At 73.1% G+C, this 55,118-nt stretch carries 58 protein-coding genes (1 of these 58 running past the window's edge); 34 read left to right on the top strand and 24 right to left on the bottom strand.

What is annotated here, in order from left to right; all coding sequences use genetic code 11:
- Positions 1-258 carry the final stretch of an SDR family NAD(P)-dependent oxidoreductase gene (locus tag ABZ234_RS20490; protein WP_355013125.1) on the top strand. The gene continues 726 nt to the left of window position 1, outside the view, so the window shows 258 of its 984 coding nt (coding positions 727-984); the start codon falls outside the window, past its left edge; the stop codon is at positions 256-258.
- A gap of 216 nt (positions 259-474) precedes the next feature.
- Here the strand turns inward: ABZ234_RS20490 and ABZ234_RS20485 are convergent, their stop codons facing one another.
- Together ABZ234_RS20485 and ABZ234_RS20480 are read right to left on the bottom strand one after the other, a co-directional pair.
- Positions 475-849, bottom strand: a complete 375-nt coding sequence (locus tag ABZ234_RS20485; RefSeq protein WP_355013124.1) for a DUF202 domain-containing protein — start codon at positions 847-849, stop codon at positions 475-477.
- Entirely contained in the window at positions 846-1,211 is a 366-nt protein-coding gene (locus ABZ234_RS20480; RefSeq protein WP_355013123.1) for a DUF202 domain-containing protein, read from the bottom strand. Before ABZ234_RS20480 ends, ABZ234_RS20485 begins: the two co-directional genes overlap by 4 nt.
- A gap of 273 nt (positions 1,212-1,484) precedes the next feature.
- Here ABZ234_RS20480 and trxA point away from each other — a divergent pair, with 273 nt between their 5' ends.
- The 7 genes from trxA (at position 1,485) to ABZ234_RS20445 (ending at position 8,058) form a co-directional block, all read left to right on the top strand.
- On the top strand, positions 1,485-1,859 hold the full coding sequence (trxA, locus tag ABZ234_RS20475) for a thioredoxin (RefSeq protein WP_267947578.1): 375 nt from the start codon (positions 1,485-1,487) through the stop codon (positions 1,857-1,859).
- A gap of 285 nt (positions 1,860-2,144) precedes the next feature.
- Complete coding sequence (pstB, locus tag ABZ234_RS20470; protein WP_267947577.1) at positions 2,145-3,017, top strand: phosphate ABC transporter ATP-binding protein PstB; 873 nt, start codon at positions 2,145-2,147, stop codon at positions 3,015-3,017.
- A 319-nt stretch (positions 3,018-3,336) separates the two neighbouring features.
- Positions 3,337-4,134 carry a response regulator transcription factor gene (locus ABZ234_RS20465; protein ID WP_267947576.1) on the top strand — a complete coding sequence of 266 codons (798 nt, stop codon included), beginning with the start codon at positions 3,337-3,339 and terminating at the stop codon, positions 4,132-4,134.
- A gap of 391 nt (positions 4,135-4,525) precedes the next feature.
- Positions 4,526-5,674, top strand: coding sequence for a phosphate ABC transporter substrate-binding protein PstS (pstS, locus tag ABZ234_RS20460; RefSeq protein WP_355013122.1), 1,149 nt, complete (start codon positions 4,526-4,528; stop codon positions 5,672-5,674).
- 112 nt (positions 5,675-5,786) lie between these two features.
- A complete protein-coding gene (gene pstC, locus ABZ234_RS20455; protein ID WP_267947574.1) occupies positions 5,787-6,794 on the top strand; it encodes a phosphate ABC transporter permease subunit PstC in 1,008 nt (335 codons plus the stop codon).
- Positions 6,791-7,702 (top strand): phosphate ABC transporter permease PstA, encoded by a 912-nt coding sequence (gene pstA, locus ABZ234_RS20450; protein WP_344181177.1) that lies wholly within the window; start codon positions 6,791-6,793, stop codon positions 7,700-7,702. Before pstC ends, pstA begins: the two co-directional genes overlap by 4 nt.
- Before the next feature lie 140 nt (positions 7,703-7,842).
- Positions 7,843-8,058 carry an EF-hand domain-containing protein gene (locus ABZ234_RS20445; RefSeq protein WP_267947572.1) on the top strand — a complete coding sequence of 72 codons (216 nt, stop codon included), beginning with the start codon at positions 7,843-7,845 and terminating at the stop codon, positions 8,056-8,058.
- Between the two features lie 52 nt (positions 8,059-8,110).
- On the opposite strand, the gene ABZ234_RS20440 is transcribed toward ABZ234_RS20445, so the two are convergent.
- Positions 8,111-8,848 (bottom strand): spermidine synthase, encoded by a 738-nt coding sequence (locus tag ABZ234_RS20440; RefSeq protein WP_344181179.1) that lies wholly within the window; start codon positions 8,846-8,848, stop codon positions 8,111-8,113.
- A gap of 226 nt (positions 8,849-9,074) precedes the next feature.
- Between ABZ234_RS20440 and ABZ234_RS20435 the strand changes: the two genes are divergently transcribed.
- The 3 genes from ABZ234_RS20435 (at position 9,075) to ABZ234_RS20425 (ending at position 12,179) form a co-directional block, all read left to right on the top strand.
- Positions 9,075-11,321, top strand: a complete 2,247-nt coding sequence (locus ABZ234_RS20435; RefSeq protein WP_355013121.1) for a carbon starvation CstA family protein — start codon at positions 9,075-9,077, stop codon at positions 11,319-11,321.
- Between the two features lie 3 nt (positions 11,322-11,324).
- Positions 11,325-11,537 carry a YbdD/YjiX family protein gene (locus ABZ234_RS20430; protein WP_267947569.1) on the top strand — a complete coding sequence of 71 codons (213 nt, stop codon included), beginning with the start codon at positions 11,325-11,327 and terminating at the stop codon, positions 11,535-11,537.
- A gap of 213 nt (positions 11,538-11,750) precedes the next feature.
- The gene (locus ABZ234_RS20425) at positions 11,751-12,179 is read left to right on the top strand and encodes a MauE/DoxX family redox-associated membrane protein (protein ID WP_355013120.1); all 429 of its coding nucleotides are present in this window, start codon (positions 11,751-11,753) and stop codon (positions 12,177-12,179) included.
- Between the two features lie 19 nt (positions 12,180-12,198).
- On the opposite strand, the gene ABZ234_RS20420 is transcribed toward ABZ234_RS20425, so the two are convergent.
- From ABZ234_RS20420 to ABZ234_RS20405, 4 genes are all read right to left on the bottom strand, one after another.
- Entirely contained in the window at positions 12,199-13,890 is a 1,692-nt protein-coding gene (locus ABZ234_RS20420; protein ID WP_355013119.1) for a hypothetical protein, read from the bottom strand.
- Positions 13,891-14,033: 143 nt separating this feature from the next.
- The gene (gene hisG / locus ABZ234_RS20415) at positions 14,034-14,888 is read right to left on the bottom strand and encodes an ATP phosphoribosyltransferase (RefSeq protein WP_355013118.1); all 855 of its coding nucleotides are present in this window, start codon (positions 14,886-14,888) and stop codon (positions 14,034-14,036) included.
- Positions 14,889-14,969: 81 nt separating this feature from the next.
- Positions 14,970-15,233: a phosphoribosyl-ATP diphosphatase gene (locus ABZ234_RS20410; protein WP_014913038.1), complete on the bottom strand. Its 264-nt coding sequence runs from the start codon at positions 15,231-15,233 to the stop codon at positions 14,970-14,972.
- A gap of 135 nt (positions 15,234-15,368) precedes the next feature.
- A complete protein-coding gene (locus tag ABZ234_RS20405; protein WP_355013117.1) occupies positions 15,369-16,202 on the bottom strand; it encodes an SDR family oxidoreductase in 834 nt (277 codons plus the stop codon).
- Between the two features lie 193 nt (positions 16,203-16,395).
- On the opposite strand from ABZ234_RS20405, the gene ABZ234_RS20400 reads away from it, so the two are divergent.
- Positions 16,396-17,103, top strand: coding sequence for a methyltransferase domain-containing protein (locus ABZ234_RS20400; protein WP_267947564.1), 708 nt, complete (start codon positions 16,396-16,398; stop codon positions 17,101-17,103).
- A gap of 143 nt (positions 17,104-17,246) precedes the next feature.
- On the opposite strand, the gene ABZ234_RS20395 is transcribed toward ABZ234_RS20400, so the two are convergent.
- A complete protein-coding gene (locus ABZ234_RS20395; protein WP_355013116.1) occupies positions 17,247-19,373 on the bottom strand; it encodes a hypothetical protein in 2,127 nt (708 codons plus the stop codon).
- A gap of 365 nt (positions 19,374-19,738) precedes the next feature.
- Here ABZ234_RS20395 and ABZ234_RS20390 point away from each other — a divergent pair, with 365 nt between their 5' ends.
- Positions 19,739-22,129 (top strand): trehalase-like domain-containing protein, encoded by a 2,391-nt coding sequence (locus ABZ234_RS20390; protein WP_267947562.1) that lies wholly within the window; start codon positions 19,739-19,741, stop codon positions 22,127-22,129.
- A 548-nt stretch (positions 22,130-22,677) separates the two neighbouring features.
- Entirely contained in the window at positions 22,678-23,238 is a 561-nt protein-coding gene (locus tag ABZ234_RS20385; protein WP_355013115.1) for a GNAT family protein, read from the top strand.
- Positions 23,239-23,344: 106 nt separating this feature from the next.
- On the opposite strand, the gene ABZ234_RS20380 is transcribed toward ABZ234_RS20385, so the two are convergent.
- Positions 23,345-24,151, bottom strand: coding sequence for a sulfite exporter TauE/SafE family protein (locus ABZ234_RS20380; protein WP_355013114.1), 807 nt, complete (start codon positions 24,149-24,151; stop codon positions 23,345-23,347).
- A gap of 91 nt (positions 24,152-24,242) precedes the next feature.
- On the opposite strand from ABZ234_RS20380, the gene ABZ234_RS20375 reads away from it, so the two are divergent.
- From ABZ234_RS20375 to ABZ234_RS20355, 5 genes are all read left to right on the top strand, one after another.
- A complete protein-coding gene (locus ABZ234_RS20375) occupies positions 24,243-25,013 on the top strand; it encodes a helix-turn-helix transcriptional regulator (RefSeq protein WP_355013113.1) in 771 nt (256 codons plus the stop codon).
- 317 nt (positions 25,014-25,330) lie between these two features.
- The gene (locus ABZ234_RS20370; RefSeq protein ID WP_355013112.1) at positions 25,331-25,633 is read left to right on the top strand and encodes a hypothetical protein; all 303 of its coding nucleotides are present in this window, start codon (positions 25,331-25,333) and stop codon (positions 25,631-25,633) included.
- A gap of 319 nt (positions 25,634-25,952) precedes the next feature.
- Positions 25,953-26,660, top strand: a complete 708-nt coding sequence (locus tag ABZ234_RS20365) for a hypothetical protein (protein WP_355013111.1) — start codon at positions 25,953-25,955, stop codon at positions 26,658-26,660.
- Between the two features lie 339 nt (positions 26,661-26,999).
- Positions 27,000-27,668, top strand: coding sequence for a sulfotransferase family protein (locus tag ABZ234_RS20360; RefSeq protein WP_355013110.1), 669 nt, complete (start codon positions 27,000-27,002; stop codon positions 27,666-27,668).
- A gap of 154 nt (positions 27,669-27,822) precedes the next feature.
- The gene (locus tag ABZ234_RS20355) at positions 27,823-28,941 is read left to right on the top strand and encodes a hypothetical protein (RefSeq protein ID WP_355013109.1); all 1,119 of its coding nucleotides are present in this window, start codon (positions 27,823-27,825) and stop codon (positions 28,939-28,941) included.
- 157 nt (positions 28,942-29,098) lie between these two features.
- Here the strand turns inward: ABZ234_RS20355 and ABZ234_RS20350 are convergent, their stop codons facing one another.
- Positions 29,099-29,869, bottom strand: coding sequence for a glucose 1-dehydrogenase (locus ABZ234_RS20350; protein WP_355013108.1), 771 nt, complete (start codon positions 29,867-29,869; stop codon positions 29,099-29,101).
- Positions 29,870-30,219: 350 nt separating this feature from the next.
- Between ABZ234_RS20350 and ABZ234_RS20345 the strand changes: the two genes are divergently transcribed.
- A complete protein-coding gene (locus tag ABZ234_RS20345; protein WP_355013107.1) occupies positions 30,220-30,975 on the top strand; it encodes a MarR family transcriptional regulator in 756 nt (251 codons plus the stop codon).
- A gap of 33 nt (positions 30,976-31,008) precedes the next feature.
- On the opposite strand, the gene ABZ234_RS20340 is transcribed toward ABZ234_RS20345, so the two are convergent.
- From ABZ234_RS20340 to ABZ234_RS20325, 4 genes are all read right to left on the bottom strand, one after another.
- Positions 31,009-31,863 carry a helix-turn-helix transcriptional regulator gene (locus tag ABZ234_RS20340; protein WP_344184045.1) on the bottom strand — a complete coding sequence of 285 codons (855 nt, stop codon included), beginning with the start codon at positions 31,861-31,863 and terminating at the stop codon, positions 31,009-31,011.
- Between the two features lie 102 nt (positions 31,864-31,965).
- Positions 31,966-32,841, bottom strand: coding sequence for a hypothetical protein (locus tag ABZ234_RS20335; protein ID WP_355013106.1), 876 nt, complete (start codon positions 32,839-32,841; stop codon positions 31,966-31,968).
- A 73-nt stretch (positions 32,842-32,914) separates the two neighbouring features.
- Entirely contained in the window at positions 32,915-33,358 is a 444-nt protein-coding gene (locus ABZ234_RS20330; RefSeq protein WP_355013105.1) for an ATP-binding protein, read from the bottom strand.
- Positions 33,355-33,939 (bottom strand): hypothetical protein, encoded by a 585-nt coding sequence (locus ABZ234_RS20325; RefSeq protein WP_355013104.1) that lies wholly within the window; start codon positions 33,937-33,939, stop codon positions 33,355-33,357. The genes ABZ234_RS20330 and ABZ234_RS20325 overlap by 4 nt, the downstream gene beginning before the upstream one ends.
- A gap of 608 nt (positions 33,940-34,547) precedes the next feature.
- Here ABZ234_RS20325 and ABZ234_RS20320 point away from each other — a divergent pair.
- From ABZ234_RS20320 to ABZ234_RS20295, 6 genes are all read left to right on the top strand, one after another.
- Entirely contained in the window at positions 34,548-34,841 is a 294-nt protein-coding gene (locus ABZ234_RS20320; RefSeq protein WP_267947549.1) for a hypothetical protein, read from the top strand.
- A 180-nt stretch (positions 34,842-35,021) separates the two neighbouring features.
- Positions 35,022-35,441, top strand: a complete 420-nt coding sequence (locus ABZ234_RS20315) for a MarR family winged helix-turn-helix transcriptional regulator (protein ID WP_267947548.1) — start codon at positions 35,022-35,024, stop codon at positions 35,439-35,441.
- Positions 35,442-35,462: 21 nt separating this feature from the next.
- Positions 35,463-35,918 carry a hypothetical protein gene (locus tag ABZ234_RS20310; protein ID WP_267947547.1) on the top strand — a complete coding sequence of 152 codons (456 nt, stop codon included), beginning with the start codon at positions 35,463-35,465 and terminating at the stop codon, positions 35,916-35,918.
- Positions 35,915-36,181, top strand: coding sequence for a hypothetical protein (locus ABZ234_RS20305; protein ID WP_267947546.1), 267 nt, complete (start codon positions 35,915-35,917; stop codon positions 36,179-36,181). Before ABZ234_RS20310 ends, ABZ234_RS20305 begins: the two co-directional genes overlap by 4 nt.
- Complete coding sequence (locus ABZ234_RS20300; RefSeq protein WP_267947545.1) at positions 36,178-36,510, top strand: rhodanese-like domain-containing protein; 333 nt, start codon at positions 36,178-36,180, stop codon at positions 36,508-36,510. The genes ABZ234_RS20305 and ABZ234_RS20300 overlap by 4 nt, the downstream gene beginning before the upstream one ends.
- 133 nt (positions 36,511-36,643) lie before the next feature.
- Positions 36,644-37,267 carry a DUF4333 domain-containing protein gene (locus ABZ234_RS20295; protein WP_355013103.1) on the top strand — a complete coding sequence of 208 codons (624 nt, stop codon included), beginning with the start codon at positions 36,644-36,646 and terminating at the stop codon, positions 37,265-37,267.
- A 100-nt stretch (positions 37,268-37,367) separates the two neighbouring features.
- Here the strand turns inward: ABZ234_RS20295 and ABZ234_RS20290 are convergent, their stop codons facing one another.
- Together ABZ234_RS20290 and ABZ234_RS20285 are read right to left on the bottom strand one after the other, a co-directional pair.
- Positions 37,368-37,562 (bottom strand): DUF397 domain-containing protein, encoded by a 195-nt coding sequence (locus tag ABZ234_RS20290; RefSeq protein WP_355013102.1) that lies wholly within the window; start codon positions 37,560-37,562, stop codon positions 37,368-37,370.
- Positions 37,555-38,460 carry a helix-turn-helix transcriptional regulator gene (locus ABZ234_RS20285; RefSeq protein ID WP_355013101.1) on the bottom strand — a complete coding sequence of 302 codons (906 nt, stop codon included), beginning with the start codon at positions 38,458-38,460 and terminating at the stop codon, positions 37,555-37,557. The genes ABZ234_RS20290 and ABZ234_RS20285 overlap by 8 nt, the downstream gene beginning before the upstream one ends.
- A 182-nt stretch (positions 38,461-38,642) precedes the next feature.
- On the opposite strand from ABZ234_RS20285, the gene ABZ234_RS20280 reads away from it, so the two are divergent.
- From ABZ234_RS20280 to ABZ234_RS20265, 4 genes are all read left to right on the top strand, one after another.
- The gene (locus tag ABZ234_RS20280) at positions 38,643-39,308 is read left to right on the top strand and encodes an ATP-binding protein (RefSeq protein WP_355013100.1); all 666 of its coding nucleotides are present in this window, start codon (positions 38,643-38,645) and stop codon (positions 39,306-39,308) included.
- 369 nt (positions 39,309-39,677) lie between these two features.
- On the top strand, positions 39,678-40,670 hold the full coding sequence (locus ABZ234_RS20275; protein WP_355013099.1) for a tripartite tricarboxylate transporter substrate-binding protein: 993 nt from the start codon (positions 39,678-39,680) through the stop codon (positions 40,668-40,670).
- The gene (locus tag ABZ234_RS20270) at positions 40,667-41,242 is read left to right on the top strand and encodes a tripartite tricarboxylate transporter TctB family protein (RefSeq protein WP_344184056.1); all 576 of its coding nucleotides are present in this window, start codon (positions 40,667-40,669) and stop codon (positions 41,240-41,242) included. Before ABZ234_RS20275 ends, ABZ234_RS20270 begins: the two co-directional genes overlap by 4 nt.
- On the top strand, positions 41,243-42,796 hold the full coding sequence (locus ABZ234_RS20265; RefSeq protein ID WP_267947538.1) for a tripartite tricarboxylate transporter permease: 1,554 nt from the start codon (positions 41,243-41,245) through the stop codon (positions 42,794-42,796). It abuts the gene before it with no gap.
- Positions 42,797-42,889: 93 nt separating this feature from the next.
- Here ABZ234_RS20265 and ABZ234_RS20260 read toward each other — a convergent pair whose 3' ends face one another.
- On the bottom strand, positions 42,890-43,486 hold the full coding sequence (locus tag ABZ234_RS20260) for a GNAT family protein (protein WP_355013098.1): 597 nt from the start codon (positions 43,484-43,486) through the stop codon (positions 42,890-42,892).
- Positions 43,487-43,567: 81 nt separating this feature from the next.
- On the opposite strand from ABZ234_RS20260, the gene ABZ234_RS20255 reads away from it, so the two are divergent.
- Both ABZ234_RS20255 and ABZ234_RS20250 read left to right on the top strand, forming a co-directional pair.
- Entirely contained in the window at positions 43,568-44,683 is a 1,116-nt protein-coding gene (locus ABZ234_RS20255) for a winged helix DNA-binding domain-containing protein (protein ID WP_355013097.1), read from the top strand.
- 199 nt (positions 44,684-44,882) lie between these two features.
- A complete protein-coding gene (locus ABZ234_RS20250) occupies positions 44,883-46,856 on the top strand; it encodes a hypothetical protein (RefSeq protein WP_355013096.1) in 1,974 nt (657 codons plus the stop codon).
- A gap of 67 nt (positions 46,857-46,923) precedes the next feature.
- Here the strand turns inward: ABZ234_RS20250 and ABZ234_RS20245 are convergent, their stop codons facing one another.
- Entirely contained in the window at positions 46,924-47,571 is a 648-nt protein-coding gene (locus ABZ234_RS20245) for a dihydrofolate reductase family protein (RefSeq protein WP_355013095.1), read from the bottom strand.
- A 195-nt stretch (positions 47,572-47,766) separates the two neighbouring features.
- On the opposite strand from ABZ234_RS20245, the gene ABZ234_RS20240 reads away from it, so the two are divergent.
- Positions 47,767-48,723, top strand: coding sequence for a VTT domain-containing protein (locus ABZ234_RS20240; RefSeq protein ID WP_355013094.1), 957 nt, complete (start codon positions 47,767-47,769; stop codon positions 48,721-48,723).
- A 178-nt stretch (positions 48,724-48,901) separates the two neighbouring features.
- A complete protein-coding gene (lpdA, locus tag ABZ234_RS20235) occupies positions 48,902-50,308 on the top strand; it encodes a dihydrolipoyl dehydrogenase (protein WP_352983283.1) in 1,407 nt (468 codons plus the stop codon).
- Positions 50,309-50,369: 61 nt separating this feature from the next.
- Here lpdA and ABZ234_RS20230 read toward each other — a convergent pair whose 3' ends face one another.
- The 6 genes from ABZ234_RS20230 to ABZ234_RS20205 all read right to left on the bottom strand — a co-directional run bounded on the left by ABZ234_RS20230 (position 50,370) and on the right by ABZ234_RS20205 (position 54,951).
- Positions 50,370-50,885 (bottom strand): 2,4'-dihydroxyacetophenone dioxygenase family protein, encoded by a 516-nt coding sequence (locus tag ABZ234_RS20230; RefSeq protein WP_267947532.1) that lies wholly within the window; start codon positions 50,883-50,885, stop codon positions 50,370-50,372.
- 329 nt (positions 50,886-51,214) lie between these two features.
- The gene (locus ABZ234_RS20225; protein WP_267947531.1) at positions 51,215-51,964 is read right to left on the bottom strand and encodes an SDR family oxidoreductase; all 750 of its coding nucleotides are present in this window, start codon (positions 51,962-51,964) and stop codon (positions 51,215-51,217) included.
- Positions 51,965-52,219: 255 nt separating this feature from the next.
- Positions 52,220-52,576, bottom strand: a complete 357-nt coding sequence (locus ABZ234_RS20220; protein WP_352983287.1) for a hypothetical protein — start codon at positions 52,574-52,576, stop codon at positions 52,220-52,222.
- Positions 52,542-53,360, bottom strand: a complete 819-nt coding sequence (locus ABZ234_RS20215; protein WP_267947529.1) for an ABC transporter ATP-binding protein — start codon at positions 53,358-53,360, stop codon at positions 52,542-52,544. Before ABZ234_RS20215 ends, ABZ234_RS20220 begins: the two co-directional genes overlap by 35 nt.
- Positions 53,357-54,223, bottom strand: coding sequence for an ABC transporter permease (locus tag ABZ234_RS20210; protein WP_267947528.1), 867 nt, complete (start codon positions 54,221-54,223; stop codon positions 53,357-53,359). The genes ABZ234_RS20215 and ABZ234_RS20210 overlap by 4 nt, the downstream gene beginning before the upstream one ends.
- Positions 54,220-54,951 carry an ABC transporter permease gene (locus ABZ234_RS20205; protein WP_355013093.1) on the bottom strand — a complete coding sequence of 244 codons (732 nt, stop codon included), beginning with the start codon at positions 54,949-54,951 and terminating at the stop codon, positions 54,220-54,222. The genes ABZ234_RS20210 and ABZ234_RS20205 overlap by 4 nt, the downstream gene beginning before the upstream one ends.
- Positions 54,952-55,118 lie beyond the last annotated feature (167 nt).

The raw sequence follows: 55,118 nt of genomic DNA, 5'->3' as shown, positions 1-55,118 counted from the left end.
CTGGGGGGCCACGAGGAGATCTCGATCAAGGGCCTGGCCGACCGGGTCGTCGAGCTCACCGGCTCCGCGAGCCCGATCACCTACATCGACTACGAGGAGGCGTACGGGGAGGGCTACGAGGACATGCAGCGCCGCTACCCCGACACCTCCCTGGCCGGGCGCCTGGTCGGCTACCGGCCCGAGCGCGACCTCAACGACATCATCCGGTCGATCGTGGAGCACCGGAGCACGGCGCCGCCCGTGCCCGCCCCCGCGTAGGAACCCGGCCGGTCCGGCACGGGGCGCCTCCCCGCCCCAGCCGGCTCCGACGCAGGGACCCCGGACACCGCGCCCGGGAGGGGTGGCCGCCCGCTCCGGCGGACCCCCGGCGCGCACCGCGCCCGCGGAGGGACAGGAGTGACGGCGCCGGACCCCCGCCGACCAGCCCGGCCAGGGCATAGGGGCAGGACGCCAGGGGACGCCGGAACCGGCCCCTCAGGAGCCCGCCAGCACCGTCAGCACCAGGACCACGCTCAGCGCGAGCACCGACGAGCACAGGAACGCCATGGCCCACGGCCTGGCGACGGCCGGCGGGGGCCCGCCCGTCCCCGGGTCCCGGGTGCCGTAGCCGATCCGGCGCCAGCGCCACCACAGGTGGAAGGCGAGCACGGCGCACACGGCCAGCAGCGCGGCCGCCGTGGCCACGCGCACCGGCGGGGACGCCTGGAGGACGCTGTCGACGTCGTTCGTGAGCGAGCCGCGCATGAACAGCAGGCCCACCACGGCGAGGAGGATGAGCGTCCGCTGCCACGACATCAGGGTGCGTTCGGGCTGCAGCCCGGGGTCGTCGCGGTCGACGGGCGCGTTCACAGGAGGTTGCCCAGCAGGACGAGGGCGCACACCAGCCCCACCGCGAACGTGGTGACCAGGGGGAGCAGGCTCAGCCGCAGGGTCCCGCCCCGGCTCATGATCCTCTGCACGCGGTACCAGCGCAGCGGCGCGTAGACCGTGATGACCCCGGCGAGCGCCGCGAGCAGCAGGCCGACCGCGGTGCGGGGCCACTCCGCCCATCCCAGGGGGAGCAGGTGCAGCACCGCGACGGCTCCGGCGAGGAGGGCCAGGGACGTCCTGACCCAGGCGAGGAAGGTCCGCTCGTTCGCGAGGGTGAACCGGTAGTCGACGTCCCGCTCCCGGGCGCCGTCCCCGGGCGCCGCATCGTCCTTCACGGCCACCCCCGTCCACCTGGCGCTCCGCGCGCTCCGTCCCCGTCCGGCCACGGTTCCCCACGAGGAATCCGCGCCCCTCCGACCGACCCTAGCCGCCGAGCTCCTTTCCTCCCAAACAGGTATGCAACACGTGTTGTGTCGGAAACCTCTTGTCCTGGACACGGGTCCGTGGCCCCGGGAACGCATGCGGAACAAACGAGTGGGCACGACCGCTGTAGGACTGAGAGATGGCGGTTGGCCGACGGTCGACACCAACCAACGAAGAGATCAGGAGACCACGTGCCCACGGTCGAGCTCACCAAGGACAACTTCGCGGAGACGCTGAAGGACAACGACTTCGTCCTCATCGACTTCTGGGCGGACTGGTGCGGTCCCTGCCGGCAGTTCGCCCCGGTCTTCGAGAAGTCCGCGGACACCCACACCGACATCGTGCACGCCAAGGTGGACACCGAGGCGCAGCGCGAGCTGGCTTTCGAGTTCAAGATCCAGTCCATCCCGACGCTGATGATCGTGCGCGAGCGCACCGTCATCTACAACGAGCCCGGCGCTCTGCCCTCCGAGGCGTTGGAGAGCCTGATCACCCAGGCCAAGGAGCTGGACATGGACGAGGTGCGCCAGAAGATCACCGAGCAGGGCGGCGACGCCCCGGAGTAACCGGGCGGCGCCGGGAAGACCCTGCGCCCGGCCCTCCCGCGACGGCGGGAGGGCCGGGCGTTCGCATGTCCGGGCACGGGACCGCCACGTCCGCACCCTCCTTCGGTGACGGAAGCGCAACGTTCCGCGTTCGGAACGCCTCCGAGTTCACCGCCCACGTTCACCTTCGCCACGAGGATCGTTCACTCGGCCTTCATGTGGACGGATTTGCATGGTATTCGACCGCGCTCCGCCGGTTCTGCCCCCCATGACCGCGCAAGCACCGTCCGACCCGGAAGTGGACCCATGTCTGTCAGCAACACCGCGTCCCCTCGCGGCACCGAGTCCGGTCGCGGCGTCGCACCCGACACCGTCCGGTACAACCGCGAGGTCCCCGACCTCGGAGACCCCGTCTTCGACGTCTCCGGCCTCTCGATCTACTACGGGTCCAACAAGGCCGTGCGCGACGTGAACCTCAAGGTCGGGCCGCGCCAGATCACCGCGATGATCGGCCCGTCCGGCTGCGGCAAGAGCACCGTCCTGCGGACCCTCAACCGGATGAACGACCTCATCCCCGGCGCCCGCATCGAGGGGCGGGTGACCTACCACGGCGAGGACCTGTACGCCTCGGAGGTCGACCCGATCGAGGTGCGCCGCCGGATCGGCATGGTCTTCCAGAAGCCCAACCCGTTCCCGAAGTCGATCTACGACAACGTGGCCTACGGCCCGCGCATCAACGGCGCCCGCGGCAACATGGACGACCTGGTCGAGGAGACGCTGACCAAGGCCGCCCTGTGGGACGAGGTCAAGGACAAGCTCAAGGAGAGCGCGTTCGCCCTCTCCGGCGGCCAGCAGCAGCGCCTGTGCATCGCGCGCACGATCGCGGTGAACCCCGAGGTGATCCTGATGGACGAGCCGTGCTCCGCGCTCGACCCCATCGCGACCCTCAAGATCGAGGACCTGATGTACCAGCTGGCCAGCGAGTACACCATCGTCATCGTGACCCACAACATGCAGCAGGCCGCGCGCGTGTCCGACCGGACCGCGTTCTTCACCGCCGGGGTGGACGACGCGGGCGACCGCTACGGCAGCCTCGTCGAGTACGACGAGACCACCACGATCTTCAGCAAGCCGTCCGACCAGAGGACCGAGGACTATATCGCTGGCCGCTTCGGCTGATCGGCCCCAGCCGTCCCCACCCGGGCGGCCAGCGATGGCGGGTCGCTTCGGCTAATCGGCCCCAGCCGTCCCCACCCGGGCGACCAGCGATGGTGGGCCGCCTCGGCTGATCAGCCCTAGCTCTGCGGCCCCACCGGGGCGACCAGCGATGGTGGGCCGCCTCGGCCGATCGGCCCTGCGGTCCTGCGGTCCCACCCGGGCGACCGGCGATGGCGGGCCGCCTCGGCCGATCGGCCCGGGCGGCCGGCGACGGGACGGTCGGCCGGACCGGCCGCGACGGGGCCGCCCCTCTCCCGCACCTTCGACGAAGTGGACCCCCATGCCCGCGCTCACGCCCTCCGCGTCCGTCCCCTCTCCCACCCCGGGCGCCCTGGGCGACGCGGACCCGGTCGAGCGCCCGGAGCGGTGGGAGGGCCCGCTGCGGGTCCTGCTGGTCGAACCGGAGTCGGAGCAGTCCCACCAGCTGGTGCTGTCGCTGAGCGGCCACGACGTGGACATCACGGTGTGCGTGGACGGCGCGGAGGCGCTGCTGCGGGTGGGAATGATGCGTCCGGACACGCTGGTGACCAGTGCGAACCCGCCCGAGGTGGACCTGGAGACGCTGGTGCGGGTCACCCGCCGGGCGACCGAGATCCCGATACTCATCGGGGTGGGGCCGGGCGACTCCCAGCGGGCGATGAGGGCGCTGGCGGCCGGCGCGACGGCGTGCGTGAGCCGCCCCTACCGGATCCCGGAACTGGCGGCCCTGCTGCGCGGTTCGCTCCCCGGCGCGGACGGGGGCGGACCGGACAGCGGGGCGTCGCCGTCCGCGCTCCGTTCGGGGGCGCTGGAGCTCGACGCCCTGGGACACCGGCTGTTCGTGGACGGCAACCCGGTCAACCTGGCCCTGCGTGAGTTCGGGATCATGGACTTCCTGCTGCGCAACAACGGGCGGGTGGTCAGCCGCGAGGAGCTGTGGACCGAGGTGTGGCACAAGCCCCTGCCTCCGGTGAACAACACGATCGCCGTACACATCCGCCGCCTGAGACACAAGCTGGGCGACTCCGAGGCCCAGCCCCGGTTCATCCACACGGTGCGCGGAATCGGCTACCGTCTCGATACCGCGAATGGTGGCTGACCACATACAAAAAGCTACCGACGAACATCCAGGGTCCTCCAGCAGGCGCCGGAGCGACCCATTGTTCATGTAGGCGTCACTTCGCCGATCGACACACGCGAAGGTGAACCGAAGGGCAACCGGACACGTCACCTTCCTTGCCGGTCGGTCACGGCGAAACCCGCACAGGAGTCGGCATACCCGCAGGTCATCACCGTGAGTCCCGGGCGCATGACAGAAGTCGACAACCACGGAAACGCCCCGCCGTTATTAAACGGTTACCCCCATTCACTTCGCATTCACCCGCCTTCTACCAACCGGCCTCCATTTCGATGTCAGCGCGACTTTCTGCACGCTTACTGTCGTTTTACGTCAGCCCCGACAGCGGTGATTCAACGAGGAGAACTACGACATGCGCAACGGGCGTTCCAAGCTCGCCGTCCTGGCAGCCATCCCCCTGCTCGCCACGGCGTGCGGTGGCGGCGGCGACGCGGCAGGCGACGGTGCAGACGGTGGTGGCGGCGGCGATCTCAGCGCGCAGCTGACCGGCGCCGGTGCCAGCTTCCCCGACCCCCTGTTCCAGGACTGGATCTACGAGTACTCCAACGGCGTGCAGCCCGGGGTCAGCGTCAACTACCAGAGCGTCGGCTCCGGTGCGGGCGTCGAGCAGTTCCTGGAGCAGACCGTCGACTTCGGCTCCTCCGAGGAGTTCCTGGGCGAGGACGACCTCGCGGCCGCCGCCGAGGCCCGCGGCTGTGAGGCCGTGCAGTTCCCCGTCGTGTTCGGCGCGGTCGTCATCGCCCTGAGCAACCCCGACCTGGACGGCCTCGTCCTGGACGCGGAGACCCTCGCGGGGATCTACTCCACCGAGATCACCACGTTCGACGACCCGGCGATCGCCGAGCTCAACCCGGACATGGACCTGCCGAGCGACGAGATCATCCCGGTCCACCGCTCCGACAGCTCCGGCACCACCTACGTGTTCTCGCACTACCTGACCACCGAGGTCGAGTCGTGGGCGGACGAGTACGGCGAGGGCAAGGAGCTGGACTGGGCCGACGGCCTGGTCGGCGGCCAGCAGAACGACGGCGTCGCGCAGGGCATCACCCAGAACCCGGGCGGCCTGGGCTACGTGAACCAGTCCTTCGCCCAGGAGGCCGACCTGGCCGTCGCCCACATCGTCAACGAGGACGGCACCCCGATCGAGCCGACCCTGGAGTCGACGATCGCCGCCACCGGCGAGGCCGAGATCCCGGACAACTTCCAGTTCTCGATCGACAACATCGGCGGCGAGGGCTACCCGATCGCCGGATCCAACTGGATCTTCACCTACACCTGCGGCTACGACCAGGCCAACGCCGACGCGATCATCGACTTCTGGACCTGGGCCCTGACCGACCAGGGCGCCCAGGACCTGGCCGGCGAGCTGGGCTACGCCCCGCTCAACGAGGAGCTGACCGAGCGCGTCATCACCGAGCTGGAGAAGACCAACTCCGAGAACGGCGGCGGCGACGCCGACGCTGACACCGGCGCCGAAGAGGACGCCGAAGCGACGGAGTAACCCTCCAGCGGGGCCGGGGTACCCGTTACCCCGGCCCCGCCCCATCCCCTCCGTCCCGAGGCGCCGGGGCGGGCCGCTCTCCACTCCCACGAAAGCCACAGAGGAGAAGCACATGTCCACCGAGGCCCCCGAGGCCCCGCAGGCCCCCGAGGCCCCCCGGCGGGGGACGCTCACGTCCGGCAAGGGGCGCCTGGCAGACCCGATCTTCAAGTGGGTCGTCGCGGCCTGCGGCACCATCGTGCTGGTCATCCTGGCGCTGATGGTCATCCGGACCACGACCGAGGCCTGGCCCGTCTTCGCGAAGGAGGGGTTCTTCGGCTTCCTCATCGGGGAGGAGTGGACGGCCGGCGGCTCCCGCACGGAGATCACCGGCACCTACGGCGCCTGGCCGTTCATCTACGGCACCCTGATCACGTCGGTGATCGCGATCGCCATCGCGCTGCCGCTGTCGATCATGGTCGCCGTCTACCTCACCCACCTGGCGCCGCGCCGCATCGCCAAGCCGCTCTCCTACACGGTCGAGCTGCTCGCCGCGGTGCCCAGCGTCATCTTCGGCCTGTGGGGCCTGCACTGGTTCCTGCCCAACGTCATGCGGCCGTTCTTCGAATGGCTCGAAGGCGCGATGGGCTGGTTCTTCCTCTTCGAGGGCCCGGTGCGCGGCGTCGGCTACCTGCCCGCCGGCATCGTCCTCGCCATCATGATCCTGCCGATCATGACCGCCATCATCCGCGAGGTCGTCGCCGTCCAGCCGCTGGAGCAGCAGATGGCGGCCTACGCGCTGGGGTCGACCCGGTGGGAGGTCATCACCAAGGTGGTCCTGCCCGCCAGCTTCTCGGGCATCGTGGCCGCCGCGATGCTGGGCCTGGGCCGAGCCCTGGGCGAGACCATCGCCGTGCTGATGCTGATCGGCGGGTCCCAGGGATGGGGCGCGAGCCTGTTCGGCACCGGCAGCAGCATGGCGTCGCACATCGCCGCGACCTTCGGCGAGTCCTCGCCGGAGACCAGGACCGGGCTGATGGCGATCGGTGTCGCCCTGTTCCTCGTCACGATGATCGTCAACATCCTGGCCCGCGTCATCGTGTGGCGCCTGGGACAGTTCACGGGAGACGCCGCCGTATGAGCACCACGACCACCACCCCTCCGGCCGCACGGCCCGCCCCGCTGAGCCAGCGTCCCCCCGGCTCCGGGTTCCGCAGGTTCAAGAACCGCTCCGCGACGGTGGTCCTGACCGCCGCGATGGTCCTCGCCATGATCCCGCTGGTCCTCATCATCTTCGAGGTCACCCGGCGCGGCATCGGCGTGGTCAACCTGGACTTCTTCACCCAGACCGAGCCCCCGCCCCGCCGCGAGGGCGGCGGCTACGCGGCCGGTTTCGTCGGCACGCTGTACATCATGGCGCTGGCGGTCCTGATGTCGATCCCGTTCGGCATCGCGACGGCGGTGTACATCGTGGAGTACGGCCCGAACAGGCTGACCTCCTCGATCCGCTTCTTCACCGACGTGATGACGGGCATCCCCTCGATCTTCGTCGGCCTCTTCGTGTACGGCCTTCTGGTGATCGGCTGGGGCGGGATGGGCTTCGGCACGTTCGTGGGCGCCGTGGCGATCGCGGTGATGATGCTGCCGATCGTGACGCGCTCGGCGGAGGAGATGCTCCGCCTGGTGCCCAACGAGCTCCGCAACGCCAGCTACGGCCTCGGCGCGCGCAAGTGGCAGACCATCGTGCACACGGTGCTGCCCGCCGCCGCGCCCGGCCTGACCACCGGCTCGATGCTGGCGATCGCCCGCGGCATCGGCGAGACGGCTCCGCTGCTGCTGACGGCCTTCGGCTCGGGCCTGATCGTCACGGCCATGCAGGGCTCGCCGCAGGGCGCCGTGCCGATGCAGCTGTACCGGGGCGCCGCCCAGCCGTTCGAGGCCGGCGTCGACCGCGCCTGGGGCGCGGCCCTGTGCCTGTTCGTCCTGGTCGTGCTGTTCACCATCGTCGCGCGGTGGATCGGCTCGCGGGCGTCCGTGGGCTCCCGGTAGGAAGACGCCGGGGAGCAGGGATCCAGGGGCCGCGCCGGTGTGCGCGGCCCCTTCCCGTGTCCGGGGCGTCCGGCGCTTCCCCGGAGCGCCGGGCCCCCGGTAGCCTTTCGCCGAACACACCCCGACCCCTGGAGCCACAGATGCCCACCACCGAGTACGCGGCCACGTTCGCCCTCGTCGACACCGACGGCGACGGGCGCATCTCCGCCCAGGAGCTGGCGTCGCTCATGCACAACCTCGGCGACGAGTGCACCGAGGAGCAGGCCGCCGAGGTGGTCCGCTCCATGGACGGCGACGGCGACTCCCGCATCTCCCTGGAGGAGTTCGCCCGCTACATGGCGCGGAACAGGGCCTGAGCCCGCCCACCGCCGGGGGCCGGCGCGGCCGGGCCGGCCCCCGGCGGACCGGTCACGGGGCCTTGGGCCCGCTGACCAGGTAGACCACGTCCGGCACGCTGTGCGAGACCGTCACCTCCATGACCTCGACCTCCGCGAAGTGCCCGCGCAGCAGGACCTCGAAGCTCTCCACCTCGTTGGCGCTCCAGAAGGCCAGGACCCCGCCGGGCGCCATCAGGCGGGCGAGCTGCTCCAGTCCCGCCGCCTCGTAGAGGCGGTTGTTGTTCTCGACCACCGTCCAGTCGGGTCCGTTGTCGGTGTCCAGGCAGATCACGTCGTAGCGGGGAGGCTTCTCCTTCGCCGACGCCGCCGCCAGCCACGCCACGATGTCGGCGTTGTGCACGCGGCACCGCGGGTCCCGGTGGACGTACTCGGCGGCCTCCCCCAGTTCGCCGTCGTGCCAGGCGATCACCTGGGGTTCGAGTTCGACGACGTCCACGAGCGACACCTTGGGGTTCTCCAGGGCCTCCCTCGCCGAGAAGCCCACGCCCAGCCCCCCGATGAGGACGCGGGCACGGGAGCGGCCGTCCGGGAGGGCCGCCAGGCCGGCGCGCACCATCTCCCTCTCGGAGGTGCCGTCGCGGGTGTCCATGAGGAACACCCCGTTGCTGTAGATCTCGTAGTGGGCCCCCACGCGGCGGAGCACGAGGTCGCCCCCGGTCTCGCCGGTCACCCTCGCGAGGGTGACGGCACCGTCTTCCAGTGCGGAGAAGTCCGTGGAGGGGGCGGTGTCCGGGATTCGCTGGTTCATCTCCACATTGTGCCCGTGCCGCCCCGCACCGCCGTACTCCTCCGCACCGGCGAAGGCCCCGGACACCCGGAAACACGTGTTACGGGAAAGTTCCCCGGGTGTTGAATCCGTGATCCAATCGGTGTCTTTGTGACGCCGGCTACAACGCCTCCCCTGGGCACGATGGTCGCTACCAGACCACCGGATCCTCCCTGGTGGTTGCCAGCGAGAAGAGGAGAATGATCGGATGTCCTCTGTTCCGATCAGTAGGCAGGCGGCGCAGCCGCCCAAGCCGAAATGGACACCCCGGAGCATCGCCCTCTGGATCGCCGTCGCCCTGGTGGGAGCACTCGCGTGGGGCGTCATCGCGATCAACCGCGGCGAGGAGATCTCGGCCGCCTGGCTGATCTTCGCCGCGCTCTCGTCCTACGCGATCGGGTACCGGTTCTACGCGCGGTTCATCCAGTACAAGGTGCTGCTGACCGACGACACCCGGGCCACCCCCGCGGAGCGCCTCAACAACGGGGCGGACTTCCACCCGACCGACCGCCGGGTCCTGTTCGGCCACCACTTCGCGGCCATCGCGGGCGCCGGTCCCCTGGTCGGCCCCGTCCTGGCCGCCCAGATGGGCTACCTGCCGGGCACGATCTGGATCATCCTCGGCGTCATCTTCGCCGGCGCCGTGCAGGACATGGTGGTGCTGTTCTTCTCCACCCGGCGCAACGGCCGCTCGCTCGGCCAGATGGCCCGCGAGGAGATCGGCCCGGTCGGCGGCATCGCCGCGCTGGTCGCCGTCATGGCGATCATGGTCATCCTGCTCGCCGTGCTCGCCATGGTCGTGGTCAACGCGCTCGCGGAATCCCCGTGGGGCTCGTTCTCCTTGATCATGACGATCCCGATCGCCCTGTTCATGGGGGTGTACCTCCGCTATCTGCGGCCGGGCAAGGTCATGGAGACCTCCGCCATCGGCGTGGTGCTGCTCCTGCTCTCCATCGTCGGCGGCGGCTGGGTGGCCGAGCACGCGGTGCTGCGCGAGGTCTTCCTGTTCACGCCGAACGAGCTGACCTTCGGCCTGATCGTCTACGGCTTCGTCGCCTCGGTCCTGCCGGTGTGGCTGCTGCTGGCCCCGCGCGACTACCTGTCGACCTTCATGAAGGTCGGCGTGGTCGTGCTGCTCGCGGTGTCGATCCTCGTGGCGATGCCGAAGCTCCAGCTCCCGCAGTTCACCGAGTTCGCGTTCAACGGCCAGGGCCCGGTGTTCGCCGGTTCGCTGTTCCCGTTCGTGTTCATCACCATCGCCTGCGGCGCCCTGTCCGGCTTCCACGCCCTCATCTCGTCGGGGACCACCCCGAAGCTCATCGAGAAGGAGGGCCAGGTCAGGATGATCGGCTACGGCTCGATGCTGACCGAGTCGTTCGTGGCGATCATGGCCCTGATCGCGGCCTGCATCATCGACCCGGGCGTGTACTTCTCGATGAACATGCCCGCGACCGCCCTGGGCGACAGCGTGGAGAGCGCCGCGCAGGCGGTGAGCCAGCTCGGCTTCACCATCGACGCCGCGACGCTCCAGCACACGGCCGACCTGATCGAGGAGGACTCGATCCTCGCGCGCACCGGCGGTGCGCCGACGTTCGCCCTCGGCGCCGCGTACATCTTCTCGGAGGTGTTCGGCGGGGACGCCATGATGGCGTTCTGGTACCACTTCGCGGTCATGTTCGAGGCGCTGTTCATCCTCACCACCGTGGACGCCGGCACCCGGGTGGGCCGCTTCATGCTCCAGGACACCCTGGGCAACGTGTACAAGCCCATGCGCGACCCGAGCTGGAAGCCCGGGGCGTGGTTCTGCAGCGCGGTGATCGTGGCCGCGTGGGGCTACTTCCTGTGGGCGGGCGTCAACGACCCGCTCGGCGGCATCAACCAGCTGTTCCCGCTGTTCGGCATCGCCAACCAGCTGCTGGCGGCGGTCGCCCTGGCGGTGTGCACGACGCTGCTGATCAAGTCGGGCCGCGCCAAGTACGCGTGGGTGACGCTGGTGCCGCTGGCGTGGGACGCGGTGGTCACGCTGACCGCCAGCTACCAGAAGGTGTTCTCGGCCGACCCGAAGATCGGCTTCTTCGCCCAGCGCCGGCAGTTCTCCGACGCCCTCGCCAACGGCGAGACGAGCGTCGGCGCCATCCAGGGGGAGGAGGCGATGCGCCAGGTCGTGGTGAACACGACCGTGGACGGCGTCCTGTCGGCCCTGTTCGCGCTGCTGATCGTCATCATCCTGGTCGACTCGGTCCGGGTGTGGATCAAGGCGCTGCGGGCCCCCGACGGTACGCTGCCCCTCACCGAGGCTCCCTACGAGGAGTCGAAGATCTGGGCGCCGTCCGGTCTCGTCCCCACCAGGGCGGAGAAGGAGTTCTCCGAGCGGCTCGCCGCCGTGGGCGCCGAGGGCGCGCGGGGGACGGACGGGGAAGCCGGGGGCGGGTCCCCGGAAGCGGAGAAGGAGTAGGGCATGCGGGCACGCCCGGAGTTCGGGGCGAACCTGGCGCGCGGCCTCCGGGAGGCGTGGCAGATCGCCCGGGGCGTCGTGGGCGCGAGGGCCTACGAGATCTACCTGGAGCACCACGCCCGGGAGCACCCGGGCGAGGAGCCGATGACCGAGCGCGTCTTCTGGCGCCACCACACGGACAAGGGCGACACCGACCCCGGTGCGCGCTGCTGCTGAGGCGCCGGTCCCGTGAGGGCCCCGGAACCCCCTTCGGGTTCCGGGGCCCTCGGCGTCGGGGGAGGGTCCGCACCGGCGCGGCCGGGATCCGGGCGGTGGGGCGGACCGGGCCCCGCCGGTCGCACGCGGCCCCGGGGCGGAGCGGGCCCCGGAGGCTACCAGCGAGTAGTTTGAGGCTGACCGGCGCGGACCCCCGGCCCAGAAGGAGAGACCATGACCCCCTCGAAGCGGACCGGCGGCCTGCTGTCCAAGGTGCGCGGAGCCGCCCCGTACGCGCTCGGCGGCCTGTTCGTGGCGTCGGGCGTACTGCACTTCGCCGCGCCCGGGCCCTTCCGGGCGATCATGCCCCGCAGCCTGCCGAAGCCGGAGGCGTGGGTGTACGGCAGCGGCGCCGCCGAGCTGGTCTGCGGGGCGGGCCTGCTCACGCGCAGGCGGTGGGCCGGTCCGGCGAGCGCCGCGCTGCTGCTCGCCGTGTGGCCCGCCAACGTGCGCATGGCCCTGGACGCGGGGTCGGGCAGGCTGCCCGGCCCCGCAGACGGCAAGCTGGTCGCCTGGGGGCGGGTGCCGCTCCAGATCCCGTTGATCTGGGCCGCGCTCCAGTCACGGCCGGCCCCTCACCGGGCCGACGGCCCGCGGGGCTGAGGACCCGCGGGCGCCGGGGTCAGTCCTTCCAGGAGGGACCCCAGCCGGAGCTGTCCGAGACGCCCTCGGGGAGCGGGTCCATGTGGACGGCGCCCGGGGGCGTGGTCGCCGCGTGCGCGGGGACCGGGCGGGCGCTCCGGTCCCCGGGTCCCGCGCCCGGCGGAGGCGGCGGAACGGACTCCGCGGACTCCCCCGCGAAGTCCTCACCGGGCCCCCGGGGGTCCTCCCAGGACCCGTGCGGGGCGGGGACCGTGCGCTCGTCCGCCGGCGCGTCCCAGGTCTCCGGCGGCACAGGCGCGTCCCACGGCTCCGGCGCCCCGGCCCGGTGACCGGACGCGGCGCCGGGGGCCCCGTGCCCCGGGGCGCCCCCGCTGTCGGCCGGCGGCTCCCCCCAGGACCCGTGCGGGGCGGGAACCGTGCGCTCGTCCGTGGGCTCGGCCTCCCCCCGCCCGTCGTCCCGCGAGTGCCGCGCGACGCGGGCCGGGGCGGCCGTGTCCGGGGACCCGGCCCCCGGTGCGCGGTCGGACCCCCCGTGGTCCGGGAGGGGCGGGGGCACGAAGTCGTGCCGGTACGCCTGGGGCACGCCCCACGGCTCCGCCGGGGCCGGCGGGGCCCCCGGCCCCGGTTCGGGCACGGGCGGCGGGGCGGGGAGCATCGGGTGCACCACTGCGCCGGGCGGGTGGGCCCGGTTCCACCACTCCGCCCCCTCCTCCGGGGACAGCTCCTCCTCGACCCGCAGCCAGCCGTCGATGTGCGGGTGGCGGCGGCCGGTCCGCCAGCTGTGCGGGAGCGAGATCGGCTCCAGCACCACGGCGCGCTCGCCGTCCACGACGGGGACCGCGCCCGGGGCCGCCTCGCGGTCGACCCAGGTACCGCCGACACCGACCAGGTCCCACTGGCCCTCGACGATCGACGTGCGCGGGTCGTCACGGAGGTCGGTGGCGGAGGCCACCCACTCCGGGAGCGGGCGGCGCCCGGGGACGGCGAGCCCCCGGTCCCCGACCAGCGCGTCCTCCAGCAGGGTGTGCAGCTGGAAGTTGTCCGAGACCCCGTCGAACCGGACCCGGAAGACGCGGGCGGACTGCCGGTGGAGGACCACCATGCGGTCGGCCTCGGCCATGCGCAGCAGTTCGGCGATCTCGCCGTACTCCTCGACGTGCGGACCCAGCTGCCCGGCGATGACGACCAGCTCCCCCAGCGTCCGGGGGTCCTCGCGCAGGGCGGCGCGCACGCCGGGGTCGCACAGCATCGTCTTGGCGGCCAGGCCGTAGCGGTGCGACACCCACCAGCCGGTGGTGGCGAGGGGCGCCAGCTGTTCGAGCTCGGGCGTGACGCGCTCCTCCGAGGCCTCGCCGACCTCACTGGGGTGGGGCGGGGCGTCGTCCCCGGTCTTCTGCCACACGTGCAGGAAGACCCCTGCCAGCTTGCCGTACTCGGCGAGCTGGCGCATGACCTCGACCCCGGCGGGCCCGGCGGGGACGCCGCTCTCCACCAGCGCCCCGCAGAGCAGGGCGATGTCGGCGGCGACGCCCGCCGACCACTGGTGGGCGCGCAGGGTCCCGGTCAGCGCGGCGAGGCCCTCGACCCGGGCGTCGGCGGGAACCCGGTCGGCCAGTCGGAAGACCGCGCTGACGGCGGCGCGCAGCTGGGAGGGCTGGTTCTCGGCGGCTTCGGCCACGGCGCTGACGGCACCGCGGAAGTCTTCGATCATTCGGGCATCCTGACACAGACCACCGTCAAGCAGACTCGGCGGCCTCCACCGTCGCGCCCGCGCGGCGCCCCGCCGCCGCTCAGGGGTCCGGGCCCCGCGACGGTCGTCGCGGGGCCCGTGTCAGGCGTGTGCCGCCGGAGGGGTCAGAGCCGGCAGGCGTATATGTCGGTGACCAGGATGGCGCGGGCGCCGAGCGTCCACAGGTCGTCCATGATCTGCTGGGCGGCCTTGCGCGGCACCATCGACCGGACGGCGACCCAGCCCTCCCGGTGCAGCGGGGAGACCGTCGGCCCCTCCATGCCCGGGGTGAGCGCGACCGCGGCCTCCAGGTGCTCGGCGTGCACGTCGTAGTCCATCATCACGTAGTCGCGGGCGACCAGGACGCCCTTCAGGCGGCGGATCAGCGTCTCGATCTTGGGGTCGTCCCCGGCGCCGGTCGGCCGGATGACGACAGCCTCGGACACCAGGATCGGCTCGCCGAAGGTCTCCATGCCGGCCTGGCGCAGGGTGGTCCCGGTGGAGACCACGTCCGCGACGGCGTCCGCCACGCCCAGCTGGACGGAGCTCTCGACCGCACCGTCCAGGTGGATGACGCGGGCGTCGACGCCCTTCTCCGCGAGGTGGGCGCGCAGCAGCTCGTCGAAGGAGGTCGCGATGCGCTTGCCGTTGAGGTCGGCCAGCGTCATGCCCGCGCCGTTGGGGGCGGCGAACCGGAACGTGGAGCCGCCGAAGCCCAGCGCCAGGACCTCGTCCACGGGCGCGCCGGAGTCCAGCAGCATGTCGCGGCCGGTGATCCCGGCCTGGAGGATGCCCTCGCCGACGTAGACGGCGATGTCCTTGGGTCGCAGGAAGAAGAACTCGGTGTCGTTCTCCGGGTCGACCATGACCAGGTCGCGGCTGCTCTTGCGCTGCCGGTACCCGGCCTCGCGGAGCATCTCGACGGCGGGTTCGGAGAGCTGGCCCTTGTTGGGCACGGCGATTCTCAACATGTCGGGCATGTTCATGGCTTTCTGTGGGCTGTGCGTACGGGTGAGGAGACGTCCGGGCCGGTACGCGCCGCGGCGGGCGCGAGGACCGACCTACAGATGCTTGTAGACGTCCTCGAGCCGCAGGCCACGGGCCAGCATCAGAACCTGGAGGTGGTAGAGGAGCTGGGAGATCTCTTCGGCGGCCTGCTCGTCCGATTCGTACTCGGCGGCCATCCAGACCTCTGCGGCCTCCTCGACGACCTTCTTGCCGATGGCATGGACGCCGGCGTCGAGCTGGGCGACGGTCCCGGACCCCTCGGGGCGGGAGCGCGCCTTCTCGGACAGCTCGGCGAACAGCTCTTCGAAGGTCTTCATGGTGTCTTTCCTCGACCGACAGATGCGGTACCAGGGTAGGCGCTCCGGAGGCCCGGCGCCGCACCGGCCCGGGGATGTCTCAGCATGTGGGCGGCGGTTTTCGCCACACCGCCCTCCGCCCGCCCCGCAGCCTCCTCACCAGACGCGGCGGGCGGTGGCGCGTACGAGCGTTCTGGGCAGGAGCCGGAGGATGCCGCTCGCGGCCTTGTACTGCCCGCCGGGGACCACGCTGGGTCGGCCCGCCGCCCAGGCGACGAGCGACTCGCGGACGACCTGGTCCTTGGGGACGAACGCGAACGCGGGCAGACCGCTCTTCTGGACGCCCAGGGTCATGTCGGTGCGGACGAAGCCCGGCAGGACGACGGTGACGTGCACGTCGTGCCGTGAGACCTCGGCCGCGACGCTCTCGCTCCACAGGGTGACGAACTTCTTGCCCGCGCCGTAGACGGAGCCGCCGGGGTTCGCGGCGATCTCGCCCGCGAGGGAGGACACGTTGATGACGCCGAGCCTGGTCCGGGTGTCGCCGGCCTCGCGGCGGGCGATCTGCACCGGCAGGACCGCGCGGGCCAGGTGGAGGACGGCGCGCACGTTGAGGTCGAGCATGGAGTCGATCTCGTCGGGCTCCTGCTCGGCGAAGGTCCCGCCGTCCCCGCGCCCGGCGTTGTTGACCAGCAGGTCGACGGGGGGCTCGGCTCCGCTGCCGTCGGCCCGGAGCCGCTCGACGACGGGGGCGAGCCCCTCGTCGGTGCCGAGGTCGGCGGCGAGCGGCCGGACGTCCACGCCGTAGCGGTCGGCGATCTCCTCGGCGAGCGCGTCGAGGACGTCCCCGCGCCTGGCCACCAGGACGAGGGAGTAGCCGCGTTCGGCCAGCCTGCGGGCGTACTCCTCCCCGATGCCGGTGGAGGCTCCGGTCACCAGGGCGGTCCGGGTGCGGGCGGGGGGCTCGGGGGACTTCGCCGGTTCGCTCATATCCCCAGGGTAGGGCGTTGCCGCGCGGGGGGCCGGGGCGCGGTCCGGGTCGCGCGCGCACGTGCGGGACGAGAGGCCGGGGGGTTCCCGATTTCCCGGTGTGGTTCTGCACACCCCGCCCTGACCTGGTATTCCGCCGGAAGGCGGTCGCGTCGCCTCCCCCTCGGGGGGCCGGAGGCGTTAGCGTTCGGGTATGTCCGAGATCCAGAGCCCCGCCGGACCACTTTCCTCTCTCAGGCTGGAGGAGCGCCTGCGCGACACCAGGCTGTTCTTCAGCCAAGCGCTACGCACGTTCCACGCGACCGGTTCCATCCTTCCCAGCAGTGCCGCGCTGGCGCACTCGATGGCGGAGTACGTCCGCAGCCGCCCCGTCCCCGACAAGCCCGTGCGCATCCTGGAGGCGGGCGCCGGGACCGGCGCGATCAGCCGGGGCATCGCGGCCGCGATGATCCCCGGCGACACCCTGGACCTGGTCGAGTCCAACCCCGAGTTCGCCGCCCATGTCGAGGAGCTGCTGAGGAGCGACCCGGCCATGTCGCCGGTCGCCGACTCCGCGACGGTGCACGCCAAGCTCGTCAACGACATGGGGAGGGACCGCAGGTACGACGTGATCGTGTCGGGCCTGCCCTTCGCCAACTTCACGGCGGACGCGGTCCGGGACATCCTCGACTACTACTTCGAGGTCCTCGAACCGGGCGGCACCCTCTCCTTCTACGGCTACCTGTACACGAAGGAGGTCAAGGCGGTCATCGCCCGGCGCGAGGACTACCTCCGCCAGGCCCGCACGAGCTGGCTGGTCCAGGACTGGATCGACCGGTACGGCATCCGCTCCGACAAGGTGTTCGCGAACGTCCCGCCCGCGTGGGTGCACCACCTGCGCAAGCCCGGGAAGACCGGCTGACCCCTCCCCGACCGCTCCGTCCACCGGGCCCGCCGCAGCCGCGGCGGGCCCGCTCACGTGTCCGGGTCCGCCGCGCGCCCCCGGCGGGACCGCACGGGGATCCGGGGGCGCGGCGGGGCGGTCCCGCCGCGTCCCCGCGCCGGTCACCCGGCCCCGATCCGCCCGATCGCCTCCCGCACGTCGTCCACGAGCCGCCGGTCCCTCAGGGCGTCGCGCCAGCTCGCGTCGGTCCAGCTCGGCAGCGCACTGCGCCCGGAGTCCCGGAGCGCGCGCAGCGGCGGCAGGGCCTCGGCCGCGTCCGGCCCGATCCGGCCCAGCAGCCGCACCGCCGGAGGGCCGACGCGGGTGGCCGCCCACGTGGTCAGGACACGGTTGCGCGGGGAGAGCAGGCACCGGAGGACGAGCGGGGTGTCCCCGGTGGTGCTCCACAGTGCGCTCAGGGCGCGCGTCTCCCTCAGGCAGCCCGATGCCAGGTGGTCCTCCAGGTGTTCGCGCAGGTGGGGGGCGAAGCGGTCCGCCGGAGGGCCGATCCCGTCCAGGAGCACCTGGACCCGCTCGTCCCGCACGAGCTGCCGGCTCGGGGGCCCGAGAAGGTCGAGGGCGGTTCCCGCGTCGCCCGTGATCCGGTGGTGGGCGTGCGCCGCCTCCACCCCGCCCGAGGCCCGGACCCGGTCGGCGTGGGCGGCGGCGGCCGGACCGATCCCGGCCAGCACCCGCAGGGCCGCTCCGGCGAGCGCGCGGTCGTCGAGGAGGGCGGCCACGTCGTCGGCCAGCGGCGCCGCGGCCGGCCCCCACCCCGCCAGGGAGCGGAGCAGGACCTCCGTGTCCGCGTCCCCGCCGCGGAGCCGCTCGCGCAGGTGCGGCAGCAGGACGTCCGCGTGCGCCGGGAGCCGGCCGAGGACGTCCTCCGGGCCGGGCCCGGAGGTGTGGTGGGGTCCGCCCCGGCCGAACCCGAAGCGGGGCCGGTCGGCGCGCGCCAGGAGCAGCGTGGCGGCGCGGGCGTCGCCGACGAGTGCGAGGGTGAGCAGTGCCGTGTCGGAGCCCTCCCCGTCCGCCTCGGCGAGCGCGGCCAGGCGGTCCGCGCAGGGGCCGGCCGCACCACCGGCCACGGCCAGGAGCTGGAGGCTCCAGGTGCGGACGCCGGGGTCGGGATCGTCGAGCAGCGCGCCCGCCGGCCCCGCCCACCGCTCCCCGGCCGAGCGGTACTCGGCGACGAGGTCGCGTGCGAGCCGCACGGCGCCGAGGCGCACCGGGGCGCGCGGGTGGCCGATCAGGGCGTCGACGATCCGCTCCCTGCCCTGCCGGTCCCCGGCGAGGGCCCTCGCGACGAGGCGGAGCCCGTGCCTGACCCGGAGGGCGTCGCCCGCCGGGGCGAGGGCGGCGACCTCCAGCCACAGCGGCCTCCCGGCGGCGGGGCCGGCACCCTCCCCGGCGATCCCCTCCAGGACCAGGGGCAGGGGGTCCTCCGGGACGAGGGCCGGGGACGCGAACGCCACCACCATGCGCTCGTCCAGGTCCCCGCGCTTTCCGCGGTCGAGGAGCCAGGACCTGACGTCCGACGGGGTCGGCCCGGGTGCGGAGCCCAGCAGCCGGACGGCGCGGGTCAGCAGCCGGAGGCGGGTCCGCCGGTCGGCCGCCTCCCCCGCCCCGCTACCCGCGCGGTCGCGCCGCGGGGGCGCTCCGGCGCCCCCGGAGGCGTCCTGTGCGCCGTCCGCGCCGTCCGCGCCGTGCCCGCCGTCCGCGCCGTGCCCGACGGCCTCCCAGCGGTCGCGCAGCACCCGGAGCAGGCGGGGCGCCGTCCGGGGCTCGCGGGCGAGCGCGTCCACGGCGAGCAGGAGCACGGACGGGTGGGGGTCGCCGAGGAGGGCTTCGACACGCGGCCCCTGGTCGGCCCACGCCCCCGGCCACGCGGCGTCCAGGTGCTCCGGCCGGACCCTGTGGGCGAGGTCGGCCAGGTCGGCCACCAGGTTCAGCGCGGCCACACGGGCCTCGTCCGGGCGGTCGCGGTCGGAGGCGATCCGGACGAGGAAGGGCAGCAGCGCGGGGACGGACGAGGTGAGCACGTCGGGTTCGGGGACGGGGACCCACAGCCGCACCGTGGTGTCGACGCGGTCCGCGATCTCCTCGACCGCGTCGACGGCCTCCTGCGGGGAGGGGTCGAACGCCTGGACCAGCAGGCCCGGGATCCCGGTCGCGGGCCCGTCCAGGTCCTCCAACGTGTCCCATGGCACGTCGTACACGTCGGCGGCCCAGGTGAGGGGGTCGGTCATGGCGGATTCCTCCGTGGCGGCGGCTGATCGGGGGAGCGCGCGACCCGGTCGCGCGGTGTCCCGCACGACAGAGTGACACATTTGTGACCTGCCCCACTTAATCGTCATGCGCGCAGACCCTTGGGGCGCGGGTAGTCTCGCGTTGACTTCCCAAGGGGCGGATCTTTGCGACTGGCATGACCAGATTGCCCGCACACAGGCTGAAAGTTCCTGAAATCCGGCTGAAGACCCTTGAAGTTCATCCCGCGCCACAAGCCCCGGATCTACCTTCATCACACCAGTCACGTGTGAACCGGAAGCATGCTCGCGGAACACTACATTTCACCCATTTCCCCAGGTCATCGTGGACCGACGGAGGAGGCAGCGTGACGCTCACCCAGGCGGTGGAGACGGCCCAGGAGACGCCGGAGGGCGGCATCGTCCCCGAAGGCATGTCCGTGGACGTCCGGCAACGCGTCTCAGCCCTGGCCAGAACCTCACGCCTCCTGGTCGCCTGCGACTACGACGGCGCCCTGGCCCCGTTCGACCCCTCCGACGGCGCGGGCGCCGCCAGGCGCCGCCCCGTCCCCGAGGCCGTCCGCGCGCTGCGCGACCTCGCCGACCTGCCCGGCACGGTGTGCGCGGTCATCTCCGCCCGCCCCCTGCGCGACCTCGCCGCCCTGTCCCGGCTGCCCGCCGAGATCCGCCTGGTGGGCGCCTACGGCACCGAGTTCGACACCGACCTCACCATCGAGCCCGACAGCCTGGAGACCGGCCCCGGCGCCCCTCCGGCCGACAAGGCCGCCGCCCTCGGCCTGCTCCGCGAGCAGGTCGAGGCCACCGCCACCCTGTACATCGGGGGCGGCGAGGGCGAGGAGCCCGTGTTCATGCAGCTGACCGGCGCCGACGCGGGCGTGCGGGTCGGCGCGGAGCCCACCGTGGCCTCCCACCGGGTGGCCGACACCCCGGCCGCAGCGTCCCTGCTGTCCGCGCTCGCGGCCGAGCGCCGCTCCTGGGTGTTCGGCGAGCGGCCCACGCCCATCGAGCGCATGTCGATGCTGTCCAACCAGGCCTCCGTCGCCCTGGTCGGCCCGGACGCGCGCCTGCTGTGGTTCTGCCACCCCGAGCCCGACTCCAACGCCCTGTTCGCCGAGGTCCTGGGCGGACGGTCCGCGGGTGTGTTCGCCATCGCGCCCGCCCACGGCGGACGCCCGCTCGGCCAGCGCTACCTGCCCGGAACCATGACGGTGCGCACCCGCTGGTCGCGGATGGACGTCACCGACTACCTCGCGCACGGCACCCCCCGGGGCCGCACCGACCTGGTCCGGGTGATCAGCGGCGTCACCCCGGCCACCGTGGAGTTCGCGCCCCGCCCCGACTTCGGCAGGGCGCCGGTGAGCATGTCCGTCCAGGAGAACGGCCTCCTCGTGGAGGGCGCCGACTTCCCGATGGCGCTGTACTCCCCCGGCGTCGAGTGGGAGATCGACCAGGACGACGCGGGCGACATCGCCCGGGCGGTCGTGCACCCCCGCTCGGAGAGCCCCGTGGTGCTGGAGCTGCGCTGCGGCACCGACTCGCTCGTGCCGGGCACGCTGCCCGAGTCCGAGCTCCAGCGCACGTCCGGCGAGCACTGGTCCGCGTGGCTCGACGGCCTCAGCCTCCCCGAGACCGCCCGGCAGCTGTCGGCGCGCTCCGCCCTGACGCTGCGCGGCCTGTGCACGCCCTCCGGCGGCGTGATGGCCGCGGCGACCACGTCGCTGCCGGAGGAGATCGGCGGCGTCCGCAACTGGGACTACCGGTACTGCTGGCTGCGCGACGGCGCGCTGACCGTGCAGGCGCTGGTGTCCCTGGGCTCGACCGCCGAGGCGGAGGGCTTCCTGGACTGGGTGCACGGGGTCGTGGACTCGCTGCCCAGCCCCGAACTGCTCGCGCCCCTGTACTCGCTGCGCGGCACCTCGCTGGGGCCGGAGGAGGTCATCGAGTCGCTGTCCGGCTACGCGGGATCGCGGCCGGTCCGGATCGGCAACCTCGCCGACCGGCAGGTGCAGCTGGACGTGTTCGGCCCCGTCGTGGAGCTCATCACGCGGCTGTCGGCGGTGCGCGGCACCCTCGCGGACCGGGACTGGAACCTGGTGCGGGCGATGGCCGAGGCGGTGGCCCGGCGCTGGTTCGAGCCCGACCACGGCATCTGGGAGGAGCGGGACGAGCCCCGCCAGCGCGTGTACTCCAAGGTGATGTGCTGGGTGACGCTGGACCGCGCCGTCTCCCTGGCCGGTTCGTACGGCCGCGAGGCGGATCCCTCCTGGCGCGGGCTGCGCGACGAGATCGCGGCCGAGGTGCTGGAGAAGGGCTGGAACGAGGAGGCGGAGTCCTTCACGACCGCCTACGACGGCACCGACCTCGACGCGGCGTCGCTGCACATCGGCCTGTCGGGGCTGATCGACCCGGCCGACGAGCGGTTCCAGGCGACCGTGACGGCGATCGAGGCGGAGCTGCGCAGCGGCCCGACCGTGTACCGGTACCACCGCGAGGACGGCCTGCCCGGCGGCGAGGGCGGCTTCCACCTGTGCACCACGTGGCTCATCGAGGCCTACCTGCTGACCGGGCGGCGCGCCGAGGCCGAGGAGCTGTTCAAGCACCTCGTGGACGCCGCCGGTCCGACCGGGCTGATCCCGGAGGAGTTCGACCCGGTCACCGAGAGGGCCCTGGGGAACCACCCGCAGGCGTACTCGCACCTGGGCCTGATCCGCTGCGCCCAGCTGCTCGACCGCCTGTAGGCGGACGACGCGCGTACGAGGGGGCCCGACGTCCGACTGTCGGGCCCCCTCGCTATGTTCCGGCCATGGCGGAATTCGTGTTGGCGGCAGGGGCGTGGCCGGGCTCGCGGGCATGGGACGGGCTCCTCCCGGAGTTGCGCCCGGCCGGGCACGGTGTGCCCCCGACGGCCCCGGCCGGACCCCCTGGGAGCCGCGGCGGGAGGGCCGGACGGAGCGTCCGCTCCCAGGACGTCGTGGGCGGGGTCGAACGCCCGGACCTGCGCCACGCGGTCCCGGCCGGCGCGGCTCCCGGCGCCTGAGAGGCGTCCGCTCCCGCCCGCCCCGGGGCCGAGCGCCGTACGGGTCTCACCCCGCGCACCCGCCCCCGGGAGAACGCGGTGGAGCGGCGGGGCCCGCCCGGCATGAGCGCCCCCGGCCCCGCGCGCCGCATGCGCGGACGCGCCCGTGGGAGCCGCCCGGTCCGCGCGCGGACCCCGCCGCGCCCCGCCCCGATCCCACCCCGGCTCCGCGCGCACCCGTCGCGCGGACGGAGAACCTGGAGGACGACGATGTACGCGATTTCCCTGGACGACGAGGGCTCGGAACTGCGCCCGCTGGAGCCGTGGCGGGCCGAGGAGTTCCTGGAGCACATGGACCGGGGCCGGGAGTTCATCGGCCGCTTCGTCGGGCTGGCGGACGCCGTCACGGACCTGGATTCGAGCCGGAGGTTCCTCCAGGGATACGCCCACAAGGCCGCCAACGACACCGGGCGCCTCTACGGCATCTGGACCGGCGGCGAGCTGGTCGGCGGGGTGCTCTTCCGGACGTTCGACATGAGATTCCGCGTGGCCGAGGCCGGCTGCTGGCTGGAGCCGTCGGCGGCGGGCCGTGGGCTGGTGACCCGCGCCTGCCGCGTGATCATCGACTGGGCGTTCGAGGAGCGCGGCATCCACCGCGTGGAGTGGCACGCCGCCTCGGGGAACGCGGCCAGCATCGCCGTGGCCCGCCGGCTCGGGATGTCGAGGGACGGCGTGCTCCGGGAGAGCTACCCGTACAGGGGCGAGCGGCACGACATGGAGGTGTGGTCCGTGCTCGCCCCGGAGTGGCGGGCGGCCGACCGGACCCCCTGAGCGGCGCACGGCGTGGTCCGGGCCGCGGCGGAGCCTCCGTCGGGAGGCGCGACGCGGCCGGGGCCGGCCGGTCCCCCGCCGGCGCCGGGACCGGGGCGGGCGCGGATCAGACGAGGAGCACCGCGAGCAGGGCCACGGCCAGGAGCACGACGTAGGCCACCGCGTGGACGCGGTCGGGGATGCGGCCCACGACCCGCCGCGCGAGGGCGATGGTCGGCAGCGACCCGGCCAGGAGCGCTGCGACGGCCACCGCGTCCACGTAGCCGACCTGCCCGGATGCGCCCCCCGCCGGGGCCGCGCCGCCCGCCAGGGCGTACACGGCCGTGCCGACGACGGCGACCGGGAGGCTGAGCGGGTTGGCCATCGCGGTGGCGTAGGCCATGGGCAGCCCCCGGCGGCGCAGGAGCGGGACCGTCAGCACGCTGCCGCCCACGCCCAGACAGCCGGCCGCGGCGCCGATGCCGACCCCGCCGACCGTGGTGGTGACCGGCCCCAAGCCGCGCGGCTCGGTGCCCGGTCCCGTGAGGAAGCCCTTCCGGACCACGCTGTCCACGATCGTCACGGCGAGGTAGGCGGCGAAGAGGAACCGCTGCACGGTGTCGCCGACGGCGAGGGCCCCGGCCGCGCCGAGGAGCGCCCCGAGGCCCACGTAGAGCACCAGCGGCCACAGGTACTCGCGTCTGAGGCGGCCCGCCCGGTACTGGGCCACGGTCGCGCCGAGGGAGTTCACGACCATGACCGCGGTCGACGTGGCGACGGCGACGTGCATGGGGTCGCCGCCCGGACCGCTCTGCGCCTGGGCGAACGCGTACACGACCGGCACGGTGACGAAGCCGCCGCCGAACCCGAAGAGCACGGTGGTCAGGCCGGTCAGGACGCCGAACGCGAGGAGGGGGAGGACGTGGTCGATCACCCGCTCCACGCTAGGGGCGCGGGCGCTGTCCGGCATTCGACGGAACGACGTGTTCCTTCGCGGAACGGACAGCGCGGGTAGACTCGCCCGCGTGCGGAACACCCCTGTGGACGAGGTGGACGGGATCGACCGCCCCGTCCTGGCCCTGGGCACCGACTACCCCACCGGCCACGTGCTGGAGTTCCACCGGCACCGCCGTGTCCAGTTCCTGTACGGGGCGACGGGGGTGATGCGGGTGGAGACGGCGGACGGCTCCTGGACGGTTCCGCCCCACCGCGCCGTCCTCATCCCCGCGGGGACCGGGCACCGGGTCTCCATGACGGGGGTCAGCACCCGGAGCCTGTACGTGGAGCCGGAGGCCGTGCCGTGGTTCCCCCGGACGTGCCAGGTCGTGGACGTCTCGCCGCTGCTCCGGGCACTGCTCCTGTCGGCGGTGGACATGCCGCCGAGGTACGACCCGCACGGCCGCGACGGCGCCCTGGCGGCGCTGCTGCTGCACGAGATCAGGGGTCTCGTGCCGCTTCCGCTGGACCTGCCGCTCCCGGAGCACGCGGGGCTCAGGTCGCTCTGCGAGCGGTTCGCGGCGGCTCCGGTGGTCCACGAGCCGCCCGCCCGCTGGGCGGAACTGCTGCACGTGAGCGAGCGCACCCTGCACCGGATGTTCCTCGCCGGAACGGGGCTGGGGTTCGCGCGGTGGCGGCAGCGCGCCTGCGTGCTGCACGCCCTGCCGCTCCTGGCGCGGGGCGTGCCGGTCGCCAGGGTCGCCTCCGACCTGGGATACGCGAGCCCGGCGGCGTTCGCGACGATGTTCTCGCGCGTTCTCGGTGCGCCTCCGCGGGACTTCCGCCCCGCCCCCGGGTGAGCGGGACGCTCCACACCTCCCGGACCGGCGCGCGGCGGGCCCCCGCCCCGGCGAGGGCCCACCGCCCGGCTCCGAAGCCCTGCTCCGGTGCCGCCCTTCGGTACCGGGAGGCTCGGGCCCGCTCGCCGTCCCCGCGGGGCCGGCGCTCCCGCAGGGAAGAAACCTGGTCGGCCAGGTGCGGAAATGCGGAGGCACGAGGGTTCCGGGGCGTCCGGAGAGGAAACATCCTAGGCGGCCACGTCGAGTGATGACCGTGGCACTCACGGTCCCCCACTCCTCGGAAGGAAGCCCCCCATGCCCCCTCCGCTCCGCGGCGCGTGGCGTCGGCGGTCGCCGCCGTCCTCTCGGGCACGCTGCTCGCCCCCGCACCGGCGTCCGACGCGGCGCCCGACTGCGACACGTACACACACGCGAACGCCCCGGACCTGGGGATGGCCGCCTGTGGCGACCCCATCGGCCAGGGGCAGACCTTCCGCGCCGCCGTCACCTGCGGCCGGGCTCCGGACGTGAAGGGCGCGTGGGCCACGGTGGGCCGGGGCGGCCACGAGGTTTCCCGGGGCAGGTGCGCCCGGTTCGGCAGCGGCGTCGGCGCGAACGGTGTGGACGAGCGCCCGGTATGAGAGACAGGGCCGCGCCACCCGACGGGGCAGCCTGGCCGACCACCTGACCAGTGAGGTGCCGGCCGCCCGGAGGACGTTCGGAGTGCGGTCCGGCGGGTCGGCCCCTACTGGGGCGGGGGCCGACCCGCCACCCCGGTGCCGCCCGTGCCCGACCGTCCCCGGTCGGGCGCCGGTGGGGCACGGGTAACCGCCCGGCCGTGGCCGGGAGGGCCCCGCGCAGGCGGTGCGCGGCAGGGTGTGGGGGCGGTGCGGGGTCGGCACGGAGCCGACGCGAGGCCGATGGAACATCACCGGACAAGGCCGCATATAGGGTGCGGCCATGCATCAATGGTCCCCTCATCACCAGTACCAACACGGCTACCACCAGGGGCCGCCGCCACCGGCCGGACTCGCCGGGACCCCGGTCTGGTTCGACACCCGCCCGTTCCAGCAGGTCAAGGAGAACGTGTGGGTCGACGCCGCAGGTGACGCCGTCGTCCTCGACCGCTTCGACATGGCGCCGAACCTCCCCGCGCCCCTGGAGGACGTGGCGGCCCTGCGCGCCCGGACGAGCGCCAACACGGCGCAGGCCGGGATGGGCCTGGTGGACCTCGACGTGATCGGGCTGGACGGGATGGCCGCCATCCGGCAGATGGTCAAGGGCGACCACCCCCACCAGGAGCGGGGCACGGCCTACCTCGGGACGTACACGATCCCGAGGGTGAACTCCAGTGTCGTCGTGAAGGTCCAGTGCCTGGAGGGGCAGCCCACGGGCGTGCGGGAGGCGTCCGTGCTGCCGGGGTTCCTCCAGCAGTACAGGGGCGGCCAGGCCTCGCCGGAGGAGGCGATGGCGGCCTGGGCCCAGCACCCCTACGCCTACGGGATCACGGGCGGAGTCCCGCGCAACCACGCCGACGACCCCGCGTGGGACCCCCACTTCCCGGACCACCCGCTCTCGCGCGCCCGGCGGCTCCTGGGGTCGCTGGCGTACTCGATCAGGATCGACGCGGCCTTCAAGGCCCAGCCCGCGTTCTGGCCCCGGTACTGACGGACGTCCGACCGGCGCCGGGCACGGGGACGGCCCGTCGCACGAAGGCACGAAGGCACGAAGGCACGAAGGCACGAAGGCACCGACGGGCGATCACCCAACGGAATCCTATGGACACACCGGGTGGTCTACAGTGCTGTGTGCCCCTGCCGCGGTGGCGCGTCCGGTGGCCTGCCCCCGCACGCCCCCGGCGTCGCGCCTGGCGCACGGGCGGCCCGTCCGCCGTGCCGGACCGGCGCGCCCGCGGGAGCCCGGCGCGCGGAACGCGCCCGGCCCGCGGGATGGCCGGGACCTCCCCGTCCGGCCGCCGGGGCCGCGGAACGATCGAGGAGGACGAGGATGCACGTGATCGGGGCGGGTCTCCCGCGCACCGGGACGACGTCGATGAAGGCCGCACTGGAGCAGCTCGGCCTCGGCCCCTGCCACCACATGTTCGAGGTACTGGCCTCACCGGACCTGGCCCGGCGCTGGGCCGGCACCGTGCCGCCGGTTCCGGGGGGCATCGACTGGGGGCACGTGCTGGAGGGGTGGCCGTCCGGGGTGGACTGGCCGCTGTCGTTCTTCTGGCGCGAACTGGCGGAGGCCTACCCCGACGCGAAGTTCGTGCTCACGGTCCGCGACCCGCACCGGTGGTACACGAGCATGCTCACCACCATCTTCGAGCTGACGCGCAAGGCCTGCGCGGAGGACGCCGACGCCCGTGTCCCCGTGGAGTTCCGGCGGATCCGCCCCCTGCTGGACCACATGTGGCAGACGTCCTTCGGCGTTCCCTGCGGTGCGGTGCCCTCGGAGGAGGTCGCCGTCGCGGCCTTCGAGCGGCACGCGGAACAGGTGAGGGCCGAACTCCCGGCCGACCGGCTCCTGGTGTACCGGGCCGGGGAGGGGTGGGAGCGGTTGTGCGCGTTCCTCGGGACAGAGGTCCCGGACGGGCCGTTCCCCCACCTCAACGACACCGAGGCGATGCTCAGGCAGCATGAGACGTGGTTCGGCGGCGCCACCGCCCTCTGAGCCCTCCACCGGAGCGCGCGCCCCGCCTCCCGGGCCCCACCGGAGTGCCGCCTCGCACCACGGGTCCCCGCGCTCCGCGCCGACGCCGCGGCCACTAGGCTGCGCACCCGGCGGGCGCACCACGGCGCTCGGCTCGCGTGGAGGGCGTGGTCGGATGAAGAGCGTACTCGGAGCCGGTCTCTCTGCCCTGGCCCTCCTCGGGGCCACCTCCTGTGACCCCGCCGAGGAGGAACCCAGGGACGTGACCGTGGTCGGACTTCCACCGGCGCCGGTCGACCCCCGCCAGGACCACAGCCTGGTGTGGACCGGCCAGGAGGTCCTGGTCTGGGGCGGGCACGGCGCGGACCAGCACGACCCCTTCTCCGACGGCGCCGCCTACTCCCCCGACACGGGCGACTGGCGTTCCCTGGCCGACAGCGCCCTGGAGCCGAGAACCCGTCACAGCACCGTCATGGTCGGGGATCGGATGCTGGTCTGGGGCGGATTCACCCCGACACACTCCGGTGGCCCGGACGGACACACTGCTCGGGACGGGGCCTTCTACGACCCGGAGGACGACTCCTGGGAACCCGTCGCGCAGGCGCCGGAGGGCAGGTCTCTGGCGCGAGGGGCCGTCTCGGAGGGACACGTCGTCTTCGGCGGCGGGCACAGCGAGCAGGGCGACGAGGACTTCCTCGTGTACTCGGTGGAACAGGACGCCTGGCACACCGTCGTCCTCAGGGGCGGGGGCGAGGGCTTCGCCGTGTACGACCTCGTGGTCGCGGACAGCACCGTCGTGGCGGTCGGCGGTTCCCCGGGGGACATGGCCGTGGCGGTGTTCGGTGTGGACGACGAGGCCGCCTCGGCGCGCGAGCTGGTCGGACTCACCGAGGCCGCGGAGCAGAACGTCTTCGCCGGCCTGGCGGTCTCCCCCGAAGGATCGGTACTCCTCGCGGTCCGGGGAGGCGGGAGCGCGGGGGTCTACGAGATCGATGGGGCCGGGCAGGCGGAACTCGTGGGCTCTTCCGAATACGCCGACTTCCGGCCTCCCGTCTCGACGTTCACCCTTCCTCTGGACGCGGGAGGGATGGACGTCGTCGACGGGCTGGGCCTTCTCGCGACCGGGCCCGGGGATGTCAGCATGTGGGACCCGGCGACCGGATGGACCCAGCGGCTCCAGACCGAGGCTCTCGCCGACCACTGCGGTCCCCTGGTCCCCGCCGACGACGGCGTGGTGTTCGGGTGGGGCGGCTGGGGGTGCGGCTCCGGAGTCAGGGTCGACATCGACCTGTGACGGTCGGCGGGGTCGGTGGCCGCGCGGAGCCGGGGGCTTCGGGACGCGGAGACCGACCGCCGCATCGACCCGACCGGATACCGACGCGGGCCGGGCCCGGACGGGCAGGGGCGGGGCGGCGACCCCCGGCGGAAGCCGCCCCGCGTTCGGGGCCGGGCTACGCGGAAGGCTCGGCGATGGCCGCGACGAGTCCGCCGTCGATGATGAGGTCCTGGCCGTTGACGTAGGCCGCGTCCTCGGAGGCGAGGAACGCGACCGTCTTCGCGACGTCCTCCGAGGTGCCCAGGCGGCCCGCCGACACGGCGGCCACGACGTCGTCCTGCTCCTCCTCGGGGATGGCCTCGTGGAACATCGGGGTGTCGATGTAGCCGGGGCTCACGGAGTTGACCCGGATGCCCTTCGGGCCCAGTTCCGCTGCGAGGGTGTGCGAGAGGTTGTGCACCGCCGCCTTGGTGGCCGCGTACAGGGAGGCCCCGGCCATGCCCCGGTGCAGCGTCCACGACGCGTTGATGACGATCGCCCCTCCCTCCGCGAGCAGGGGCAGGGTCTTCTGGACGGTGAAGAACACGCCCTTGAAGTTGATGTCCGCGACCCGGTCGAACTCGGCCTCGGTGATGTCGCCGATCGGCAGGAACGACGCGACGCCCGCGTTGGCGAAGACCACGTCCAAGCTCCCGAACCGGACCTTGACGGCGGCGGTCAGCGCGTCGAGGTCGTCGAGGTCCGCCGCGTCGCCGCGCACCGCGAGCACGCGGTCGCCGCCGTCGAGGTCCTTCACCGCGGCGTCGAGGCGGCCCTGGTCGCGCCCGGTGACGACCACCCGCGCCCCCTCGTCCAGGAACCTGCGCGCCGCCGCCTGGCCCATGCCGCTCGTGCCACCGGTGATGAGTACGGTCTTGCCGTCGAATCGTGCAGTGTGGTTCGTCATGGGTACGAGCGTTCCAGCACCCGTGCGAAGCGAACAGGGCTCGTTTATCCGGGGTGTGCGACCACCAGGCTCGGGCCCCGGCCCGGCCCCGCGTCCCGGGGCGGGGTGGCGCGTATGGGCGCCCCCGCGCTGTCACCCTTGCGGCCTTCTGTTTCCATCGACAGAAAGGCTACGTTGCATACACATATAGAGAAACACCAGCGTCGCGACATGCGGGCGTTTGCACAGGATAATTCCACAGGACCGTTGCATTTGGTCAAAGGTCAGCGCAACACCCCATCACGCACGTTGCAACGAATGAGCGCTGGGCGCTAGGGTGGGCACCCCCACGGACCACGGAGGAGCCCGCGATGCCGGGAGGCAGACTCACCCAGCAGGAACGCCGGCAGATCGCCCTGGGGCTGGCCGAGAACCTGGCCTACGCGGAGATCGCCAGGGGCCTGGACCGTCCGACCTCGACCGTCACGCGCGAGGTGATGCGCAACGGCGGCCCCACCGCCTACCGCGCCGACCTGGCCCAGCGCGCCACCGAGCAGCGCACCCACCGGCGCAGGAGAACCGCGTCCCCGGGGGCGCAGGCGCCCCCGCAGCCCCACGGGCGCGACGCCGAGGCGGTACTCGAGTACGAGGAGGCGTTCGCCACCGTCTTCATGGAGGCGGGCCTGCCCAAGATGACGGCCCGGGTGCTGGTCAGCCTCCACACCGCCGACTCGGGCAGCCTCACCGCCGCCGAACTCGTCCAGCGCCTCCAGATCAGCCCGGCCTCGGTCTCCAAGGCGGTCGCGTACCTGGAGGGCCAGGGCCTGCTCCGCCGCGAACGCGACGAGCGCCGCGAGCGCTACGTCGTCGACGCCGACGTCTGGTACCAGTCGATGATCGCCACCGCCCAGGCGCACACACACCTCATCGAGGTCGCGCGCCAGGGCGTCGGCGTCCTGGGTCCCGGCACTCCGGCCGCCGCACGCCTGGAGAACATCGCCCGCTTCGTCGACTTCGTCCGCGAGAACATCATCCGCGCCGCGGAGCAGGCCCGCGAGGTCCTGCACACGAAACCCGGAGCGGACACGTCCGACGGCACCGCCGAGCCGGGCCCGGACCGCGGCTAGAAGGCCCCGTCCCCGGCGGGCGGCCGCCGGAGGTCAGGCCGAGGTGGCGGCGGGAGCGTGCGCCAGCAGGGCGAGGCGGCCCTCCGTCCCGGTACCCGGACGCGGGTTGTACAGCTCAAGGGTCCAGTCCGGGCGGTCGGCCACCGTCAGGGTCGTCTTGTCGAAGACCAGGTCGCCGGCCTCGGGGTGCAGCACCGCCTTCACCGTCTGGACGTGGTCGCCGACGTCGTGGCGCGCCCACAGTTCGGCGAAGTCGGGGCTCACGGTGCTGAGGTCGTCCACGAGCCGGCCGAACTCCGTGTCGTCGGGGAACCGGGCCGCGTCGGCGCGGAAGGCGGCGACGACGTCCGGCGCGACCGACGCCCAGTGGACGTGCATGGCGCGGTACCGGGCGTTGGTGAAGAACGTGACGAGGCAGTTGTGGTCGGTGTCGCCGTAGCCGAACACCGTCCGGGCCGTGCCGTTGAGGACGAGCAGGTTCCAGTAGCGGTCCCGCAGCATCGCGGGGCGCGGCATCCACGCCTCGATGAGGTTGCGCAGCTCGGGGGTGACGGAGGTGGCCCTGGGCCCGCCGTCGCGCGGCGGGTTGACCCCGGCGAGCGTGTACAGGTGGATGCGCTCGGGGCCGTTCAGGCGCAGCGCCCCGCTGATCGCGTCGAGCACCTCGACGGAGACATTGATGTCGCGGCCCTGTTCGAGCCACGTGTACCAGGAGACCCCGACCCCGGCGAGAACGGCGACCTCCTCGCGCCGCAGGCCGGGTGTCCGGCGTCGCCCCCCGGCCGCCATACCGACGTCCTCGGGGGTGAGCCTGGCCCTGCGGGTACGCAGGAAGTCGCGGAGCTGGTCGCGGCGGGTCCGGGCCGCTGCGGGGGTTTCGCTGGCCATGCGTCATGGTAACCGGGTGGTGCCGGGCGGCCGGTGACCGGGAAGCGGGGCGAAGCGGCCGTGGGCGCGGGCCCACGGCCGGTGCAGGGATGTACGTGACAGTCAGTCGAAGAGCTGCTCGGGACTCTGGACGTCCACAGCCCTGGACACCCAGCTCTCCAGGACAGCCAGATCGGAGCAGGACTCGATCCGCTCCCGAACCTCGTCGGAGACGGAGAAACGGCGCGCGACCAGGACGGCGATCACGCTCTGGGCGACACCCTCCTCGCGACCCTCCTCACGACCTTCCTCGCGACCGAGACCGACGTACTTACGGGCGAAGTCGCTCTGCCATTCGTAGGTGTCCACGGACATCAAGCCCTCCAGGTCCTGACGGGCGGCCTCGTTGAGACCGGCCAGTACGTAGTCATAGTAGAACGCGCGGTGTTCGGGAGCGGTGGATTCCAGCGCCTCCACCACGGCTTTCAGGGTTCCCGGCTGGGTGTTGCCGTGCGCGTAGGCGGAGAGCACGGCGAGCTCGGGCAGTGCGCGGGCCTGTTCCAGGTCGGTGACCACGGGGGTGGTGCCGGGGCCGATGACCAGAGGGGTCAGCACGAACCCGGGGTGCCCGACCTCGATGGGTGTGGCGCACCAGCGCACCATGGCCTCGTCGGGGCACAGGACCACGAGTACGGCCGGGCACTTGAGGCGGAGGTTGAGGGTGGTCAGGTAGGCGGGCCAGCTCGCCCGCTTGCCGGAGTCGCGCCCGTGCTGGCGTTCCACCACCACGGCGAGGACGTGTCGGGTGCCGTCACGGAGCAGGGTGGCGCCGTCGCTGTTGAGTTCCTTGGGGTCGCAGTTGGTCAGGACCGAACTGGTGGAGACGGCCTCCGTGTGGTGGGGGACGTCGATGCCCAGGGACTCCCTGAGGAGCACGGGGACCATCGCGGGCTGGTTCTGGATGATCCGCAGGGGGATCTCGTGGGCTCGGCTCGGCATGTGGTTCCTTCGCCATCGGAGGAGCTGGGAGGGGTGGAGGGCCGGGGAGGGTCTCCCCGGCCCGGCGGGCGGGTCAGGCGGTGAAGGTGGCCCGGACGAGGGTTCCGAGACCCGACCGGGGCGGCCAGGAGTAGTGGCCCCAGGTGGCGGCCAGACGGGTGATGAGGAGGAGGCCGCGCTGGCCCTCGGCCCGGTCCCATTCGGTGGTGGTGCGCTCCACGGGCACCCTGGGCACGGGCGGGGCGGCGCCGGGGGCGTGCCTGTTGTGGACGGTCAGGGTCAGCGTCCCGTCGTGGGCGCGGGACAGGTGGCGGACGACGGGCGCGTGCGGGTGGCCGTACTTGCAGGCGTTGGCGTGGAGTTCGTGCAGGCACAGGCGCAGGGTGTCGACCAGGTCGGGGTCCAGGCCGGGGGCCAGGGCGTCGAGGTCGAGGGTCAGGTCGCGGCGGGCGGTGGACAGGTCGGCGAGCGCGCGGGTGTAGGTGCGGGTGAGCATGCGGGTGGTCAGGGAGATCACGCGGCCACCCCCGCGCTCCGGTGCTGCGCCTCGCCCCGGGGCCGGGCCCGGCGGTGGTGTTCCCGCTGGGCGAGCCAGGTGCGGGTCAGACGGGTGAAGGTGCGCCAGTCGTCGGGGTCCTCACAGTCGGGGTGCGGCGCCCGCGGGGCGGGGACCGCCACGGGTGTCGGGTTGGGGGTCAGGAGGTCGCCGCAGGGCGGGACCTCGCGGTGGGCCCAGTCGCAGAGACGGGCGGTGGCGGCGGCCCGGACGCGGTCGAGTTCGCGTTCGAGTTCGCGGGCACGCTCACGCGAGGTGGCGCCCCGGTGCTCCCACACGGAGTAGTAGGGCCTGACCAGGACGGGGTCGTCGGCCGGAGGCGGTGCGGGAGCGGGAGCCAGGCGGGGCGCCGGGCCCCGGACGGGGTCGGGCGCGGGGGGAGGGGACGCGTTCTCGCGCGTCACGGCCTGGGGGAGCGGGGCGTAGCGGCGCACCCGGGTCGAGCGGTGGCGGCGGCGGGCGTGGCGACCACGGGGTGCGAGGAAGAGGGCCTTCACGACGCCCAGGGCAGGGCCGAGGAAGGCAGCGCTATACTGGCGCATGCTGGCAATTCCTTTGGTTAAAGGTGTGAAGTTGCTGGCCACGGCCCCGAACGGATCTAACCGTTGCGGGGCCATCGTGTGGATTGAGTTGTGTGAGTGGGATAAATGCTAGGGCATGGGTGGGGTGGGTGTGTGCATTACCGGGAGGTAATGTGTTCGGGTTTTCGAGTTGCCGCGTTCCACCAGGCCGAACATGCGACGTCCACCCTTTTCACTTCGGTGGAATTAGTAACTTTCGCCCGAATTAACAGCTTTTTCCGGACTCACTGAACGGCGGTAAACGGCCGCTCTTTTTCCGCACTCCACTCCGGTCCAGAACCCCCGCCCGGGGCGGAAACCCGGCCGCCCGTCCACCGGGACGGCGGACCGGCCGATGGACCTTGCGCACCGCCGCCGGACCTGCCTAGCCTGGAAGGCCGCGCGCGGGCGGTCCCCGTGCGTACCCCGCCCCCGGGCCTCGGGGACGGCCCGGAGCCGGACCGACCCCGGCGCGACGCCCCCGCCGGAGACCGGCGGACGACCTGAGGAGAGTGACGTGATGGGCCTGCCAACCTAGCCGCCCGCCCGGAGAGACCGGGAGCACGGGCGGCGGTTCGGGTGAGGAAACCATGTCCCGTACGGACAAGACGAAGCCGGTGTGGGTCCGCTGTGCCGAGCACGACCCCAGGCCCGTCCACGATCACCGCCACGGCGGCTGCGACCTGCCTCCCGCTCCGGCCCGGGAGGACGCCGGCACGCGCTGCCGGTGGGAGCACAGCGCCGGCATCACCTGCTGCCTGGGCCCCAACGGCCGTGCAGCCAAGAGGGAGATGGGCGAGATGAACCGGGCCGAGAACCGCAGGAACCGCCAGGCGGCCCGTCGCGAGGCCCGCCGCCGCGCCGCGGACGAGAACGGCGGCTGATCCTCCGGCCGCGTTCCGGAAGGCGGCGTCCCGCGACCCCGCCGGGACCGCGGGCCGCCGCCTCCGGGCGGCGGCCCCGTCCGTCCGCACGAAGGGCCCCGGAAAGGTCCGCGCAGGCCCGCGGCCCGGCGCGCGCGACGACGCCCGCGATCCGCGAACCCCGGCCGGTAGCCTGGCCCCATGCCGGAACCACCTCCCTTCAGCCCCACCGTCGCCCTGCTCACGGTCGGCCGCGTGTGGGAGGCCTCCTTCAACCAGGCCCTGAAGCCCCTCGGACTGACCACCCGCAAGTACGGGCTCCTGGGACACGTCCGCGGGACCCCGGGCATCTCCTTCAGCGAGCTGGCCCGGCGCTCGCGGATCACCGTGCAGAGCGCCCACTCCGCCGTCGCCGCGTTCGTCCGAGCCGGTCTCGTCGACGACGGGACCGCGCACGCCGGCTCCGCGTCGAGCCTGCGGGTCACGGCCGAGGGGGAGGCCCTGCTCGCCCGCGCCGCCGAGGTGGTGTCACGGCTCGACGCGGAGTTCGCCGAGCGGCACCCCGAACTGACCGAGGCGCTGCGCGTCCAGATGGCACGGGTGGTGTCGGGCCCCGACTGACCTTCAGGTAGCCTGAAGGTTATGGAAGCCTTCTTGCTGTCCGTCCATGTCGTGGCGGGCATTCTCTTCGTCGGCCCCGTGGCCGTGACCACCAGCCTGTTCCCCCGGTACGCGCCTGTGACCGCCGCACCAGCGGGAGCGGACCGGGCGGAGCGGAGCACCGACACCGCCCGGCTGCTGCACCGCATCACCCGCGTCTACGGCGTCCTGGCGCTCACGGTCCCGGTCGTCGGCCTCGTCCTCGCCTTCGTCCAGGGCCGCACGACCGAGATCTGGATCGTCGTCGCGATGGTGCTCACCGCCGTCGCCGGCGCGCTGCTCGCCCTACGGATCGCGCCGCTCCAGCGGGAGGCGCTCGGCTCCCCCGACGACGGCGCCCGCCTGCGACGCCTGGGCATGCTGACCGGCCTGTTCAACCTGTTGTGGGTGGTCGTCGTGGTGCTCATGATCGTGCGCCCCGGATCGAGCTACTCGTGACCCCGCTGCTGCGCACGCTCTCCGTGCTCTCGGCACTCGAACTCGTCAGCGTCCTCGGGCTGCTGCTGAACCTCGCCACCGTGCACCACGACGCGGTCGCGAGCGTCCTCGGCCCGACCCACGGCGCGCTCTACCTGGCCACCGCCGTCACGGCGCTCCTCGGCGGCGGCCTGGCGACGCGGACCCGCCTCGGCGCGCTCGTGCCGGTGCTGAGCGGCCCGCTCACCATGGTCAACGTGCGACGGGAGGCCCGGAACCCGTGAGCCTGCGACACTACCTGCGCCGTCCCCCGGCCGTCACCGCCGCCGAAGCGGTCCGCCTCGTCGCGGAGGGCGCGCTCGTCGTGGACGTGCGCCGCGAGTTCGAGTGGAGGCGGACGCACATCCCGGGGGCCGTGCACATGCCGCTGGAGCAGCTGCCCGAACGCTCCGTGGAACTCCCCGAGGACCGCCTGCTCATCACCTTCTGCACCGGAGGCATCCGGTCGGCCGGAGCGGCGAACCTGCTGGTGGAGTACGGTTTCGACGCGGTCAACATGAGCCGCGGCCTCGTGGACTGGCGCGCTGCCGGCGGACCGCTCACCGACCGGTGAGCGGTCGTGTCCCCGGGGTCGACCCCTCCCCCGCGAGGACACGGAAGAATACCGAAGCGCTTCGCGACGGAACCGGCGCCGCTTTCGCCCGGTCTGTTCCCCCGTCAGGTCCCACAACCTTCAGGAGGCCGCGATGCGGCAGACCAGACGTCAGCGAGTCGTCACCGGAGCGGTTCTGGGCGCCCTGCCCCTGCTCATGGCCACCGGCTGCTCCTTCAGCTTCGGCGGCCCCGGCGCCGTCGACGCCGAAGAGGTCGCCCAGAGGTCCGGCGAGATGCTGGCCGAAGAGGTCGGCCGGACCCCCGACGACCTCACCTGCTCCGACGACCTCCCCGCTGAGGTGGGGGCCGAGATCCGCTGCGAGTTGACCAACGGCGGCGAGACCCTCGGCGTGACCGTCACGACGACGGCGGTGGACGGCTCCGACGTCCGGTGGGACGTCCAGGTCGACGAGCAGACGGCCGACGACGCCTCCGTCGAGGACGAGGCCGCGGAGGAGACCCCGGCCGCCGGGGCGAGCGGTGGCGCCGTCGACGCCGCCCAGGTCGCCCAGAGGTCCAGCGAGATGCTGGCCGAGCAGGTCGGCCACGCCCCCGAGGACTTCAGCTGCTCCCAGGACCTCCCCGCCGAGGTGGGCGCCGAGATCCGCTGCAACCTCGTGGACGGGGGCACGAACTACGGGGTGACCGTCACGACGACCGCGGTCGAGGGCACCGACGTCCAGTGGGACATCCAGGTGGACGACGCGCCCCTGTAGGGAGGCGGGAGGCCGGTCCCCGGGCGGCTCCGCCCGGGGACCGGCCTCCCGACGACCACCGCGGTTGACCGCCTCGCCGGTCAGCCGCGGTGATCCAGGCCTAGGAGGCCCCGCTCTTCACACCTCGGAGGAAGTCGGACCAGGCGCCGACGGTGTACTCGACGTGGCCGAGAGGGCGGTTCCGGGTGTCACGCACCAGCACCCGCTCCCCCTCCGCCACCTCCACACAGCTTCCCTGTCCCGAGCTGTGGCTGCTCTTGTGCCACACGTGCCTGTCGAGGCCATGCTCAATCATCAATGCCCTTCCTGACCTTCCTGACCAGTTCGACGGAGGCCGCCATCGGCAGCGCCTCGGCTTGCAGGAAACCGAAGATGGTCATGCACTTCTGCACGGTATCCAGGTCATCGATCAACACCTCGCCGGCCGTGTACTCGGCCGAGGCCAGGGCCGGCCTGTCGGGGAAGGTGTAGATCCGGAACGGGCCGGCCGTCCCGTAGTGGTTCCGGACATCCGTCGGCACGACCTGGAAGCGGATCTTTCCCCTCTCCGCAAGCTCGAGCACGCGATCCAGCTGGGCAGCCTGAATACTTTCGCCCCCTATCGCACGACTCAGGACGAACTCCTCGACCACGATGGTCACCAGTGGGGAGCCGTCCTTCGCCAGGAGGGACCGACGGCCCGTGCGGGATGTGACCATCTGCTTGACCTCGGCGTCGGAGGCCCACGGCAGAGCGTCCCTGATGGCCGCCCGGGCATAGGCGTCCGTCTGGATCAGCCCCGGGACGAGCTGGCACTGGTACTCCCTCAGCTCAGAAACCCGCTGTTCGATTTCGGGAACCTGCTCGTACCACTTTGGGAGATTTTCAGGCGTTTCCGCATTCTCGTACACCCGGACGAGGCGGCCGTTCGCATCGAGCGCGCGATCGAGGGCGAGCGCCTGCGCCGCGCTCATCCCCCGAATGCCGTTCTCCCACGCCGACACCTGGGCGGGAACCACCCCGGCGTGGGGCGCCACGTCCTTCTGCCGCAGGTTCGCACCCGTGCGCAGTGCCCGCAGCTCACCGCCCACCTTGCGCCATTTGGCCTTGCCGCGCTTCTTCTCCATGTCCGCCCGATCGCCCGAGGGGAAAACCAGTGGGACCACACTGCCGTAGACCTGCAACCGGCAACAACCGATTCCCTGATCGCGCACCAACCTGGTTGTTTCCCTTTCCCTCCCGGCCGGGACGGTCCATTGTGTTTCCTATGGGCCGGACCCCATCCGCACCGCCGACGTCAGGGCAGCTCACAACCGGCCCTCCACCAGTCGGGAACTCTCGGGCCCCGCATTTCGGAGGCCCCGAAACGGGGATTCAAGTGGGATCAGTGATCCGTATGGAGCAACGGCGGGACAACCAGGTGGAGAGCGGCGCCCCTCCGCGCCTCCCCCGGAGGACCACCGATCCCCGCGACCGCGCGGCCATCCTGGTGGAACCGGATCCCGTGGGCATCGGCCACTCCCTCACCCTCGCGGGGGTTCCGGAGACGGCCTCGATCCTGCGCCGGCGGCTCGCCTCGCTCGCCTCGCTGCCGCCCCGGTCCACCGAACTGCTCCAGTGCCTCGCCTCGGAGCTGTTCAACAACGCGATCACCCACTCGCTGAGCGGCGCCGAGGGCGGCGAGGTCGTCGTCACCCTGCACCGGCTCCGGGGCCGGGTCCAGGTCAGGGTCACCGACCAGGGACCGCGCACCGAGGGCGCCGCCTCCCCGCACGTGCGCCCCCTGGCCCCGGACCGGGTCGGCGGCCGGGGCCTGCGCCTGGTCGCGTTGCAGTCCGACCGGTGGGGCACGCTGCACGAGGACGGACGGACCACCGTGTGGTTCGAGCTGGACCGCCCCGGAGCCCCCACAGCGCGCCACCCCTCCGCCCCCGGGGCCGCGGAGGCACGCGGGACCATCAGGGTCGCCGGGAACTCCGAGGCCACGAGGACCGCCGGGCCCGTGGGAGCCGCGCCTCCCGGGCCGGCGTCCCCCGCCTCCGACAGCGGTGGCGGCCGGTGAGGGCGGGCAACGGCCGCTCCCCCGGAACGGACGCCCCGGGAGGCAGGACGACGGGAGGCGGGGAGGCGGGCTGGGGCTGACGCGGGCGCCGCCCCGGCGAGGCCCCGCCCCGACCGGGACGCCGCCGCGCCCCCGGGCCACACCCGCGACCGGTGGGCGCCGACCGGGGCGAACAAAAAAACCACTGTGTCCAAAACGACCAAAAGTCATCCTTCCAGGCAATCCGTAGGACATGCTCACGCAACCGAAGCGAAATGCGACCGGCGACACGTAGACGTGTAACGGCCGCCACTGCCCGCCTCGGGAGGTCCGCCGGCCCGCGAGCGCCCGCACGCGCCGCGGACCGGTAGCAACGGAGAGAGCCAACCCATGAGCATGCAGCGCATCCTGCGCGTCGGCGGCGCGGTCGCGGCGGCCGTCGTCATCGGCGCCGCGGCGGTCAACGCCTCGTCGACCGGCGGCGACGGCGGCGAGGCCGTGCGCAGCCGCCTCACCACCATCGTGCCCGCCGCTCCCGGCGGCGGCTGGGACCTGGTCGGACGCGAGGGGCAGAACGCCCTCCGCGAGGGCGGCATCGTCGCCAACAACCAGGTCGTCAACGTCCCCGGCGCGGGCGGCACCATCGGGCTCGCGCAGGCGGTCCGCCAGGAGGGCCGCGCCAACACGCTGATGGTGACCGGCACGGTCATGATCGGCAGCATCATCGTCAACAACTCCTCGCACGACCTCCGGGACGTCACCCCCATCGCCCGGCTGGCCGACGACTACGAGGTGATCGTGGTCCCCGCCGACTCCCCCTACCAGGACATGGGCGACCTGGCCGAGGCCTGGCGCGAGGACCCGGGCGGCACGGCGATCGGCGGCGGCTCCCTGGGCGGCACCGACCACCTGCTGGCCGGACTCGTCGCCTCCGAGGTCGACGTCGATCCCCGCGACGTCAACTACATCGCCTTCTCCGGCGGCGGCGAGGCGCTGACCTCGCTGCTGTCGGGCAGCGTCGACGTCGGCATCAGCGGCTTCAACGAGTTCAGCGACCAGATCGAGGCGGGCAACGTGCGCGCCCTGGGCGTCTCCGCGCACGAGCGCGTCGAGGGCATCGACGTCCCGACGCTGGCCGAGCAGGACATCGACGCGGTCCTGCCCAACTGGCGCGGCCTCGTGGCCCCTCCCGGCATCACCGAGGCCGAGCGGGCCGAGCTGACCGAGATCGTCACCGAGATGCACGACACCCCGGAGTGGGCGCAGACCCTGGAGCGCAACCGCTGGGACGACACCTTCCAGACCGGCGCGGAGTTCGAGGAGTTCCTCGCCCTGGAGACCGAGCGCATCAACACCATCACCGAAGAACTGGGCCTGTCTTGAGTACCGACGCCACCACCCCCGCACGGGCCACGGAGCCCGACGCCCCGCCCCGGCCGCCCTGGTGGCAGGGCAGGTCCGAACTGCTGGTCGCCGCCCTGGTGCTGGGCATCGCCGGGTTCATCGCCGTGCAGACCGCCGCCATCCCCGTGCCGACCGGCACCGAGCCGCCCGGCCCGCGCTTCTTCCCGACCCTGGTCGCGGTCTTCATGGGCGCCGTCGGCCTCGCCCTGGCCGTGCAGGTCGTCCTGCGGCCGGCCCGCCCCGCGCAGGCCGCCGAGCAGGCCCCGGGCGCCGACGCCGCCGAGACCGGCGAGGACGCGCCCGTGCGCATCGACTGGCGCTGCCTGGGCATCGTCGTCGCCACGATGACGGTGTTCATCGCCATCCTCCAGCCGGTGGGCTGGCTCCTGTCCGCGGCGCTGCTGTTCTTCGGGATCGCCTACGCCCTGGGCAGCCGCCGCCTCCTGTTCGACGCGGTGCTGTCCCTGACGTTCTCCTCCCTCATCCAGCTCGCCTTCGTCGCCGGCCTCGGCCTGAACCTGCCGGCCGGAATCCTCGGAGGCATCTTCTAGATGGACGTCGTCGACAACCTCATGGCGGGGTTCGCCAACGCGCTGAGCCCCGAGTACCTCTTCCTGGCCCTGGTGGGCGTCGTCCTCGGCACCGCCGTGGGCGTGGTGCCCGGCCTGGGCTCCTCCATGGCCGTCGCGCTGCTGCTCCCGGTCACCTTCCACCTCGACCCCACCGGCGCGTTCATCATGTTCGCCGGCGTCTACTACGGCGGGCTGTTCGGCGACTCGACCGCCGCCATCCTCATGAACACGCCCGGGCAGGCCTCGGCCATCGCCACCGCCATCGAGGGGCACAAGATGGCGAGGCGCGGGCGGGCGCCGCAGGCGCTGGCCACGGCGGCGATCGGAGCCTTCATCGGCGCGATCGTGTCCACGGCGCTGGTGGCGTTCTTCTCCCCGGTCATCGTGGAGCTGGCGCTCCGATTCGGTCCGGCCGAGTACTTCGCGCTCACGGTCTTCGCGTTCGTCGCCACGTCCGCCGTGGTCTCGAACTCGGCCGTACGCGGCCTGATCGCCCTGGGCATCGGCCTGGCCATCTCGATGGTGGGCATCGACAGCCTCAGCGGGGCCGAGCGCTTCACCCTGGGCGTCCCCCAGCTCTTCGAGGGCTTCAGCATCATCACCGTGACCGTGGCGCTGCTGGCCGTCGGCGAGGTGTTCCACGTGGCCGCCACCGCCCACGCGGGCGGCGGGGTCGGCGGTTCCCTGCGACGCGCCGGCACTCCGTGGCTGGGCCGCGCCGACCTGCGGCGCACCTTCCCGGCCTGGATGCGCGGCACCCTGTTCGGCCTGCCGTTCGGGTCGATCCCGGCGGGCGGCTCGGAGATCCCGACCTTCCTGGCCTTCGGCGCCGAGCGCAAGCTCGCCGCGCGGCGCGCCCGGCGCGGCACCGGCGAGGACGAGTTCGGCAACGGGGCGATCGAGGGCGTGGCCGCCCCGGAGGCCGCCGCGAGCGCCACGGCGGGCACCGCGATGGGCACCCTGCTGGGGCTGGGGCTGCCCACCTCGGCCACGGCGGCGATCATGCTCGCCGCCTTCCAGCAGTACGGCATGCAGCCCGGCCCGCTGCTCTTCGAGCGCAACGCCGACCTGGTGTGGGCACTCCTGGCCAGCCTGTTCATCGGCAGCGTCATGCTGCTCATCCTGAACCTGCCCTTCGCGCCGCTGTGGGCGAAGCTGCTGCTGGTCCCCAAGCCGTACATGTACGCCGGTATCGCCGTGTTCTCGTCCCTGGGCGTGTACGCGGCCGCCTCCTCCATGGTGGATCTGTGGCTGATGCTGATCCTGGGTCTGGTGGCGCTGATGATGCGCCGCTTCGACATCCCGCTGGCCCCGGTGCTGATCGCGGTCGTCCTGGGACCGGTGGCCGAGACCGAGCTGCGCCGCGCACTGGCCGTGGGCCAGGGTGACGTGTCGGTGCTCGTGGACGGCGGGATCACCCTGGGGATCTACGGGCTGCTCCTGGCGATCGGCCTGGTCGTGGCCGTCGGCCGGCTCCGCGCCCGGCGGGCCGCGGGCAGGGCCGCCCCACCGGTGGAGGCCGGCCGCGGCTGACCCCTCCCCGACCCCTCGCAAGGCGGCGGCGCGGACCCCGGTCCGCGCCGCCGCCGCGTGCGCGGGGTCGGCGGGAGCCGCGGGCCGCAGGGCCTACCGGGAGCGCGGTCCCCCCTCCAGGCGGGCCCGCACGTCCGGCCACTCGGCGCGCAGCACCGAGTAGTACACGGCGTCGCGGCGCCGCCCGCCCGGCATGACGTTGTACGAGCGCAGCACGCCCTCCTCCGTCGCGCCGACCGCGCGCAGGCCCCGGCGGGCCCGCTCGTTGAGCACGTCGGTCTTGAACTCCACCCGCTCCGCGCCCATCCCCTCGAACGCGTGCCGCATGAGCAGGAACTTCGCCCAGTGGTTCACGCCCCGGCCGCGGAAGTCGCGGCCCAGCCACGAACTGCCGACCTCCAGGCGCAGGTCCTTCTCCGCGAGGTTGCCGTAGCTCATGCTGCCCGCCACGCGCCCGCTCGCCAGGTCGGTGACCGTGAACGTCGTACGCCTGCCGGCGTCGCTCGCGGCCAGGTAGGAGTCGAAGAACTCCTCGAAGCCCGCCTCGTCGTCCACCCTGGTCACGAAGTACGTCCAGATGTCGGGGTCGAGCGCCTGCGCGCGCCACCCCTCCCTGTCGGCCTCCACGACCGGCGCGAGCGACACGTGCCCGTTCTCCAGCCGCACCCTCGACCTCTCGGTCCACGACATGCGCCCTCCCCTGCTCCGACCGGTGTGTCCGTGCCGGATTGTAGTGTTCGACCACCAACCGGACCCCGGAGGAGCCGAGCGATGGCCACCACCCGCACCGTCATCTCCCGGCGGGCGCTCAACCGCGCCACCCTGGACCGCCAGCTCCTCCTGCGGCGGGTGGACCTGCCGGTCACCGACGTGGTCACCCGCCTCGCCGGGCTCCAGGCGCAGACCACACACACCTGGTACGCCGGGCTGGAGAACCGGATCGAGGGCCTGGCCCCCGAGACGGTCGGCCGCCTCCTCACCGACGGCGCGCTCGTCCGCGTCACGCTCATGCGCGGCACCCTCCACCTGGTCACCCCCGAGGACTGCCGGTTCCTCCGCCCGACCGTCCAACCCGGCGTCGACCGGGTGCTCGCGCACAGCACGCACGGCCGGGCCGCACGGGGGCTGGACCCCGACGAGGTCGCGGCGGCCGGGTACGAGATCCTCACCCGCGCCCCGCTCGGCCTGCGCGCGCTCGGCGCCCGGCTCAACGAGCGGTGGCCGGATGTGGAGGGCGCCCACCTGGCACAGGTCGTCAAGGCCCGCCTGCCCGTGCTCCAGATCCCGCCGCGCGGCGTGTGGGGCGCCTCCGGCCCGGCCGTGCTCGCCCCCGCCGACACCTGGACGGGGCTGCCCATGGACGCCGCGCCGGACCCGGAGGGGATGGTGCTGCGCTACCTGGCCGCGTTCGGGCCCGCCGGGGTGATGGACGCGCAGGCGTGGTCCGGGCTGACCCGGCTGGGCGAGGTGTTCGACCGCCTGCGCGGCAGGCTCGTGGTCCTGCGGGGGGAGGACGGCAAGGAGCTGTTCGACCTCCCCGACGCACCGCGCCCCGACGGGGACACCGCCGCGCCGGTCCGCCTGCTGTACGACTTCGACAACCTGCTGCGCGGGCACGCCGACCGCAGCCGGGTCGTCTCCGACGAGGACCTCGGGCGGCTCACCTCCCGCAACGGGATGCCGCCCGCGACCGTGCTGGTCGACGGGGAGGTGCGCGCCTCCTGGAAGGTCGTGCGGACCGGTCGGAACGCCGCCGTCGAGGTGGTCCCGTTCGCCCCGATCAGCGGGGCCGACCGCGACGAGGTGGAGGCGGAGGGGCTGCGGATGCTGCGGTTCCTCGCCGCGGACCGGGGCGGGCACGAGGTGCGGTTCGCCCCGACGGCCTGAGTGCCTTCGGACACCCTCCGAACACCCTCCGCGCGACCCCCCTGCGGCCTCCGAACGGACCCGGCCGGGGAGCCCCGCCTCCGATCCGGGCGGACACCGCGCGACCGCCGCACGAACCAGCGGGGACGGGCCGGGAAGCCCGCTATCCACGCACGTGGGCGACCACGGACACAACGTGCGGGTATGGAAGGATTCACGGGTGACTGATGAGTTCCGCGCCGCGTTCCAACGGGTGCTCGACACCGCCGCCAGCCAGGCCCCCGGGTTCCCGGCAGCCGTGCACGACGTGTTCCGGCTGTCCTCGCAGGTGTCCAAGGAAGAACTCGCGATCGCACTGGAGGCGCTCGCCCCCGTGCTCGGCGACTCCGAACGGGTCGCGGGCATCGCCGCCGACCTCTCCGTCCTGGCGGGGGCCCTGGTCGAGTCCGGCGCCCCCGCGGGAGAGGTGGGACTGGAGGTACTCCGACAGCTCGGAAGTTACGGTCAGGCCGCGGTGGCGTTCATGCACGCCTGGGACAAGACCGGCGGCGGCCCCCTCCCCGCCCCCGCCGACGTGTCCGAACCCGAGGAGCAGCGCGTCGAGGAGGTCCTCGGCGACAACGCGCCCCTGGCCACCGTCGGCTGGTGGACCTCCCTCCGCTACGGCCTGGCGGCCAAGGCCATGCTCGGCGACCCCGGGGTGCGCGCCGCCGTGCGCGCCGACACCAGCGCCCTGGACGGGCTCAGCCAGATCACCCGGGCCCTCTCCACCCAGCTCACCGAGTTCGCCGAGGTGAGCGAACTCCTGCGGATGGCCGAGGCCGACACCGTGCTCGTGCTCGACCGCGCCTCGTGGCGCGGCTTCCGGGTGCGCTTCGACGGCATCGGCGACAACTTCCAGCTGCACACCCTCCTCGCGGACGCGCTCATCGGCAAGGAGGGCCGCCTCGTCCCCGGCACCCGGCCCGACCCGCGGTGGACCTCCGCGTGCCTGGACACCCCCGCCGACCCCCTCGCGGACGTCGTGCGCGGCGAGTGGGACCTGGTCGGCGGCAACGGCGAGTGGGTCGGCAACGAGGCCCTGCCCGGCGACATCCCGGTGGTCGACGGCGAACGCGTGCTGGTCCTGGAGCCCCAGACGCTCACGCACTCGTGGAGGGCGGGGCGCAGGCACCCGCACATCCCCGGCTCACTGGAGGTCGTGGCGGAGCTGCGCCACGACGAGGCGGCGGCCTGGTGGGCGCGGATGCACCCCGCGGGGTCGGTGCGCCACCCGCTGGCGCCGCCGATCGAGAACGAGGACACCGGCACGCACCGCAGGCCCCCGCGCCATTTCGGGGTGGCCGCGCACTACGCCGAGGTGGACTCCGGACCGATGTCGGCGGCGTTCGCCGCCCTGGACCCGGAGAGCCTGCGGGAGGACCCCTTCGCCACGGGCGCCGCCGACCCCGCCGGAACCGCGGGCGGGGACGCCGACGACCGCCCGGCGCGGGCGGACGTCCCTGCCGGGGACGCGGCCCCCTTCGAGGGCGGGGACTCGCTCTGGCCAGGGGACCCGTCGTCCGCGTCCGCTCCCCCTTCGGAGGACCGGTGGGAGCTGCCGCCGGAGTTCCGCGACGACTACGGCCGCGCGTCCTCCCCGGAACCCGACCACGGGGAGGACGACGACCCGCTGTTCGGTTCGCCGCCGAGCACGCCGACCTCGTCCGACCCGTGGGAGGCGCCGCAGGGGCGTACGGGCGGTTTCGGCGGCGGCGCGCCCGCGGATCCGCCCGGGGCCCGTGACGAACTGGGGCTGCGCGACGAGTCCGCCGGCCGGTTCGAGCCGGGCGAGGGCGACCGCTTCGGGTTCCGCAACGGCTCCTCGTACGACGGCGCCCCCGACGGCCCGGAACCGGCCGGGGCCCGCGACGGATCCGAGCCGTTCGGGTGGGCCGCCGACCCGCCGCCTCCCGCCGTCCCCGGCCCCCCGGAGGCGCCCGGGGCGCAGGAGGCGTTCGACCCCGGTTCGTGGGAGTCGGACCCGCCGCCACCCGCCCCCGACCCTGTCGGGGACGGGGACGGGGCCCCGTCCGAGCAGGACGGCTCCCGCCGCCCGCCGGGCGCGCACCTGCTGCCGCCGATGCCCCCGGGCGTCTCGGACAGCTGGTCGTGGGCTCCCGGCTGGAAGTGGCCCACGCCGCCCGAGCGCTGAGGGCGACCGCCACGGCCCACCGGCCCGGGGCGGGGCCCTCCACGGGCCCCGCCGCCGGAAGGCGCGGTCACCGCCTCCAGAACAGGTGGTGGACCACCCCGCTCGTGCTGGGCACGACCTCCAGGTGGAACCGGTCGAGCAGCTCGTCGGGCGACTCCCAGAGCCGGAGGCCGGAGCCGAGCTCCACCGGCGAGACCGCCACGTGCATGGTGTCGACGAGGTCGGCGTCCAGGAACTGCCGGATCGTGGAGACCCCGCCGCCGAGCCGGACGTCCCTGCCCTGCGCCGCCTCCCGCGCCCGCGCGAGGACCTCGGCGGGCTCCCCGCCGACGAAGTGGAACGTGGTGTCGGAGAGCGTGAACGAAGGACGCCCGTGGTGGGTCATGACGAACACCGGGGTGTGGAACGGCGGCTCCTCGCCCCACCAGCCGCGCCACTCGTGGTCGGCCCAGGGCCCGCGCTGGGGCCCGAACTTGTTGCGGCCCATGATCTCGGCGCCGATGTTGCGGGCGAAGTCCCGTGTGAAGTAGTCGTCCAGCCCCCGGCTCCCCCCGGGTTCGGTGCGGTTGGGCCAGTGCTCCGTGGCCCCGGCCCAGGCGAACAGCCTCTCGGGCCGGTCGACGTCGCCGAACGGCCTGTCGGGGCCCTGGCGCTCGCCGGCGCCGATCCCGTCGGCCGAGACGTTGAAGTTCTGGACCCTCAGCAACTGCGGCATGTGCTCCTCCTGCTGTCGTCGACACCGCTGGTACGGACCCGCCGGACGGGCGAAACTCATCGCGGTGTCCGCGACCACCGGCGGGAGCCGGTACCGCACATGACACTTGTCATCGGCGACCGGTTGCAGCTCTCACACGGACGCCGTGACTCCTACGACTTCCGGGCCGCCCGTCCGGCAGGGGATCCTTGGTCCATGGCGACCACGCAGAAGCACACCTCCGGGAACCCGGACCGCCCCGCCCCCGGCACGGCGGCGGGAGCCCCTGACGCGACCCCCGGCGCGGGTTCCGACGAGGCCGACGGCAGAACCGCCGAGCAGATCGAGAAGGAGCGCAAGCAGGAGGAGGCGATGGAGGTCCTGCGGGCCATGAAGCCCTGGAAGGGCAAGGCGACCCGCCAGGACAAGGCCCTGCTGTTCACGGTCGTCGCGATCCCCCTGTTCTTCATGGCGCTGACCCCGCTGAAGCCCTTCCTGATCGCCGAACACCCCGTCGGCCTCGCGTTCGTGACCGGCAGCAACGCGGCGATCGGCGCGGCCTCGGCCTTCGCCCGCATCGGGGAGATCCCCCTGTGGCTGGTGGTGCTCGCGGGCGTCGTCGGCAAGGTCAAGGTCGACTGGCTCTTCTGGTGGGTGGGCAGGCGCTGGGGCCGGGGCTTCGTCAACCTCATCGCCCAGGGCGACAAGGCGCAGCGGTTCGCGGACCGCGCCGAGGACATGAACCCCTGGATCATCCGGGCAGCGATGCCGCTCTCCTACCTCCCGGGCGTGCCCGCCCTCTTCGTCTACGTCGTCGCGGGCTGGACCGGCATGCGCCTGCGGACCTTCCTGCTGCTGGACGCCCTCGGCGCGCTGCTCCTGACGGCCACGGTCGCCGGCGTCGGCTACGCGGCGGGGCAGACCGGGGTGGACATCGTCCTGGCGGTGGACAGGTACGCCCTGTGGGTCACGCTCGCGATCGTCTTCGTGATGGCGTTCGTCCCGGTCGTCAAGCAGATGCGCCAGGCCAGGGCCGAGGAGGCCGCGAGGGCCGCCGGGGCCGCCGGGGAGCGGTCCGGGGAATCCGCCGCCACCGGCGCCGAGGACGGCTCCGCCGCGGCCCCCGCGGGCGGGGAGCTCGCCGGGGCCGAAGGCCCCGCACCCCGCGCCTGACGGGCGAAACCCCCCGGGGCACCCCTGTGACCAGCCGCGACGCCCGAACGCCCGACCGGTCCCGACCTGGTCACACACCCGGTGGCCTCACGCGACTAGGCTGGCGTTCGGCAATCGGACACCCCGGGCAAGCCGTCTGCGCTGGGTGCGTCACAAACACACTCAAGGAGATCCCGTCATGGGACAACGACACTTCGATCTGGTGGTCCTCGGCGCGGGGCCGGGTGGTTACGTGGCGGCCATCCGCGCCGCCCAGCTCGGCCTCAAGACCGCCGTCATCGAGGAGAAGTACTGGGGCGGCGTCTGCCTCAACGTGGGCTGCATCCCCTCCAAGGCGCTCCTGCGCAACGCCGAACTGGCCCACCTCTTCAACAACGAGGCCGACTTCTTCGGCATCAAGGTCGACGGCAAGGTCGAGTTCGACTACGGCAAGGCGCACAGCCGCAGCCGTGAGGTGGCCGACGGGCGCGTCAAGGGCGTCCACTTCCTCATGAAGAAGAACAAGATCACCGAGATCGACGGCCGCGGCACCTTCACCGACGACCACACGGTCGAGGTGCGCGGCGACGACGGCTCCACCGAGACCGTCACCTTCGACCACGCCGTGATCGCGTCGGGCTCCTCCACCAAGCTGCTGCCCGGCACGGAGCTGTCCGAGCGGGTCGTCACCTACGAGCAGCAGATCCTCGACGAGAACCTGCCCGGGAGCATCGTCATCGCGGGCGCGGGCGCCATCGGCGTCGAGTTCGCGTACGTCCTGGCCAACTACGGCGTGGACGTCACGATCGTGGAGTTCCTGGACCGCCTCGTCCCCCTGGAGGACGAGGAGGTCTCCAAGGAGCTCGCCCGCGCCTACAAGAAGCTCGGTGTGAAGGTCATGACCTCCACCCGCGTGGAGTCGGTCGAGGACACCGGCGAGGGCGTCCGCGTCCACGTCACCGGCACCGACGACAAGAAGCAGACCCTGGAGGCCGACAAGCTCCTCCAGGCCATCGGCTTCGCCCCCAACGTCGAGGGCTTCGGCCTCGACAAGACCGGCGTGGAGCTCACCGAGCGCGGCGCCGTCGCCATCGACGGCCGGGGCCGCACCAGCGTCCCGCACATCTTCGCGATCGGCGACGTCACCGCCAAGCTCATGCTGGCCCACACCGCCGAGGCCATGGGCATCGTCGCCGTCGAGACCATCGCGGGCGCGGAGACGCAGGAGATCGACTACAAGTTCATCCCCCGCGCCACCTACTGCCAGCCGCAGATCGCCAGCTTCGGCTACACCGAGAACGAGGCGCGCGAGGCCGGGTACGACGTCCAGGTCGCCAAGTTCCCGTTCATGGCCAACGGCAAGTCGCACGGGCTCGGCGACACCCGCGGCTTCGTCAAGGTGCTCTCCGACGCCAAGTACGGGGAGATCATCGGCGCCCACATGGTGGGCCCGGACGTCACCGAGCTGCTGCCCGAGCTGACCCTGGCCCAGCAGTGGGACCTGACCGTCCACGAGGTGTCGCGCAACATCCACGCGCACCCGACGCTCAGCGAGGCCGTCAAGGAGGCCGTGCACGGCCTCTCCGGGCACATGATCAACCTGTAGCCCCGCCCGCGGAGGTCCCCCGCCGCGCCCCCGGGCGGCGGCGGGGGACCCTGCCGCGCGGTCAGCGGATCAGGTCGTCGACGACGTTGCCCAGGCCCACGCTCTCGTAGTGCGCGCGGGCCATCTCGATCTTGGTGAACACGTCCTCGTAGCCGGTCTGGACGCCGTCGTCGTCCACGTAGACCATGGCCCCGCTGATGTTGAAGAACGTGACCATGTGGTCGCAGTCCTCGGGGACCGCGAGCGTGTGGATCTCGCCCGGCGGCTCGTACACGAAGTGCCCGGCCTCGGCCACCCAGGGGTGCTCGTGGTAGTGCCACTTGCCCTCGATGACGTAGCCGAACACGGCCCCGGGGTGCCGGTGCCGGGACACGATCCCGGACGCGGTGACCTTGAGCAGGTTGCACCACTGGCCCGTGACGGTGTTGAGCATCAGCGGACGGAACCAGACGTTCGGCGCCTGCGGGACCCACATGCGCGGGTCCTCGGGGACCGCGGGGATCGCGATCTCGGCGGGGATGCCCGGCGACGGTGCGATGCGCACGGGCTCGTTGGCGGATGCGGCGTTCGGTGACACGGTGTCCTCCCTGCTGTGCCGTCCGGCCCTGGGGCCGGCGCGGCTCGGTGTGGCCGGTCCTGCTCTGCTGCGCCTGGTCGCGGCGCCTGCCGTTCTTCCTTCGTGAAAGGCACCTGAGGAGCTGTCCGCCCCGCCCCACCGGGTGACCGGTGACGGTGGGAGCTCCCCAGGGCGTCTGTGGGGCGCGGTCGTAGGGCCGCGCCGCCCCGTGGGGCGCGGGCGCGTGCGCCCGCGATCCGGTGGGTGGTCTTGTGGGGCCTGTGTGACCTGTGCGGCCTGCGTGGCCGGTAGGGGCGGTGGGCCGTGGCCCGGTGGGCGCCCGTTCCCGGTCAGGCCGCCAGGTACCCCCCGTCCACGGGCACGACCGCGCCCGTCACGAACCCGGCGTCGGGTCCGCACAGGAAGTCCACGGCGCCCGCGACCTCGCTCGGACGCCCCCAGCGGCCCATCGGCGTCCGGTCGAGGATGCGCGCCTGGGCCTCGTCGTTCTCGCGGATCCCGGCGGTCAGGTCGGTGCTGATCCACCCCGGCGCGACCGCGTTGACGCGGATGCCCTCCGGCGCCCACGCGACGGCGAGCGACCGCGTGAGCTGCGAGATGCCGCCCTTGCTCGCGCTGTAGCCGGGCACCAGCGGTCCGCCGAAGTAGCTCAGCATCGACGCGATGTTGACCACGCACCCGCCCGAGGCGGCCAGCGCCGGGCGGGCCGCCACGCACGAGCGCATCACGGACGTCAGGTTGACCTCCACGACGCGCGCGAACACGGCCGGGTCGAACTCGTCGCCGCGCCGGATGATCCCGACCGCGTTGACCAGCGCGTCGATCTCCGGGAACCCGCCCAGGTAGTCCTCCAGGGCGTCGCCGCCGGTCACGTCGACCTCGGTGACCGCGGCACCCCCCCGGAGCGCCGGCGGGGCGTCGCCGGCCCGCAGTCCGCCGACGGCGACCCGGTCGCCGCGCTCGACGAACCGCTCCGCTATCGCCGCGCCGATACCGCTCGTGCCGCCGACGACGACGACCGTGCGGGGGCGGTGCGCGTCGCCCCGGCTCCCTGCGGGGCCCGGCTGCTGGCCTTCCATGGCTCCTCCGACTCTGCGGCCGGCGGGTGGCCGCCGGCGTGGGGTGTGGACTCGGTCTCTGGTTCTGGACGGGTGGTCCCCGGGGCGCCGCCGAGGGGGGAGCCCCCGCGACAGCGGTCCACTGGGAGCCCGGTACCGCCGCGGGTGCCGGGTGTCTCTCGACGTCGATGTGGTTGTGGTCGGGGCTGGCCGGGGCCGCCGGTCCCCCGCCCGCCGGAGCCGCCGGCGTGGACGGCGCCGGCGGTTCGCGGGGGCCTACTCGGGCTCGGGGGCGACCAGGGCTTCGATCCAGTACTCGCGCGCCAGGGCGTCCACCCCCGCGGGCGAGACGCCGCGCAGGTGGACGACGGTGTCGTCGGTGCCCGCGATACGCCCGTGGTTCTGGAGCTGGAGGATGTGGTACCGCTCGGGCACGAACCCGAGGACCACGTCCACGTCGAACCTGCCGCGCTCGTCGGGGGCGTCGCCCAGCCCCGGCTCGGCCTTGCCGATCGCCTGGAACCCGAGCCACCCCTGGTAGAGGAGCACCGCCAGGACCACCACGGCGATCCTGCGCAGGGTCGCGCTCCTGAGGGCCCTAGACCACGTCGACGGGGCTGTCCGAGTCGACACGGGCCCCACCCCCCGTCCCGGCCCCGCCGGAGAGCAGGTCGTTGATCCGGGCGACCTTGTCCCGGAACTCCGGGAGGTCCACCGCCTCGCGCCAGGTGCGCGGACGGGGGAGGTCCACCGTGACGATCTCCTGGACCGTGCTCGGCCTGCCGGAGAGGACCACCACCCGGTCGGAGAGGAACACCGCCTCGTCGATGTCGTGTGTCACGAAGAACACCGTCGGCCTCCGCTCCTCGAAGATCCGGGTCAGGTCCTCCTGGAGCCTGCGCCGGGTCTGCGCGTCGATGCTCGCGAACGGCTCGTCCATGAGCATCACCGCGGGCTCGTTCGCGAGGACCCGGGCGACGCCGAGCCGCTGCTGCATGCCGCCGGACAGCTCGTGCGGGTACTTGCGCTCGAACCCGCCCAGTCCGACCAGCTCCAGGTACTCCCGGCCCCGGCGCTCGCGCTCGGCGCGCGGCACGCCCTTCATGCGCAGGCCGAACACGGCGTTGCCGAGCACGGTCTTCCACGGGAAGAGGGCGTGGCTCTGGAACACCACCCCCCGGTCGGGCCCCGGGGCGGAGACCGGGCTCCCGTCCACCTCGACCACGCCGCCGGTGGGCTCGACGAAGCCCGCGACGGTGTTCAGGACCGTGGTCTTGCCACAGCCGCTGGGGCCGAGGACGGAGACGAACTCACCGCGCTCCACGGTGAAGGACACGTCGCCGATCGCGGTGACCTCCTCCCCCGAGTAGGCGTCGGTGTAGACCTTGTTCAGGTTCTCGATCACCAGTGCGGTCATCCGTCACCCTCCATGCTTCGCACCATCCCCCACCGTTCGACGGTGGCCTTCTCGAACGGCGCCAGGATGAGCGCGTCGAGCATGTACCAGAGGACCCCGAGCACGATCATGCCGAGGAAGACCTGGCTGACGTCGCCGACCCTGCGGGCGTCGAACATCATGAATCCGATACCGCTGGTGCCCACGATGATCTCCGCGGCCACGAGCGCGCGCCATCCGTAGCCGAGCCCGGTGCGGACACCGCTCGCGACCGCGGGCAGCGCCCCGGGGAGGATGACCTCCACGAACACCCGGACGCGGCCGGCGCCCAGGCTGCGGGCCGCGCGGACCAGCTCGCCCGGCACCTGCTCGACCCCCGCCACCACGCTGAGCATGAGCGGGAAGACGATCGTGTACACGATGACGAAGGTGACGGAGGTCAGGCTGAAGCCGAACCACACGATCACGATCGGCAGCCAGGCGATGTCCGCGATGGCCTGGAAGAACAGCAGGATCGGCCAGACGGCCTTGCGGACCCTCAGGGACATCGCGGTCAGGAACCCCATCGGCAGGCCGATGAGGAGGCCGAACCCGACGCCGTAGCCGAGCCGGGTCAGGGAGTCGGACAGGTAGCCGGGCAGGATGCCCTTGCGGAGCAGGTCGCCGACCTCGGCGACGACCCTGTCGGGGCCGACGAAGAAGGCGTCCGGGAAGACGCCGGCCTCGGCGACCAGCCACCACAGGGCCACGACGGGCACGAACGGCCCGAGGGTGCGGAACGCGCTGTTGCGGGACAGCCTGGCCCAGAACCGCCTGGCCAGGGGTGCGCGGCGGGGCCGCGGCCGGGCGCCCGGGGACGCGTTCCTCTCGCGGGTCGCGGTCATCGCGCACCTCCCGTCATGCCCCAGCGCTCGATGGTGCGCCTCTCCAGCGGTGCCAGGAGGAGCCGGTCCATGATCAGCCACAGGACGCCGATGACGACCATCGAGGCGATGATGACGTCCGTGGAGAAGGTCTTCTGGGCCAGGAAGAGCGCGTAACCGAGACCGGCGCTGCTCGCGATGATCTCGGCGGCCACCAGGCCGCGCCACCCGTAGCCGAGCCCGATCCTCAGGCCGCTGACGACGCTGGGCAGAGCCCCGGGCAGGAGCACCTCCCAGAACATCCGCCACCGGCTCGCGCCCATGGACCGGGCGGAGCGCAGCAGGGTCGCGGGGATGCGCCGGACCCCCAGCATCGTGTTGTAGGCCAGCGCGAAGAACATGGCGTTCCACACGATGAAGATGACGGCGCCGTCGCCGTAGCCCAGCCACAGGGTGGCGATGGGGATCCACGCGATCCCCGCCAGCGCCACGGAGAACCGCAGCAGCGGGGAGAAGAACGCGGACAGGGCCGGGCTGGCGCCGAGGGCGATGCCGAACGGGAGCCCGGTCGCCACGGCGATGGCGCTTCCCATGAGCACCCGGTACAGGCTCGCGCCGAGGTGCCTGGCGAGCTCACCGCTCGCCGCCATGTCGGCCAGGGCCGCGGCGACGTCGTCCACCTGCGGGAAGATCCGCCTGGGGACGCCGGTGACCTCGACGGTCACGGCCCAGACGGCGACCAGGACCACGAACGGGAGTGTGAACCAGAGCGTCGCTCCGACGAACCCGGACCCGGAGCCGCGTCGGGCCCTCCGGGCCGCCCGGCCGCGGGGGGGGGGGGCGGGCGCGCGCGCCCCCCCGGCGGCGGGGGGGGACGCCGCCGCACGCACGGCGGCTCCCTCACCCCCGGTAAGAT

The organism is Nocardiopsis sp. NPDC006198, from assembly GCF_040613895.1.
GTDB lineage: Bacteria > Actinomycetota > Actinomycetes > Streptosporangiales > Streptosporangiaceae > Nocardiopsis > Nocardiopsis tropica.
This window is presented reverse-complemented; position numbering and strand designations above follow the sequence as displayed.

Coding starts and splice junctions, on each gene's coding strand:
- pstB (WP_267947577.1), top strand. CDS start 2,145: ATGTCTGTCAGCAACACCGCGTCCCCTCGCGGCACCGAGTCCGGTCGC.
- ABZ234_RS20465 (WP_267947576.1), top strand. CDS start 3,337: ATGCCCGCGCTCACGCCCTCCGCGTCCGTCCCCTCTCCCACCCCGGGC.
- pstS (WP_355013122.1), top strand. CDS start 4,526: ATGCGCAACGGGCGTTCCAAGCTCGCCGTCCTGGCAGCCATCCCCCTG.
- pstC (WP_267947574.1), top strand. CDS start 5,787: ATGTCCACCGAGGCCCCCGAGGCCCCGCAGGCCCCCGAGGCCCCCCGG.
- pstA (WP_344181177.1), top strand. CDS start 6,791: ATGAGCACCACGACCACCACCCCTCCGGCCGCACGGCCCGCCCCGCTG.
- ABZ234_RS20445 (WP_267947572.1), top strand. CDS start 7,843: ATGCCCACCACCGAGTACGCGGCCACGTTCGCCCTCGTCGACACCGAC.
- ABZ234_RS20440 (WP_344181179.1), bottom strand. CDS start 8,848: ATGAACCAGCGAATCCCGGACACCGCCCCCTCCACGGACTTCTCCGCA.
- ABZ234_RS20435 (WP_355013121.1), top strand. CDS start 9,075: ATGTCCTCTGTTCCGATCAGTAGGCAGGCGGCGCAGCCGCCCAAGCCG.
- ABZ234_RS20430 (WP_267947569.1), top strand. CDS start 11,325: ATGCGGGCACGCCCGGAGTTCGGGGCGAACCTGGCGCGCGGCCTCCGG.
- ABZ234_RS20425 (WP_355013120.1), top strand. CDS start 11,751: ATGACCCCCTCGAAGCGGACCGGCGGCCTGCTGTCCAAGGTGCGCGGA.
- ABZ234_RS20420 (WP_355013119.1), bottom strand. CDS start 13,890: ATGATCGAAGACTTCCGCGGTGCCGTCAGCGCCGTGGCCGAAGCCGCC.
- hisG (WP_355013118.1), bottom strand. CDS start 14,888: ATGCCCGACATGTTGAGAATCGCCGTGCCCAACAAGGGCCAGCTCTCC.
- ABZ234_RS20410 (WP_014913038.1), bottom strand. CDS start 15,233: ATGAAGACCTTCGAAGAGCTGTTCGCCGAGCTGTCCGAGAAGGCGCGC.
- ABZ234_RS20405 (WP_355013117.1), bottom strand. CDS start 16,202: ATGAGCGAACCGGCGAAGTCCCCCGAGCCCCCCGCCCGCACCCGGACC.
- ABZ234_RS20400 (WP_267947564.1), top strand. CDS start 16,396: ATGTCCGAGATCCAGAGCCCCGCCGGACCACTTTCCTCTCTCAGGCTG.
- ABZ234_RS20395 (WP_355013116.1), bottom strand. CDS start 19,373: ATGACCGACCCCCTCACCTGGGCCGCCGACGTGTACGACGTGCCATGG.
- ABZ234_RS20385 (WP_355013115.1), top strand. CDS start 22,678: ATGTACGCGATTTCCCTGGACGACGAGGGCTCGGAACTGCGCCCGCTG.
- ABZ234_RS20365 (WP_355013111.1), top strand. CDS start 25,953: ATGCATCAATGGTCCCCTCATCACCAGTACCAACACGGCTACCACCAG.
- ABZ234_RS20360 (WP_355013110.1), top strand. CDS start 27,000: ATGCACGTGATCGGGGCGGGTCTCCCGCGCACCGGGACGACGTCGATG.
- ABZ234_RS20355 (WP_355013109.1), top strand. CDS start 27,823: ATGAAGAGCGTACTCGGAGCCGGTCTCTCTGCCCTGGCCCTCCTCGGG.
- ABZ234_RS20350 (WP_355013108.1), bottom strand. CDS start 29,869: ATGACGAACCACACTGCACGATTCGACGGCAAGACCGTACTCATCACC.
- ABZ234_RS20345 (WP_355013107.1), top strand. CDS start 30,220: ATGCCGGGAGGCAGACTCACCCAGCAGGAACGCCGGCAGATCGCCCTG.
- ABZ234_RS20340 (WP_344184045.1), bottom strand. CDS start 31,863: ATGGCCAGCGAAACCCCCGCAGCGGCCCGGACCCGCCGCGACCAGCTC.
- ABZ234_RS20335 (WP_355013106.1), bottom strand. CDS start 32,841: ATGCCGAGCCGAGCCCACGAGATCCCCCTGCGGATCATCCAGAACCAG.
- ABZ234_RS20325 (WP_355013104.1), bottom strand. CDS start 33,939: ATGCGCCAGTATAGCGCTGCCTTCCTCGGCCCTGCCCTGGGCGTCGTG.
- ABZ234_RS20320 (WP_267947549.1), top strand. CDS start 34,548: ATGTCCCGTACGGACAAGACGAAGCCGGTGTGGGTCCGCTGTGCCGAG.
- ABZ234_RS20315 (WP_267947548.1), top strand. CDS start 35,022: ATGCCGGAACCACCTCCCTTCAGCCCCACCGTCGCCCTGCTCACGGTC.
- ABZ234_RS20310 (WP_267947547.1), top strand. CDS start 35,463: ATGGAAGCCTTCTTGCTGTCCGTCCATGTCGTGGCGGGCATTCTCTTC.
- ABZ234_RS20295 (WP_355013103.1), top strand. CDS start 36,644: ATGCGGCAGACCAGACGTCAGCGAGTCGTCACCGGAGCGGTTCTGGGC.
- ABZ234_RS20290 (WP_355013102.1), bottom strand. CDS start 37,562: ATGATTGAGCATGGCCTCGACAGGCACGTGTGGCACAAGAGCAGCCAC.
- ABZ234_RS20280 (WP_355013100.1), top strand. CDS start 38,643: ATGGAGCAACGGCGGGACAACCAGGTGGAGAGCGGCGCCCCTCCGCGC.
- ABZ234_RS20275 (WP_355013099.1), top strand. CDS start 39,678: ATGAGCATGCAGCGCATCCTGCGCGTCGGCGGCGCGGTCGCGGCGGCC.
- ABZ234_RS20265 (WP_267947538.1), top strand. CDS start 41,243: ATGGACGTCGTCGACAACCTCATGGCGGGGTTCGCCAACGCGCTGAGC.
- ABZ234_RS20260 (WP_355013098.1), bottom strand. CDS start 43,486: ATGTCGTGGACCGAGAGGTCGAGGGTGCGGCTGGAGAACGGGCACGTG.
- ABZ234_RS20255 (WP_355013097.1), top strand. CDS start 43,568: ATGGCCACCACCCGCACCGTCATCTCCCGGCGGGCGCTCAACCGCGCC.
- ABZ234_RS20245 (WP_355013095.1), bottom strand. CDS start 47,571: ATGCCGCAGTTGCTGAGGGTCCAGAACTTCAACGTCTCGGCCGACGGG.
- ABZ234_RS20240 (WP_355013094.1), top strand. CDS start 47,767: ATGGCGACCACGCAGAAGCACACCTCCGGGAACCCGGACCGCCCCGCC.
- lpdA (WP_352983283.1), top strand. CDS start 48,902: ATGGGACAACGACACTTCGATCTGGTGGTCCTCGGCGCGGGGCCGGGT.
- ABZ234_RS20225 (WP_267947531.1), bottom strand. CDS start 51,964: ATGGAAGGCCAGCAGCCGGGCCCCGCAGGGAGCCGGGGCGACGCGCAC.
- ABZ234_RS20215 (WP_267947529.1), bottom strand. CDS start 53,360: ATGACCGCACTGGTGATCGAGAACCTGAACAAGGTCTACACCGACGCC.
- ABZ234_RS20210 (WP_267947528.1), bottom strand. CDS start 54,223: ATGACCGCGACCCGCGAGAGGAACGCGTCCCCGGGCGCCCGGCCGCGG.